The following is a 57,671-nucleotide window of genomic DNA, read 5'->3' on the forward strand; positions in this document are numbered from 1 at the left end:
ACAGGTTCCACCTGACCGGGCACCCCATAGGGCCGGACGAACAGCGCATCATTGGGGCGGCGCACCGCGACCCGGACGCGCCAGCCATCCTTGGCCATGCGCCTTGCAATGTAACGGCCCACAAAACCCGAACCGCCATAGATGGTGACAAGCTTGCCCATGCGCAGGACCCCTTTCGGCCAGACGAAATCTGAAACTTCCATAGCTTTCACGCCCTCTGCGGGCAAGATGAAAGGCCGCCGCACCCATTCTGCGAATTTTGAAAATCCTTGCATCCGCCCCGTTGACACCCCCGCATTGGCCGCATAGAAGCCGCCTACACCATCGCCCAGATGGCGGAATTGGTAGACGCACTGGTTTCAGGTACCAGCGCTGCAAGGCGTGGAGGTTCGAGTCCTCTTCTGGGCACCAAATTCAAAACGGCCGTCCTTCGGGACGGCCGTTTTCATTTGACCCGCCGTTTTCATTTGACCCATAGCCTGCTAGAGCGGCACATCTTCTTGAAAAAGGGTCCCTCCGTGACGATTCACCTGCACCAGAATGACCTGCCCGATGGCCTTTCCCTTGGCCCCGTGGTGGCAATTGATACGGAAACCATGGGTCTTGACCCCCGCCGCGACCGTTTGTGCGTGGTGCAGCTGTCTGACGGCGCCGGCGATGCGCATCTGGTGCAGATCGCCCTTGGCCAGACCAGTGCGCCAAACCTCGAACGCCTGCTGACCGACCCTGACACCCTGAAGCTGTTCCACTTCGGGCGATTCGACGTGGCCGCGCTCAAAAAGGCTTTCGGCGTCACGACCCAGCCGGTCTGGTGCACCAAGATCGCCTCAAGGCTGATCCGAACCTTTACCGACCGCCATGGGCTGAAATATCTGCTGCTGGAACTGGTTGGTGTGGACGTGTCAAAGCAACAGCAGACCAGCGACTGGGGTGCCGAAACCCTGACCGATGCGCAAAAGGATTATGCGGCGTCAGATGTCCTCTACCTGCACGCCCTCAAGGCCGAGCTTGAAAAGCGGCTGGCCCGCGAAGGCCGCACCGACCTGGCGAACCGGCTGTTTGCCTTTCTGCCAACCCGGGCGGAACTGGATCTGATGGGCTGGGACGAGCCCAATGACATCTTCCATCACTAGGCGGCGGGCCGCCGAGGGCAGGACGGGGCAGGTTGGTCTTATCCTTCGCGCCCTGTACCCTTTGGCAAACACGGGCTGCGCCAGATGATGCAAGCAGATTTTCACACGCGGTTGATCGGCTGGCTCAAGGTGATCCTGCCGCTCTTGGCGCTTGTGATCCTGTCGACCTTGTTTCTGGTGGCGCGGACCATCAACCCTGACGATGCCCTTCCCTATGCCGATGTCGATGTGGAAGAGCGCCTGCGCGAACCCCGGATGACCGCACCGACATATGCCGGGCTGACCAGCGACGGTGCCGCCCTGACCATCAGCGCGGATGAAGCCCGGCCGGCGGCGGCTGATGGCGCAGGGGCCAGTGCAAGCGCGCTGAACGGGCTGCTCGAAACACCCGATGGCGGCTCAACCCAGCTGGTGGCCGGCGCAGGCCGGGTGGACCCTGCGGCGCGACAGATCCTGTTGTCGGACGGGGTGACGGTGATATCCTCGACCGGATGGACAATCGTGGGCGACCGACTGACCGCTGATATGGACACCACAGACATAGCGCTGCCCGACCCAGTCACCGCCACCGGTCCGGCGGGGGTGGTCACCGCCGACACAATGCGCCTGACCCAGGATGGCACACGCAATGGTGCCTATCTTCTGGTTTTCAACGGGACGGTAAAGCTGATATACCAGCCGGTAAATTGACCAGATGATCCATTATTGCAGGCATCCCATGATCCATTTCTTGCGCGCCCTTGGTCTTTTGGCCATCCTTTCCGGCCCGGCCACCGCGCAACAGGCCGACATCCGCTTTGGCGGCCTGCAACAGGACACCACCTTGCCGGTTGAGGTCACGTCAGACTCGCTGTCGGTGGATCAGGCCAGCGGGGCGGCGGTGTTCACCGGCAATGTCACGGCAAAACAGGGCGAAATGCGCCTGACCGCCGGAACGATCCGGGTGGAATACGCCGAAGGCAACCAGGGCATCGACAAGCTGATCGCCAGTGACGGGGTCACGCTGGTCAGCCCGACCGACGCCGCCGAAGCGACCGAGGCGGTCTATACCATCGCAAGCGGCAATGTGGTGATGACGGGCAATGTCTTGCTGACCCAGGGCGGTGCCGCAATTTCCGGCGAAAGGCTGACCGTCAACCTGACGGACGGGACCGGCACCATGACTGGACAGGTGAGGACGATTTTCACCCCGGGTGGTGCCCCTTGACCCCCACCCCATCCCTGTCCGTGACCACCGGCAGCGCAGGTCTGGTGATCCGCTCCCTGCGCAAAAGCTACAAGAAGCGCCCCGTGATCCGGGATGTATCGATGCATCTGAACCGGGGCGAGGTTGTGGCCCTGCTGGGACCGAACGGCTCGGGCAAGACCACCTGCTTTTATGCCATTGCCGGGCTGGTCACCCCAGAAGGCGGGCAGGTCATTATCGACGGCAAGGATGTGACCGCCCTGCCGATGTATCGCCGCGCCCGGCTCGGCATCGGTTATCTGCCGCAAGAGGTCAGCATTTTCCGGGGGCTGTCGGTCGAAGACAACATCCTTGCCGTGCTGGAAATCACCGATCTGGACCGGCACAAGCAACGCGAACGGCTGGAAGAGCTGCTGTCGGAATTTTCCATCACCCACCTGCGCCGTGCGCCTGCCTTGGCGCTGTCGGGGGGCGAACGCCGGCGCGTGGAAATCGCGCGCTGTCTGGCGGCCAACCCGAAATATCTGCTGCTCGACGAACCCTTTGCCGGGGTCGACCCGATTGCGGTGGGCGAAATCCGCAGCCTTGTGCATGATCTGAAATCGCGCGGCATCGGCGTGCTGATCACCGACCATAACGTCCGGGAAACGCTGGAAATTGTGGACCGCGCCTATATCCTGCACGACGGCCATGTGCTGATGAGCGGCACCACGGATGAGGTGGTGCGCGATGAAACCGTGCGCCGGGTCTATCTGGGGCAAAATTTCCGCATTTCCTGACTGTCATCAGATGACAGTCTGATGACGATTCGGTTGACAAGTCCGGTCTGCCTGTCGCCAAATACACGGGATGCGTGCAACAACCCGCCCTGTGCCAGACCTGCCCCGCGGCCGCCTTCCGGCCCCGCCACCTTGCAGATGCGCCGCGCGTCCCCATGTCAAAGAGAGAAGACCTTTGGTGCCGCGCACCCTGCCCGGAGCCAGAGCAAGAAGCCCCGCGGAGGAGACATAATGCGTTATCAGATCAGTGGAAAACAGATCGACGTCGGCGAAGCCCTTCAGACCCATGTAAAGTCCGAACTTGGCGAGGTGGTCGAGAAATACGCCCAGCGACCCACCGAGGCTGTCATCGTCTTTTCCCGCGTGGCGCACGAATATGTGTGCGAAACCGTGATCCATCTGTCCACCGGGCTGACCGCACAGGCCAAGGGCCATGCGACGGAAATCTACGCAGCCTTCGAATCCTGCCGCGAAAAGATGGACAAGCAGCTGCGGCGCTACAAACGCCGGATTCGCAACCACCATTCTGCCCGTACGACACCTGTTGAATTCGGCGGGGCATCCTCGTATATCCTCGCCCCAACCGAGGACGCCGAGGATGTGGAGCCTGACAGCCTTCAGCCCATCGTGATCGCCGAGATGGAGACGAAGATCCCTTCGATCACCGTCGGCGAAGCCGTGATGCAGCTGGAACTCAATGGCAACCGGATGCTTGTCTTCCGCAACGAAGGGCACGGTGGGGTGAATGTGGTCTATCGCCGCGACGACGGCAATATAGGCTGGATCGACCCGCGCAACAGCAAGTAAGGGCAGCGCAACGGCTGTTCGGGAACACGACCGTCCATGGATCTAGCAAAGCTAATTACGCCCGGCGCCGTTCGCGTCGTCGGGCAGATCACCAGCAAAAAGCGTCTTTTCCAGGAATTGGGAGAGATGGTCGCCTCAAGCTACAGGCTCACGGCGGGCGTTGCGGTGGACGGATTGCAGGAACGCGAAAGCCTTGGCCCCACCGGTGTGGGCCATGGCATCGCCCTGCCCCATGCGCGGCTGCAGGATCTTGACCGTATCGTGGGCGTGTTCATCCGGCTGGAAAAACCGCTGGATTACGACAGCGTGGATCGCCAGCCGGTCGACCTGATCTTCGGCCTGTTCGCGCCCAAGGATTCCGGGGTCGACCACCTCAAGGCACTGGCGCTGGTCAGCCGCACCATGCGCGACCAGAACGTGGTGGCCAAACTGCGCGCCAACAGCGACCCGGCCAAGCTGCACGCCATCCTGACCGAATCCCGCACCCCGCAAGCGGCCTGACGGCTGCAGGGGCCGCGCCTGTGTCATTTTCGACGGCGACGGCGTGCTGGCCATAGCGCTGGCGGCGCGCGGGGTCATCATCGACCTGCCTTATGTCGCGCGCCACTTTCTGGGGCGCGGCTATCCGGTGGTGATGGCGCAGATCCGGGCCGGGCCCGGTCTGGACCTGCCCCCAGGCTGTGAAGACGATGACCGCGCAGCCCGATGTACTTGTACCGCAGCCCCGCCAACCTGTTGCCGCATGAGTCATCGGCAGCCCGAAAGTGACCGCGGTCGACAGGGCAGAAGCTGCAAAGCCCGGTGCCAACACCATCGGCATCCGGCCCGAACACATCAGAACCTGATCGCGCATGGTATCAACGTCAACGCCCTTGCGCCCGGCGTTGTCGATGGCGACCATTGGGACGGGGTGGATGCCTTCTTTGCGAAGCATGAGGGCAAACCCCCGGGCCAGAAAACGCGCGAAGTGGCAGGCGCCGTGCCAAAGGGGCGCATGGGCACCGCCACCGATCTGACCGGCACGGCGATTTTCCTTGCCACGCCCGAGGCGAAATGCATCGTTGCCCGGTGCTTTGGTGCCGATGGCGGAAAACGGGATGGCCTGACATGACACTTCCCCCCCAAGTCCAGATGCCCGGCTATGACCGCGCCGCACTGACCCCCGGCATCGTTCACATTGGTCTGGGCAATTTTCACCGCGCCCATATGGCGGTGTACCTTGATGACTTGATGGCCATGGGTCTGGCGCAGGACTGGGCCATTCTGGGGGCCGGTGTGCGCCCCCCCGATGCGCAGATGCGCGCGGCGCTGATGGCGCAGGACTGTCTATCCACGATCATCGAGCTGGACCCCAAGGGCCGCACCGCCCGCCGCGTCGGGGCCATGACCGGGTTCATCGAAGTACAGCCCGACAATGCAGCCCTGATCAAAGCGATGACCGATCCCGCCATCCGCATCGTCAGCCTGACGGTCACCGAGGGCGGTTATTTCATCAACGCCGCCACTGGGCAGTTCGACCCCGAAGCCGCAGAAATCCGGCACGACGCTGCACACCCCGCCACCCCGAAAACCGCCTTTGGCGCAATTCTTGCGGCACTCCGCGCGCGCAATGCGGCAGGCACCGCCCCCTTCACCGTGCTCAGCTGCGACAACCTGCCCGGCAACGGCCACGTCACGCAATCGGCCATTGTGGGCCTCGCCCGCCTGTCAGACGCAGGCTTTGCCGACTGGGTACAGGCCAATGTCGCCTTCCCCAACGGCATGGTCGACCGCATCACCCCCGCCACCGGCCCGCGTGAGCGCGCAATGGCGGCCGAGTTCGGGCTAGCGGATGACCCCGTCCCGGTCACCTGCGAGCCCTTCCGCCAGTGGGTGCTGGAAGACCGCTTCCCGCAAGGCCGCCCGCCGCTGGAACGGGTGGGTGTGACCTTCACCGATAACGTCCACGCCCATGAAGCGATGAAGATCCGCATCCTGAACGGCGGCCACGCCACCATCGCCTATCCGGGCGCGCTGATGGATGTGGACTATGTGCATGAGGCGATGGCCAACCCGCTGATCAGCGGCTTTCTGGACAAGGTGGAACGTGAGGAGATTATTCCTTACGTCGCCCCGGTGCCCGACATCGACCTCTATGCCTATTACGACACAATCCGCGCCCGCTTCAGCAACGCGCAGGTGGCCGATACCGAACGCCGCCTGTGTTTTGACGGATCGAACCGGCAGCCGAAGTTCATCATCCCCTCCCTGCGCGATGCTCTGACAGCGGGTGGCAAAATTGACGGTCTGGCGCTGGTCTCGGCCCTGTGGTGCCGTTATTGCGCAGGCACCACCGACTCTGGCGCTGTGACCCCACCGAACGATCCGGACTGGCCCCACCTGCAGCAGCTGTCCCTGACGGCCAGAACTGATCCGCCGGTCTGGATCGCGCAAAAGGCCACCTACGGCGATACCGGCGCAGACCCGCGCTTTGCCTCCGCCTTCGCCGAGGCGCTGAACGCGCTTTGGGCAGACGGCACGGCGAAGACGCTGCAGCGCTATCTTGGCGGCTGACCCCAGTCGGCAAAGCCAAAGGCCAGATAGTCCCGCGCATAAGCCTCGCGCGCGGCAGCCTCCACCTCGGCACTGTAGATGTCGCGCAGCGGCATGAAATCATGCGCGGGCGCGGGGGGCAGCGGCGGGGCAGCCTCCCCCACCTCCGCCAAAAGAAAGCTCAGCCCTGCCGTCAACCCATCTTCGCGCAGCACCATATCCGGCCCCTGAAACCCCGCAAAGCCCTGAAGAATGGCTGACTGGCTGGCCCAATGCACATCGACGCGGGCGGATGTCTGGCCCGACAGGTTCAGCCTGACCCAAGCCAGAAACCCGATGAACCCGGCCCGGTGCGCCGCCGCATCGGCATAATCCGCCCCCGGTGCGGGCAGGTCCAGCTTGTGGATCTTGCCCATCTGCTCGCGGATCTGGGCAAAATCGCCGGACAGGATCTGCGCACAAAACGCCTCATGCGCCCGCGCCACCGGATGGCGCAGCACGGTGAAGGACCGGTGTCCGGGCCGCGCCTTCTTCCACTGCCGCAGGGTCTTTTGCGTAAACCCGCCCTCAACCCCGCCAAAGCCCTGCAACCACCCCGTCACCTGCGCCACCGGCCCCCCCGGCACCGGCATATACAAAAGCCCCACACGCCGGGCGGCTACAAACTGCGGCACCATCGGTGCACGGCGCGGCTCGAAATTCGGGGTGCGCCCCAGATTGAACCGGTCCATCCGCGCCAAGCTGCGTTCCATCTCCTCCGGGTTCACAACCTTCTGGGCAATCTCTTCGGGGTTTTGCTTTTTCAGACTGGCATCCAGCCCCGCCAGGCCCTCAACCCCCAGAAAGCTGGCCAGCCCGTTCAGCACATCCAGATCGTTGATATCTTCATAATCAATGTAGAACGCCGTCTGCCCGCTGACCTGCAACGCGTGCATCAGCTGCACCTGAAACGCCTGCAACGCGGTCACATGCGCCTCGAACTCGGCCGCGTCGAACCGCACCTGCGCGGTTTTCGGGGCCTTCGCCCCGGTCAGCTTCCATTGCCCGGTCGCCTGCGCGATCTTCCAGCTGACATAGCTTTCCAACGGGTTGCGGGTCAGGATGATCTTGGCGCACAGCTTATCCTCCAGCACTGGCTGCAACACGCGCGGGTCATGGTCGTGAAAATACCGGAACCCCGCCACCCCACCCGTCTGCGCCCGCATGGTGCGGATCAGCGCCATCGGGTTCGCCTCGCGGTCGGCCATGGAAAATCCGAACAGGCTGGTCTGGTTCAGCTTGCCGATGAAATAGGGGTTGAACACCTCGCCATGGCACACCACCCCCGGCATCGCGTTCAGGTTGGCCTCAAGAAAATTCGACCCGGTCCGCATTTCCGCAAACATGACAAAGCTGTCGAACCGCCTGCCCATTTCCTTCACCAGCCCACTCACTTCACCAGATAAGGGCGCCCGCGGCGCGTCGACCGGGCCGCCGGGTCATCGCCCACCGGAAAATCGCCCATCAGCACCGGCTGCATCCCCTGATTGCGCAGGTTCTGCAGGAACTGGCCAAAGCCGGTCAGATCGGCCATGCGCGGGGCCTCGGTCAGCCGCCGCCCCTGCCGTGGGCCGATCTCGTCAATGATGGTCTGCAAAGGCTCCATCGGGTTTTCAATGAAATCGGCCAGCGACCAGACCCGCACCCGCGCCTTGGTATAGGGTCCGCGCAGGATGTTCAGAAACTCCTGCTCCACCTTCTGCAACCGCGCCGCCTCGCGCCGTATATCCCCGAAATTCTGGTTGGAATGGAACAGCGGTACCGCCCATGCGCCTGAGATGACCGAGATCTGCGCATTGCCGTCCAGCGCCACGAACCAGTTCAGATCCTGCGTATCCCCCGGCCCGAACTGAAAGCACTGCCGTTCCCCCCGCGTGTTCCAGATCAGGCTGGTCAGGAAACTTTTCGGATTGTAGTCGCGCACCTTCGCGCTGTCGCACAGCGCACCGTTGTAAACCGTCTCCCCCCCGGCGAAATGCACGCGGTCCGGCGCAAACAGATGGCCGTGCACCCGGGTTCCGCTGGCCTTTGACAGCCAGATTTCAAAATTCTCGAACACCTCGGCAAAGCCGCAGAACACCGAATACGGGCCCGCCGTGCGCCCGTTTTCGTAGTTTTCATTCGGAAACCGGCTTTGCATATACAATCCCGGTCGCCCCTTCACCCGCCGCTCCACCGCCTTGGCAAACAGCCGGTCGATCTTGCCGGGGTTCGGCTCGGCGGCGGCCTGACCAGTGCGGTCATCCGACAGGAACGTGCCATAAAGCTTCACCGCATCAGGCCAGATCTTGCGGGCGACAAAGCAGTCTGACCGGCGCAGCAACTGCAGGTGATCGTCATAAAAGATATGCGGTTTGCCCTGAAAATCGAACTTCGACAGGGTCAGCGACCGGCTTTCCACCGTGCTCGACACCTGCCGCACCAGCGTCTGGAAATAGCTTTCATCGGGAATCCAGACCTTTTGGAAATAGCGGTCAATCGCCGCCCGGTCGGGATGTTCCAAGATGGCAGACAGGGTCTGCCGCGTCAGGCACCACCACTGGCTGCCCAGATGCGGCACCAGTTCCGCCGGGATCTTGCGGCGGAACCCCACCTTGCGCTGCAGTTTGACGTAGGTATCAAACCACCACTTCTGTTTGCGCCAGCTGAACGGAAACCGCAGGGTAAACCGTTCAAAATCAAGGCCACCAACAGTCCAGCCCACATCTTCGGTGGTGACGCTTTCGATGAAATCGGTCTTGGGCCGCCCCGCCAGATAGGCGCGCAACTCTTCCACCGGGCGCAGGGGCAGGCACGAACCAGAGGCCAGAAACACATGCCGCACCTGCGCAAAGTCGCGCAGCATGACCGTCGCCGCTTCCTGACTGGCGGCCACAATGCCCCAGGTGCCCCATTCGCAGGCGTGACGACCCGAAAACCGCACATTGGACAGATCGGCCAGATCGGCGACCAGCTGGGCGTAGGGCTTGGCCGCCACCCGCCGGTCCACATGAATGACAACCGGACACTCGCGCTCGGCCCAATGCCGCGCGACCTGCGCGGCACGGTCCAGCGCCGTATGGCACAGCATCACAAAGCCGACCGTCATGCCCAGTTCCCCTTGGACATCAGACCCAGAATCTCCAGCTGACGCCAGTTGATATATTTCTCACTCCACTTGCACCACATCTCGGGGTGGCTGGACAGGCCCTTCAGGTAGGCCTTGTATTCCGCACTGGCCGCATAATGCTGGCTGCGCATCAACTCTTCCTCGGCCTTGGCGGCAAAGGTGTCCAGAAATTTGGCGTGCAGCAACACGCCAGACGCCTTTTCCCCACCCCATTCATCAAAGGCAAGGTTCAGCCCGCGCGGCAGCATCATATGGGTGGAACTGATATAGGCATAGGACCGGTGCCATTTCACCAAAGGGATCTTGTTCAGCGCGGGGGCGCCTTTGGGCGTGTCATCAAAGAAAATCCGGCTGCGCGGCCCGCCCTGAATCCACAGGTTGCCATAGGCCGGGTTGCGGCTGATCTGATAATTGCCAGAGTCGAACCATTGCGCAATCTCGAACGGGTCCTGCCCTTCACGATAGGTCTGTTCGGTGATCGGCCCCTTGGGGTACATGTCCAGCAACAGCGCCGAAAATGTGCGGATCTGCGTCGTGTCCAGCCAGTCGGTCAGCGCGCGGATGGGCCTGGTTTCGCAAAACGGATAGACAAAGAACTCATCCGGGTCGACAGTCAGGCACCAGTGGCCATGGCCATAGCGGCGGAGCAGATGGCTGATCCAGTCCATCCCGAAACGGCTGTTCTTGTATCCCGCCTCAGTCCGCCACAAGGACACATCCGGCTGGTCGCGCAGAAACTCCAGCGAACCGTCGGTCGATCCGTTGTCGACCATGAAAAAATGGCTCACCCCCAGATCGCGGTAATAGCGCAGGAAATAGGGCAGCCTGATCTTTTCATTGCGCAAGGTGGTAAAGGCAAAGATCGCAGTCTCGGCCTGCCCGGCCGACCGGTCCGCCACCAGCGTCAGATCGCGGCTGCTGGCCCATGCCCGAAAGAGCAGGCGCCTGCGATGCCACCGTAGCCGGTAAGAAGACAGCATCCCCAAGACTGAAACCCGCCCCCCTGAAACCCTCGTTCCTCATCTGGCGCGATTGCGTGCATCGCACCAGCAAAATTGATACCAAAGCGCGAACAATTTTGCCGTATTGGCCGGATTATCGCAGATATGCGCCCGTCAGACCCACCCGCCGCGCGACATCAGGCCCAGCGCCTCCAGCCGCCGCCAGCTGGTCAGCTGCTCTGATGCTGCCGTGTGCAGGACCGGATCTGCCATTACGGCATCATAATACCGGTCATACAGCGTGCTGTTGGTGAAATGCTCTTTCCGGTCTTTTTCCTCGGCCGATTTGGGGATGATTTCGGGCAGGAACTTGGTGTGCAACAGCAGGCCGGAAATCCGTTCGCCCCCCCCATTCGCAAACACCGCGTTCATCCGGGGCGGCAGCAGGTCATGGGTGGAATTCACGTAAGCATAGCGCCGGTTCCAGTACACCAACGGAATCTTGTTCATCGTGGGTGCACGGCGGGGATCGTTCTGAAAGAACATCCGTGCCCTTGGGCCGCCCTTGATGGTCAGGTTTCCGGTGCGATCCTGCACCCGCAACCCGTAATTGCCCGGATCAAACCAGCGCAGCACCGTCAGCGGATCATCCCCGGCGGCGATCTGCGCCTGCGACAGCGGCCCCTCGGGATACAGGTCCAGCATCATCGCTGCCATCGCGGGCAACCCCTGATCTGCCAGCCATCCGGTCAAGGCCGGCAGATTGCGCGTCTGCCAATAGGGGTAGATCAGCAACTCATCGGCGTCCAGCGTCAGACACCAGTGTCCGTGCCCGTGGCGCATCTGCAGCCACGTCACCCAATCCAGCCCGAACCGCGCCCGCTTGTAGCTGTCCTTCGTCGTCCACAGCGACACATCGGGCTGCGCTGCCAGCAGGTCGCGCGTGCCGTCGGTGCTGTCATTGTCGACGATCAGAAAGTGGTCCACCCCCAGCTTGCGGTGATGGTCAAGAAAATGCGGCAGGCGCAGCGCCTCGTTGCGCACGGACATGAAGCACAAAATATCGTCCCGCCCGATTGCGCCACTGCGGTCCTTGACCGCCCGCAGCGCATGGCGGCTGCGAAAGGCGCGCCACAGGTTGCGCCGCCGCCGTGTCCGCAAGGCGTAGGCCCGCCAGGCCGATGACATCAAAGCCAACAGGGACTGGACAGGCCCGGTCAAACCAGGTGCCTTACTGCGCAGCTTTCTGCAACGCGACCATATCGTTCAGATAGGCCCCGAATTCATCGCGCAGATCGGGCCGTGCCAGACCAAAGGCAACCGTCGCCTGCAGGAACCCTGCCTTAGACCCGCAATCATAGCGCTGACCGCGGAAGCGATAGCCGTAAACCTTGCTCTTGCCGATTTCTTCGGCAATCGCATCGGTCAGCTGGATTTCCCCGCCCACGCCCTGCTTGATCTTGTTCAGGTTGGTCATCACCTGCGGCGACAGGATATAGCGCCCGATCACCGCAAGGTTCGATGGCGCGGTGCCTGCGGCCGGCTTTTCAACCATGCCCTTGGCCTCGACGATCGAGCCCATGTCTTCGGCAATATCCAGCACGCCATAAGACGAGGTTCTGTCCGGCGCCACTTCCATCGCGGCCACCATGTTACCGCCGGTTTCGGCATAGGCCTCGATCATCTGGGCCAGACAGGATTTTTCAGCGGCAATCACGTCATCGGGCAGCAGCACGGCAAAGGGCTCATCCCCGATCAGACGGCGCGCGCACCACACCGCATGCCCCAGCCCCTGCGGGCGGTTCTGGCGGATATAGGCAATGGCACCGCTGTCCATGTTGGTGTCTTTGAGAATTTCCAGCAAATGATCCTTGCCGGCTTTGCGCAGGGCCGATTCCAGCTCTGGCGCGACGTCAAAATAATCTTCCAGCGCCGATTTCCCGCGGCTGGTCACAAAGATGAATTCCTTGATCCCGGCGGCGCGCGCCTCGTCAATCGCGTACTGGATCAGAGGGCGATCCACCAGCGTCATGATTTCCTTGGGAATAGACTTGGTGGCCGGTAGAAAACGCGTTCCAAGACCGGCGACCGGAAACACCGCTTTGGTAACTTTTTTATGCTTCATAACACTCGCTCTTTTTTTGCCCGCCACACCTGACAGATCACTTTCTACTTATATACATCAATCGCAGGACCAAAGAATGGCAAAACTATGGTATGCCGACAAGACCGGCATCCCGACGCTTATCCCTGCAGCGTAACATCAATTTGACGCCCCTTGTTTGTGCAGTCGGACTCCGGGTGCATGGGCGATGAAAAACGGGTTTTCCCAGCCCGGTTTGCCGTAGGCCAGCACCGAATGATCATCAAGGCGCACAACATGCCCGCCCGCCCCGCGCAGCACCGCGTCACCGGCGGCCGTGTCCCATTCCATCGTCCGGCCCAGACGCGGATACAGATCCGCCTCGCCGGTCGCGACAAGGCAGAACTTCAGGCTGCTGCCCGCGCTGGTCATGTCTTTCACCCGGTAGGCCGCGATATAGGCATCGGTCGCCGCATCACGGTGCGATTTTGACGCCACCACCATCAGGGCGGCATTGTCCGGGGTGGCGACAGACAGAGCCGTCACCGGCCCCGCATGATCCTTGTCAAACGGCCCGCTTTCCTCCACTGCGCGGCCATCGGGCAGCGTATAGAACAGCCGCCCCTTGGCCGGCGCATAGACCACGCCCCGCAACGGCACGCCGTCTTCGACATAGGCGATGTTCACCGTGAAATCGCCCCGGCGCTGCACGAATTCCTTGGTGCCGTCCAGCGGGTCCACGATCAGAAAGGTGCTGGCCGTCAGCGCATGGCTATCGGCCTGCTCTTCGGTGATCAGCACCACATCCGGAAACGCCGCGCGCAGGCCAGCCGAGATGATGGCATCCGCCGCTTCATCGGCTTCCGTCACCGGGCTGGCATCGCTTTTCGACTTCACCTCGAACTCCGGACCGTCATAGACCGCCATGATCCGGTCGCCCGCCTCCAGCGCCAGGCCACGCATCACCCGTGTCAGATGGTCGAAATCCACGTCCGCCTCCGATTCTGCGCGGCACCCGGCGCAACAGTTGCTTAAAATCCAAGCTGGCTTTATCATCGCTTGCAAGGAGACAGCAAGATTTCCGTCGGTATGGCAAGGGGTTCCAGTGATAACCCCAATGAGGGCAGACATGTTCCGACCCGCAGTCAGAAAATCTTCGGCGCGCAGCGCATTTGCGATGCTGGAGCTGATTTTTCATGCCACCGTCCGGTCCGTCCGGCGGACCCATGGCAATGCGATCATCGGACTTTTGCTCAACATCCTGCAAACCGTCATCATGGTGGTGGTGTTCTACGTGATGTTCGACCTGCTGGGTCTGCGTGGCAATGCGGTGCGCGGCGACTTCCTGCTCTATGTCATGTCGGGCATTTTCATGTTCATCACCCATACCAAGGCCATGGGTGCCGTTGTCGGGTCTGATGGACCGACCTCGCCGATGATGAAACACTCGCCGATGAACCCGATCATCGCCATTGCTGCGGCGGCGCTTGGCGCGCTTTACACCCAGATCCTGTCGGCCGGTGTGGTGCTGTTCGTCTATCATGCCGCCTTTACACCCATCACCATCCACGATCCGGTCGGCGCGTTTTCCATGCTGCTGCTGGCCTGGGGCACGGGGGTGGCCATCGGTATGGTGTTCAAGGCGGCAATGCCCTGGCAACCCGAATTTTTCGGCATCTTTTCAACGGTGTATCAACGCGCCAACATGATCGCCTCGGGCAAGATGTTTGTGGCGAACGCGACGCCCACCTATATTCTGGCCTATTTCACCTGGAACCCGCTGTTCCACATCATCGATCAGGCGCGCGGCTTCATCTTCCTCAATTACAACCCGCATTACAGCTCGATCCGCTATGCCGTGACCATCATGATCATCTGTATCGTGATCGGACTGATGGGTGAATTCTACACCCGCAAACATGCATCCAGCAGTTGGGGGGCCAAGCGATGACCCGTGGGTTTCTGATCGTCCTGCTCTGCCTGTTGCCCGTGCAGGCGATGGCACAGACCTTTCCCGCCAGCTACGCCGTCACCGGCGTTGCCGCAAACGACGTGCTGAACATCCGGGCAGAGCCATCCGCAAAGGCAGAGATCGCGGGCGAGATCGGGCCCTACGCCATGAACGTCGAAGTGCTTTCCCTGTCTCCTGATGGCAAATGGGGCATGGTGGGCGCGCCAGAGGGCAATGGCTGGGTGTCGATGTCTTACCTCGACCTGACCGAGCCGGAAGATCCGCATATCGTGCAGCGGCCCCTGTCCTGCTTCGGGACCGAACCATTCTGGTCGGTCAGCCTCTCTCCGCGCGGGGCCGAGTACAATTCGCCAGACACCGGAGCCGTGCCCATGACCGTCACGCATGAGGCTGTCGCGCCCCAGGGGTTTCTGCTGCAAGTGGAAGAGGGGCCAGCGCTGAACCGCACGCTCGTCATCACCCGCGAAGGCTGCTCGGATGGCATGTCGGACCGCGCTTTCGGGTTTTCAACCCGCATGTTCACCGAAGCGCCAGACGGCAATGCCACTCTGCAGGGCTGTTGCACGCTGGATCATCGCTGAACCACGACAGGGCCGGAAAATCCGGCCCCGCCAGTTCGCAATCAGACGCTGTAGCGCAGAATGGCCGCCAGCGATCCCTTGCCGGGGATCTCGTCCTTGCGCACGGCCACAACGGTGCCGCCCGCCAGAATGACCCGCGACGCGATCTCATCGACCACGCCCAGATTTGCCGCCGTCGATTCCGTGTCAAAGGTCACGGCCCCCGTGGTTTTATCCACCGTGCCCGGAACCACCTCGTCCATATCAACCAGCAGCGTATCGACCGACCCTAACGTTGCGGCCTTCGCCACATCGGCCACATCGGTCAACGACCTGCCCTCGCCTGCCAAAGCCTCGAACCGCTCGTGCAGCGCCGCAATCTTGCGTGCCTGAACGTCGTGCAGCACAGGGCGCGCCAGTTCGGCCAGTTCCGTTGGGGTGATCCGCACCGGGCTGGTTTTGATTTCTTCGTCGGCCACATTGTCATGCGTTGTCACGGAGCGGAACATCGACAGCAGCGGATCGGTCGCCGCCAGGATCAGCGGCTCGTCGCGGCCATTCAGGAACGGGCGCAGCGCGTCATCGACCTTGCGGCAATAGGCGCGCAACAGCACGTTCTGCCCCTCCGCCCCGCCGACCCGCTTGGAATAGCTGCGCGAATTCACGTTCGACGTGCCACTGGCCGACGCCGCATCGCGTGGCATGTCCGGCACGTTCACTTCGACCGCGGGCAGATCGGCAAACACCTCGATCAGGCGCACCTCATTCTCAGCCAGCGCCAGCACAAAAGCATGGTTTTGCGACGACACCGACCGCAGCAAAGGCTTGGTGAAATAGCGGTCGCCCACCTGCACCATCTCGGTCAGATGGTTTGGCAGCCGGAAGGTGCGCAGCCGGTCGGGGCTGACGAAAATCGCCAGAGAGTTGGCCTGCTTGTTCCAGAAATCATCGTCATCCAGCAGGTCATTGATCTGTTCCGAAATCGGCCACATCGTCCGCTTGGCCGTGCCCACAGCCTCCAGCTGTGCCTCGGCATCCTTCAGCAGGTTGCCCAAGGTGATGCGTGCCTGCCCGATGTGTTGCGTTTCCGGTGTGGTCTGAATGAAGAAAGACACCAACGCATCCCCCCTCGCCGCAATCAACCTGTCGATCTGCGCCTTGGTCGGAATGTCCACATAAAGCATCAGCACGTCCTTTTTTTGAAACTGTCGTTTGACAACGCCTGAACGGTCAACCTGTTCCCTGCCCGCAGCCATTGCAGGCAACGCGCGGCAAGTGGCGCCAAAGGCAACGCATGTGAAAAATTCGCAACACTGCGCACCCTGACCCCGTTGCAGCCAAAATGCCCGCCACCTATATACAGCACGCAACGGTAACCCGGGACCAACCGGTTTCACCGCACGCTCCATGGGCAAGGGTGCCGCATCGGGCCCGCGCCACGACCATCGCCTGAAGAAAGGGATCAAAACATGGCCAAGATCATCGGTATCGACCTTGGAACTACCAACTCCTGCGTCGCCATCATGGATGGGTCGCAACCCCGCATCATCGAAAACTCCGAAGGCGCGCGCACCACGCCGTCGATCGTTGCCTTCACCGAAACCGAGCGTCTGGTCGGACAGGCTGCCAAACGGCAGGCCGTCACCAACGCCAGCAACACGATTTTCGCGGTCAAACGCCTGATCGGTCGCCGCTATGATGATCCGGCGATCCTCAAAGACCAGAAAAACATGCCCTACAAGGTCGTCAACGGCGGCAATGGCGACGCATGGGTCGAAGTGCGCGGCGAAAAATACTCGCCCAGCCAGGTCTCGGCCATCATCCTGCAAAAGATGAAGGAAACCGCCGAGTCGTATCTTGGCGAAACCGTGACCCAGGCCGTCATCACCGTTCCGGCCTACTTCAACGACGCCCAGCGTCAGGCCACCAAGGACGCGGGCAAGATCGCCGGTCTGGAAGTGCTGCGCATCATCAACGAACCGACCGCAGCCGCACTGGCCTACGGGTTGGACCGCAAGGAAACCAAAACCATCGCGGTCTATGACCTTGGTGGCGGCACGTTCGACATCACCATTCTGGAAATTGACGACGGCCTGTTCGAAGTGAAATCCACCAACGGCGATACGTTCCTTGGCGGTGAAGACTTTGACATGCGCATCGTGTCCTATCTGGCCGATGAGTTCAAAAAGGAACACGGCGTTGACCTGACGCTGGACAAAATGGCCCTCCAGCGCCTGAAGGAAGCCGCTGAAAAAGCCAAGATCGAACTGTCCTCGTCGTCGCAGACCGAAATCAACCAGCCGTTCATCTCGATGGACAAAAACACCGGCCAGCCGCTGCACCTTGTGGTCAAGCTGACCCGTGCGAAACTGGAATCGCTGGTCGATGATCTGGTCAAACGCTCGATGAAGCCATGCCAGGCCGCGCTGAAAGATGCCGGGCTGTCGGTCGGCGACATTGACGAAGTGGTTCTGGTCGGCGGCATGACCCGCATGCCCCGCGTGATCGAAGAAGTGACCAAGTTCTTCGGCAAAGAGCCGAACAAGGGCGTCAACCCTGATGAAGTCGTTGCCGCCGGTGCCGCCATTCAGGCCGGCGTTCTGCAAGGCGACGTCAAGGATGTGGTCCTTCTCGACGTGACCCCGCTGTCCTTGGGTATCGAAACCCTTGGCGGTGTGTTCACCCGTCTGATCGACCGCAACACCACGATCCCGACCAAGAAAAGCCAGATCTTCTCGACCGCCGAAGACAACCAGAACGCCGTGACGATCCGGGTATTCCAGGGCGAACGCGAGATGGCCGCCGACAACAAGATGCTGGGCCAGTTCAACCTTGAAAACATCCCGCCCGCCCCGCGCGGCATGCCGCAGATCGAGGTGACCTTCGACATCGACGCCAACGGCATCGTGTCGGTGAAAGCCAAGGACAAGGGCACCAACAAGGAACAGGCCATCACCATTCAGGCCTCGGGCGGTCTGTCGGATGAAGACATCGAAAAGATGGTCCGCGACGCCGAAGCCAATGCCGAGGCCGACAAGGAACGCCGCGAACTGGTGGAAACCCGCAATCAGGGCGAAAGCCTGCTGCACTCGACCCAGAAGTCGCTCAAAGAGCATGCAGACAAGGTTGACCCCACCACGGTCGAGGCCATCGAGCTTGCCATGCAGCCGCTTGAAGAAGCGCTGAAGGGCAATGACCCTGGCAAGATCCGCTCGGGCATCCAGAACCTGACCGAGGCCGCGATGAAGCTGGGCGAGGCGATCTACAAGGCCTCGCAGTCCGAAGGCGAAGGGGCCGATCCGGACCGTCCACGCGATGTCGACGAAGACATCGTCGATGCCGACTTCGAAGATCTGGGCGAAAACAAGCGGAAATAAGACCGCAGGAATCGGAACAGGGGGCGGTCTGGCAACAGACCGCCCCTCTCCGGTTCGGGAAAGGGGTTCCAACCCATGGCAAAACGCGATTTTTACGACGTTCTTGGCGTGCCCAAGGGCTCTTCGGCGGAAGACCTGAAAAAGGCCTACCGCTCGAAAGCCAAAGAGCTGCACCCGGATCGCAATTCAGACAATCCCAACGCCGAGGCCCAGTTCAAAGAGGTGAACGAGGCTTATGAGGTGTTGAAAGACGCCGACAAGAAAGCAGCCTACGACCGCTACGGCCACGCAGCCTTTGAAGGTGGCATGGGCGGCGGGCGTGGCGGGCACCCCGGTGCCGGTGGCAGTGGCGACTTTGGCTCGGCCTTCTCTGACGTGTTCGAAGACCTGTTCGGCGATTTCATGGGCGGGCGCGGCGGTGCTGGCGGTGGTCGCTCACGCGCGCAACGCGGCTCTGACTTGCGCTACAACCTGCGCATCTCGCTGGAAGAGGCGTTCAAGGGCATCCAGAAAACCATCAACGTCCCCACCTCGACTGCCTGTGAGGTCTGTCGCGGCACCGGGGCCGAAGGCGGGGCCGAGCCCACCACCTGCCCCACCTGCTCGGGCATGGGCAAGGTCCGCGCGCAACAGGGCTTCTTCACGGTTGAGCGTACCTGCCCCACCTGCAACGGCATGGGCCAGATCATCAAGAACCCCTGCCGCGCTTGCGGCGGGCAAGGTAGGGTGGAAAAAGAACGTGCGCTTTCCGTCAACATCCCGGCCGGGGTGGAAACCGGAACCCGCATCCGTCTGGCTGGCGAAGGCGAGGCGGGCCTGCGCGGCGGGCCGTCGGGGGATCTTTATATCTTCATCGAGGTCCGCGAACACGCCCTGTTCCAACGCGACGGCGCGCATCTGTTCTGCCGCGTGCCGGTCAGCATGACCACCGCCGCGATTGGCGGCGAGGTCGAGGTGCCCACCATCGACGGTGGCCGCAGCCGGGTGAAGGTGCCCGCCGGTGCGCAATCGGGCAAACAGCTTCGCCTGCGCGCCAAGGGCATGCCCGCCCTGCGTGGTGGCGGCATCGGCGACATGCTGATCGAACTGGCGGTGGAAACGCCGGTCAACCTGACCGCGCGGCAGAAAGAACTGCTGCGCGAGTTTGAAAAACTGTCGGAAGAAAACAACCCCGAAGGGTCGTCGTTCTTTTCCAAGGTCAAGGGCTTCTGGGACAGCATGAAAAGCTGACACCTCCACAAGCTCTGGTCTGCAAAGCCCCGCCGGAAAACCGGCGGGGTTTTTCTTTGCCCGCAGCCCGCTGCTGCGCACACGCGTCATGACGTAAGCCATACGTCAGCCATACGTGAACCAGACGCAGATCATACCGCGGATTTCCCTGCCTGGCGCAGCGCGATTAACACTTGATTCACCAACCCCTGCCACCCTCACCGCATGACACGGCATGGCTTCCAGGATGGCACCCTCCCCCTCTTCCCCCCCATTGGGGATGAGGATGAGGCCACACCAACCCCCCTGCCGCAAAAGCTGCCCTCCTACATCGCCGACCATCGCAAACGCCTGCGCGACCGCTTCATGGCCGGCGGTGGCGCGTCGATGCCTGACTATGAACTGCTGGAACTCCTGCTGTTCCGCGCCATCCCCCGGCAGGATGTCAAACCCCTCGCGCGGGTGCTGATCGACACCTTCGGCGATCTGAACCGGGTGATTTCCGCCCCGATCTCCCGGCTTTTGGGGGTCAAGGGCGTGGGTGAAGCCGTTGTTTGTGAACTGAAAATCTTTGAGGCCGTCTCTCAACGCATGATGCGGGCCCGCATCATGCACCAGCCCGTCCTCACCTCATGGGATGCACTTCTGGACTATTGCCACACCACCATGGCGCACCGCGACACCGAACAGTTCCGCATCCTGTTCCTTGACCGCAAGAACACCCTGATCGCCGATGAAGAGCAGGCCAAAGGCACCGTCGACCATGTGCCGGTCTACCCGCGCGAGGTGGTGAAACGCGCGCTGGAACTCAACGCCTCGGCGCTGATCCTGGTGCACAACCACCCCTCGGGCGACCCCACGCCCAGCCAGGCCGACATCACGATGACAAACCAGATTCTTAATGCTTGTCAGGCACTTGGGATCAGCCTGCATGACCATCTGATCATCGGCAAAAGCCGTGAGCTCAGTTTCCGTTCGGCGGGGTATCTGTGAACACCGGCTTCATCCAGACCTCGACCCGCCGGTTCAACCGCCGCCCGGCGGCAGTCTCGTCGCAGGCCATCGGCATCGACTCACCAAAGGCAATCACCTGCGGCAGATCAGCCTCGGCCACCCCAGCCCGCGCAAGCCCCGCAAGCACCCCTTCAGCCCGCGACTGGCTGAGCGCCAGGTTGGCCGCAGCCGGACCAGAACCGTCAGAAAATCCAGCCAGAACAAGGGCCTGATCGCGGAACACTCCCACCTCGATCAGCCGTGCCAGATACTCAAGGTTGTTGCGGGAATGCGCATCAAGCGCGCTCGACCCGTCCTGAAACCGGAAGGTCAGCGACAGCCGGTCCGCCCCATCCATCGCATCTGCCAGCCGCTTCAGGTCGGCCAAGGTGGTCTCTTCCCCCGCCCCCTGAATCGCGTTGATCAACCGCAGCCCGTCCCCGGTCAGCGGCTGCCTCTCCGGCTGGCGGTCAACCCACCCGGCTGCCGCCACCACCGCCTGCGCCTGCGGCGTGTCGAGAAACGTCAGAAACTCGCGCACAAACAAGGGCATACGGCGTTGCGGGGTCAGCAGGTAGATCGGCAGTGCCAGCGGGTAATCTTCCGCCTTCACCGCCAAGGCCGACGGCATCAGCGGAAAGCCGCAACTGTCGGTCAACGGCAACACCCGCGCGCCCGCCACCCCGGCCCGCACCGTCATGGCGACTCCCCAAGGATCGCGCCGCACTGCCTCCCCCAAGGTCGCTATGTCGTCATGCAACACATTGGCCGCCACATCCCGCCCCAGCCGCGCCGCCAACGCCCGCTGCAAAGCGGCATCAGCGGCCAAACCGTGCAAAATCAAAGGCATGTCCGGCCCGCCGATCTCGGCCCAGTTCGCCACCTCACCGGCCAGCACCCGCGCCAGATCGCCGGTGCTGATCTGCGGCAGCGGATTGTCGGGCGGCACAATCGGCAGCATGGCATCCAGCGCCAGGACCCGCGACCCCATGTCGGGCTCTGTCGCGGCGGCAAGGATCATCTCGGCCCGGCCCGCAAGAACGTCGTCGCGGGCCATGCCGGGCAAGGCAGCGACAAAACTGATGTCCGCCAAGGGCTTGCCGCTTTGCGGATCAGACACCACCGCGCTATAACCACCCTGTACCCCCTCGGCATAGGTCAGGCCCCGCGCTTCGGCAAAGGCCCGCATCAGCGGTGGCAGCAGCACATCCCCCACCCCCGCCAGCCCGACAATCCGCACGCGGGCCTTGGGCGCGGTCAGATCGGGGCAGCCGGGACCATCGCAGATCACCCCCGCCGCATCCACGGTCAGCAGGCCATAAACGCTGTCGATCCGGTAGAATTCACCATCATAGCCTTGCAGGGTGCCGGAAATCTCCAACCCGCCTTCCCGCGCCGAAAGGGTGATGTCCTGCGCCCCAGCCACTGCTGGGGCAAAAAATGCTGTGAAAACAGCAGCGCGCCAGAAACCTGCCCCCATAACCCCTGTGCGCCCCGCTAGTTTGCAGTGGCCAGTGTCATGTCCTCAAGCAGGTTTTTCAATACCAGAATATCGCCGACAGCGTCACAACCGGGCATGGCCAGAGTCAGATCGCTGATCTTGACCGATCCGTTGACTGCAAGAATGGCCTCGCCCAGAACCTCGCGCCCGCAGGTGCTTTGCGTGATCGCAGCTTCCAGTACGATCTCGGTCTTGGCGGCGAGGCCGAACGTGTAAACCTCAGCCTGCAAGGGTAAATCCACCGAGGCATCCCCCAGCACGGTCACTAAACCGGTCTCGCCCGTCGTGCCGCTGAAGGCAGAAGAAATGTGCCCGGGATGCCCATATCTCGCGCCGTTTTCAAAGGCATGCAGCTGAAATGCGTCTTCGGCCTGCCATTGCACCGCAAAGCGCTGAACCCCGGCAAAATCTGCCAGAGCCACCGTGTCCTGCGCCCGCTCACCATCAGCAAAGATCACGTCAACCTGAGCCACAGCCTTCAGTGCGGGAAGGCTGCTGACCAGCGCACCGCTGGCCGAGGTGCGGGCGGTGACCGTCAGGCCTGCATGGTTCAGAACCACGCGCTGGTCAGGATGGCATGGGGCAAGCAACGAAATGCCGATCGTCGCCCCCGGTTGCGGCAGCAGGTCCAGACTGACGCCGCAGTCCGGCGCCGAAGCCATGACAGGAGCGGTCATGGCCGGTGCGTCAGGCATGACGAACAGGTCAGGATCCGCCGCTGCCAGCACATCAGGCTGCGGTGCCGCGGGGGGAGCGACAGGGGGGAGCGCCGATGGGTCGACAAGAATGGTGGCAGGGGCCAGCGCACCCGGTCCCGCCGCGACCGGTCTGATATCAGACACCACGACACCCGGGCCATCCGCAGCGGCCCGACTCTCTGCCTTTTGCTGCACGAAATGCCCTGCACCAAGGGCAACAGCCCCCGTTCCGGCGATCAGTGTCAGTTTGCGCAGCAGGTTCATCGTCGTCTCCAGCCTATCCGTCAGCTGGCACCCTGCCGCGCAAAGCAGGCCAATAAGTGGCAAATTAAGGGTTTGTTAACAGACTTGGTGGCAAATCTGGGGCAACTGTCGCTGCCCCATAGGCCATGCCATGCATCTGTCAGGCCAGACGCCCGTGGCAGTGTTTGAACTTTTCACCCGATCCGCAGGGGCACAGATCGTTCCGGCTCGGGTTGCCCCAGGTGGCCGGATCCGACTCGTCAAACCCGGCGAGGCGGGGGGCCGGGGCGGCATCGGGCGCGGTTTCTACCAAGGCCGGCTCGGCCGGGGCAGCGGCGGCGCGCTGCTGGGCCAGAACCTGTGCCATCATCGCATCTTGCTCGGCTTGCGTCAGGGGGCGGATCGCGGCCAGCTTTTGCGTCACCTCCTGCCGAAGTGAGTTCAGCAGCGACTCAAACAGGGCAAAACTCTCGGTCTTGTATTCATTCAGCGGATCACGCTGGGCATAGCCCCGGAAGCCCACGACCGAGCGCAGGTGTTCCAGCGTCAGAAGATGTTCGCGCCATTTGCCGTCGATGGTCTGCAACAGCACCTGCTTTTCAATCGAGCGCATTGTGTCGACGCCAAAAGCTTCGGTCTTGTCGGCCATCGCCTTGGCGCTTGCTTCGGTCAGGCGTTCCTTGATCACGTCCTGATCAACGCCTTCTTCGGCGGCCCAGTCGGCCATCGGCATGTCAAGGTTCAGCTTTTCGCGCACCGCCAGCGTCAGCGCGTCTACTTCCCAGGCATCGGGATAGCTTTTGGGCGGCATGTGCAGATCAACCAGATCGTCGATTACCTGATTGCGCATGTCTTCGGTGATCTCGGCCACATCTTCGGCCTGCATGATCTCCAGCCGCTGGCCAAAGATCGCCTTGCGCTGGTCGTTCATCACGTCATCGAACTTCAGCAATTGCTTGCGGATGTCAAAGTTGCGGCCTTCGACCTTGGCCTGTGCCCGCTCCAGCGATTTGTTGACCCATGGGTGAACGATCGCCTCGCCCTCTTTCATCCCCAGCTTGGACAAGACGGCATCGAGCTTTTCCGAGCCGAAGATCCGCATCAGATCGTCTTCCAGCGACAGAAAGAACGACGACCGCCCCGGATCGCCCTGGCGGCCCGAGCGGCCGCGCAGCTGGTTGTCGATGCGGCGGGATTCGTGGCGTTCGGTGCCCAGTACGAACAGGCCACCGGCGGCCAGAACCTTGGCCTTTTCCTCGGCGTGTTCCGCCTCGATCCTGCTGCGCACCTCATCGGGGTTCAAATGCGGGTCGGCAGCGATGGCGGCCATGACCTGCATCTCGACGTTGCCACCCAGCTGAATGTCAGTGCCGCGCCCGGCCATGTTGGTGGCAATCGTCACCGCGCCGAAACGACCGGCATCGGCCACGATCTGCGCCTCTTGTTCATGCTGGCGGGCGTTCAGCACATTGTGCGGCACGGCAGCACCCTTTAGCAGACCCGACAGAAATTCCGACTTTTCGATGCTGGTGGTGCCGACAAGGATCGGCTGACCCTTTTCATGCGCTTCTTGGATCGACTTCACCACACCTTCATACTTTTCGCGCGCGGTGCGGTAGACCTGATCATGGTCATCCTTGCGGGCAACCGGGCGGTTGGTCGGCACTTCGACCACGCCCAGCTTGTAGATTTCCATGAATTCCTCGGCCTCGGTCGCCGCAGTACCCGTCATGCCGGCCAGTTTGTTGTACAGGCGGAAGTAGTTCTGGAAGGTCACCGAAGCCAGGGTCACGTTTTCCGGCTGGATCTGCACGCCCTCCTTCGCTTCGATCGCTTGATGCAACCCGTCCGACAGGCGGCGGCCGCGCATCATGCGGCCGGTGAATTCGTCGATCAGCATCACCTCGCCATCGCGCACGATATATTGCTGATCCTTGGTGAACAGCTTGTGGGCCCGCAGCGCCTGCGTCACGTGGTGAACGATGGTGGTGCTTTCGGGGTCATAGAGGTTCTGGCCATCGGGCAGAATACCGGCCGCACGCACCAGACCTTCGATGAATTCATTGCCCTCATCCGTGTAGGTCACGTTGCGGGTTTTCTCATCCAGCTTGAAATGCGCATCGGTCAGCTGCGGGATCAGGCCATCAACCTTCACGTACAGTTCGGACCGGTCCTGCGACGGGCCGGAAATGATCAGCGGCGTCCGTGCCTCGTCCACAAGAATGGAGTCGACCTCGTCCACGATGGCAAAGAAATGGCCGCGCTGCGCCATGTCTTCGATGCTGCCCTTCATGTTGTCGCGCAGATAGTCAAAGCCCAGCTCGTTGTTGGTGGCATAGGTGATGTCGCAGCGATAGGCCGCACGCTTTTCGGCATCAGCCTGATAGGGATAGACCACACCGGTGGTCAGACCCAGCGCGCCATAGACCTTGCTCATCCACTCGGCATCACGCTTGGCAAGATAGTCGTTGACCGTCACGATGTGCACGCCTTTGCCCGCAAGCGCGTTCAGGTAGGCGGGAAAGGTCGCCATCAGGGTCTTGCCCTCACCGGTCTTCATCTCGGCGATGTTGCCTTGGTGCAGGAAGATCCCGCCCTTCAGCTGCACATCAAACGCGCGCAGGCCAAGCGCCCGCTTTGCCCCTTCACGGCAGTTGGCAAAGGCTTCGGGCAGCAGCGCATCGAGGCTTTCGCCCGACTGCGCGCGCTTGGCCAATGCCTGCGTCTTTTCCTTCAGCCCTTCGTCGCTGAGCGCGGCGAACTCCGGCTCCAGCGCGTTGATCTGTGCGACCAGCGGACGAACCGATTTTACCTTGCGATCATTTGGCGTTCCAAAGACCTTGCGCGTTAGCGAACCCAGACCCAGCATATGTTCTCCGTGGGTATTCCTGACAGCATCGTGTGAACCAAGGGCCTTGCCCGCCCCCAATGCCTTCCATAGAAAGCCCAAGAAGGCCGGCCGGCCCCGTCGCACGCGACCCCCGCGATGTAAGGGACAGGTCCGCCATAGTCAATGTTTTGCGGGCTTTCGGCCCGATCAGGAGGGTGTGAAATGACGAAATGGACCGGGTTTCTGGCCAGCTGTGCCGTGTTGGCTGTGTTGTCGGGGCCAGCATTGGCGCAAGACACCACGGCTGATACGATTGTGGCCACGGTAAATGGCACCGATATCACCCTTGGCCACATGATCGCTCTGCGCGAAAGCTTGCCGCAGCAGTATCAGGCCCTGCCGGATGACGTGCTGTTCAGCGGCATTCTGGATCAGCTGATCCAGCAAACCGCGCTCGAGCAATCGGTGACCGACATCGCCAAGCGCGACCAGCTGGCGCTCGAAAATGACCGTCGCGGCTATATCTCGGGTGTGACGCTGCAAGAGGTGGTGGCAGGTGCCATCACGGACGAGGCACTGCAGGCCGCCTATGATGCCAAATTTGCCAATGCCACACCGGCGACCGAATACAATGCCGCTCATATCCTTGTCGACTCCGCGGAAAAGGCGGCAGAATTGAAGGCCCAGCTTGACGGCGGGGCCGACTTTGCAGAGTTGGCACGGACCAATTCCACCGATGTCGGTTCGGGGACCAATGGCGGCGATCTGGGCTGGTTTGGACCCGGAATGATGGTCAAGCCGTTTGAAGATGCCGTCATCGCCGCCGAGATTGGGCAGGTCACAGCGCCGGTGCAGTCAGATTTCGGCTTTCACCTGATCCTGGTCAAGGAAACCCGGGTTGCCGCCGCGCCCAGCCTGGATGACACCCGCGACGAGCTGGCCGCCGAGATCGAGCGCACCACGGTCGAGGCCCATATCAAGACCCTGACTGATGCGGCCGAGATTACCCGCCCCGGAGAAGGGCTTGACCCGACCCTGCTGCGTGATGCAACGCTGCTGGACAACTGATCCCAGGGGGAAGCCATGGCAAAGACCGATTGGAAGGCCGAAGCAAAGGAGCTGAAAAAGCGCCTGCGCAAGCTCAAATCTGCGGTGACCGGAACCGTCTCTGACGTCGCGGGCGATCTGCGCGAAGACGTGGCAGAGGTCGCAGGCAAGATTGGTGCAAAGCTGAAATCGGCCAAGCCCGTGTCGCCACTGGCACCGAAAGATGGCTTCCCCGCGCTTCCCGTCATTAAGGGGGTGGAATTTTCTGCCGCCGGGGCCGGAATCAAATATGCCAACCGCAAGGATGTGATGCTGATCCGCCTTGCCCCGGGAACGGCAATGGCCGGAGTATTTACCCGCTCTTCCACCCGGTCTGCTTGCGTGCGCGATTGTCAGGACAAGCTGGCGGTCAAGGCACCGGTCGGCGTGGGTGCCGCAATCATCGTGAACTCCGGCAATTCCAACGCCTTTACCGGCAAGGTCGGCGACAGGGCTGTTGCAGCTGTGACCAGTGGCGTGGCCACCGCACTCGACCTTCCGGCTGCCCGGGTCTTTTCATCCTCGACCGGCGTGATCGGCGAGCCGCTGCCGCATGACAAGATCACCGCCATTGTGCCAGATCTGATTGCCGGTCTGCGTGAAGACGGCATCGAGATGGCCGCGCAAGCGATGATGACCACCGACACTTTCCCCAAAGGTGCTGCTGCGACCGTTCAGGGCGAGGGCGGTACCATTCATATTGCGGGGATCGCCAAAGGATCAGGCATGATCGCGCCCGATATGGCGACGATGCTGGTCTACATCTTCACGGACGCAAAGATCTCGCCCACCATTTTGCAGCGCATGCTCTCGCGCAATGTGGACGCCACCTTCAATTCCATCACGGTCGACAGCGATACCTCGACCTCAGACACGCTGCTGCTGGCGGCCACTGGCCAAAGCGATGCGGCCCCCGTCAAAGGCGCGGTGGCCAAAGCGTTCGAGACGGCCCTGCAGGGCGTGATGCAGGATCTGGCCCTGCAGGTCATTCGTGACGGTGAGGGTGCCACCAAGCTGGTCGAAATCCGGGTGACCGGGGCGACCAGTGAGGAGGATGCTGCCAAGGTCGCGTTCTCTATCGCTAACTCACCGCTGGTCAAGACCGCGCTGGCGGGCGAAGATCCGAACTGGGGCCGGATTGTTGCGGCGATCGGTAAATCGGGGGCCGAGGCCGACCGTGACCGGCTGAGCATCCGTTTCGGCGATGTGCTGGTGGCCAAGAACGGCTGGCGCAATCCTGACTATGTGGAAGAAGACGGTGCCGCCTGCTTCAGACAGGAAGAGATTCTGATCCGTGTCGACCTGGGGCTTGGCAAGGCTGCCCGCACGGTCTGGACCTGTGATCTGACCAGCCGCTACATCGAGATAAACGCAGATTACCGCTCTTGAAAATTGTCCTCGTTTCGGCTGTTGCCCTGATCGACCCCGATGGCCGTGTGCTTCTGGCACAACGGCCAGAGGGCAAGTCGCTTGCGGGTTTGTGGGAATTTCCGGGCGGCAAGGTCGAACTGGGAGAATCACCTGAAACCGCACTGATTCGCGAGTTGAAAGAAGAACTGGGCATCGACACGTGGCAAAGCTGCCTGGCCCCCCTGACATTTGCCAGTCACAGCTATGACTCTTTCCATCTTCTGATGCCGCTTTTCGCCTGTCGCCGCTGGGACGGCATCGTTCACGGCTTGGAAGGCCAGCGTTTGGCTTGGGTGAAAGCTGAAAATTTGCGCGATTACCCGATGCCACCCGCCGACATCCCGCTGATTCCCATCCTGAGGGACTGGCTTTAGAAACAATAGTTTTTATATCGACGATTTAATTCGCATCACGACACTTTCTTGATGGTTTTCTGAATTTTTTTGTCTAACCTCAGCCTCACAACGCTAATGGGGGATTGGGGCATGTTGAGGACAATCGCAATAGGAAGCTGTGTTTCCATCCAGGGTCTGCTTGTCAGAACCCTGGCCGATGGGAAACTGGTGATCAAAGTCGACGAAAAGATGTTTGTCGGGGCTCCGGTGGCGGCGGCGCGCCCGTCCTGAGCACTACATCAGACACAGCAAAAAGCCGGGGTCTCCCCCGGCTTTTTTTATTGCTCCGCTTGATCACGCCAGCGAGCGCTGCACTTCCTCGCGTTCGAAAATCTCGATGACATCGCCAGGGCGGATGTCCTCGTAGCGTTCGAACGCCATGCCACATTCCTGGCCCGAAATCACTTCCTTCACTTCGTCCTTGAAGCGTTTCAGCGTCTTGAGCGTGCCTTCGTGGATCACAACCGAGTCGCGCAGCAGGCGAACCCCAGCAGACCGGCGCGCCACACCTTCGGTGACCAGACAGCCAGCCACCTGGCCAATGCCCGTGACCTTGAACACCTCTTTGATCTGCGCATAACCGATAAAGGTTTCGCGCACTTCGGCCTTCAGCAGGCCCGAGGCAGCGGCTTTGATGTCATCCACCAGATCATAGATGATCGAGTAATAGCGGATCTCGACCCCCTTCTGGTTCGCCGATTGCCGGGCCGAGGCATTGGCCCGCACGTTGAACCCGATGATCGGCGCGCCCGAGGCTTCGGCCAGACCCACGTCGGTATCGGTGATTGCACCCACACCATAGTGCAGGATACGAACGCGCACTTCATCGTTGCCGATCTTTTCAAGCGCCTGCACGATGGCTTCGGCAGAGCCCTGCACATCGGCTTTCACCAGAACCGGCAGTTCGGCCACAGACTGGTCAGCTTTGGCCTTGGCCATCAGCTGTTCCAGCGTGGTCGCAGCACCGGCAGCAGCGCGCTTGTCCTTGGTGGCCTTCTCGCGGTAGTCGGCGATTTCACGCGCCTGCGCCTCGGTTTCAACCACGTTCAGCGTGTCACCAGCTGATGGCGTGCCCGACAGGCCCAGCACTTCGACCGGAACCGAAGGCCCGGCTTCCAGCACGGTTTCGCCCTGATCGTTGATCAGCGCGCGCACCTTGCCCCACTGCTCGCCGACGACAAAGATGTCGCCTTTGCGCAGGGTGCCGTTCTGCACCAGAACCGTGGCCACGGGGCCACGACCCACATCCAGCTTGGCTTCGATCACCGCGCCCGAGGCTGCCCGCTTTGGGTTCGCCTTCAGCTCAAGGATTTCGGCCTGCAGCGCGATGGCTTCCAGCAGGTTATCGATACCCATGCCGGTTTTGGCAGACAGTTCCACATCCTGCACATCGCCCGACATCGCCTCGACGACGATTTCATGCTGCAGAAGATCGGTCCGCACCTTGGTCGCATCCGCGCCGTGCTTGTCCATCTTGTTGATGGCCACAATCAGCGGCACCTTTGCGGCGCGTGCGTGGTGGATCGCCTCAATCGTCTGCGGCATCACGGCATCATCTGCCGCGACCACCAGAATGACGATATCAGTCACACTCGCGCCACGGGCGCGCATGCTGGTAAAGGCGGCGTGGCCGGGGGTGTCAAGGAACGACACCAAAGCGCCGCTTGGCGTTTTCACCTGATAGGCACCGATGTGCTGGGTGATGCCACCTGCCTCGCCCGAAACCACATTCGCCTTGCGGATCGCATCCAGAAGCGAGGTTTTGCCGTGGTCGACATGGCCCATGATCGTGACGATCGCCGGGCGCGATTCCAGGTCTTCGTCCCGATCCTTGACCGAGTCGATCACCTGTTCCACGTCTGAATCAGACACCCGCACCGCTTTGTGGCCGAATTCCTCGATCACCAATTCTGCGGTATCCGCATCGATGGGCTGGTTCATTGTGACCATCATGCCCATTTTCATCAGCGACTTGACCACATCTGCCGCGCGCTCGGCCATACGGTTGGCCAATTCCGACACAACAATCGTTTCCGGCAGCTGCACATCGCGCACCTGCTTTTCGGGCTTCGCACCGAAACCCATAGCCTTCTGGCGAGCCTTTTCCTGCTTGCGCTTCATCGCGGCCAGGCTGCGCGTGCGGCCACCTTCGCCGTTCAGAGCTGCCGAAAGCGTCAGCTTGCCGCCACGGCGGTTGTCGTCGCCCTTGGCCTTGGCGCTGCGTTCGCGTTCTTCCCGCTCACGGTCAGTCTTGCGCTGCGGGGTCGGAGCAAGCGGCGCCTTGGCGGCAACGCCGCGCGGGCCGGTCGCATCCTGATTGCGGTTGGTCGGCGCATCGGCCGGAGCCGGTGTTGCCGGACCGGATTTTGCCTCGGCAGGCTTCTCGGACGACCGCGGGCGCGTGCCCAGAACATCGGCCTTGCGCTGTGCCGCCGCTGTGACACGGGCTTCCGCCTCGGCACGCGCGGCGCGGCCCTCTTCTTCAGCCTTCTGGCGCAGCGCCTCAAGCCGTTCGCGCTCTTCGCGCTCTTTCGTCTCAATCTCTTCGCGGCGACGCTGGCGATCTTCCTCGCGCTGACGCTCTTCTTCTGCGCGACGCTCGTTATCTGCCGTCTCACGGGCCTTGGCGGCACGCAAAGCGGTCAGACGACGCTCCATCTCGGCATCGGAAATGCCTGCAGGCCGTTTTGCCGGATCCCCCAGATTGGGCGACCCTGTGCCCGTGCCTGCTGTCCCGGCTGCGCCCGGTTTAGTGGGAACGACCACGCGCTTGCGCTTCGTTTCAACCACGACGCTTTTCGTCCGGCCGTGGCTGAAGCTTTGCTTCACCTGACCGGAACGAGGTGCGCCACCCAAACCCAGGGGTTTTTTGCCGTCTGTATCGCTCATGCGTCCTTCGTATCCTTCCCGGCGATCTCGTCGCCGACCTGCTTGCCATCTGCCCTACGCAGTCCGACAAGCCTTGCCGCTTCCTCTACAACACGGTTGTTGAGTCCACCAGCCGCAAGCGCGGCGTGTATCGCACGTTCGCGACTGAATGCCAAACCCATTTCCCCTGCTGTCAGGCAGGAAATCAGCGATTCTGGCCCATTTGGCGGTCGAAGCTTTTCTTTGCCGCGTTCAGAACCGTCACTGGCCTGAATCAGCGTTCGTGCCTGACCCTTGATCAGCCAGTCCTTAACTTTTTCGTAGCCGCAAATCGCGTCACCGGCTTTGCGTCCAAGGGATATAAGGTCGATGACCCGCTGCACCAAGAGCCGTTCCACCAGATCCGGCAGATCATCCGCAACCTTCACCGGTTGCCGGGCCGCGCGCGAGAACAGGTTCTTCTTCACCGCCTTGGTCAGAGCGTCCCGGTCCGCCGCAACATATATGCCACGCCCGGGCAACCGCGCCAGAATATCCGGCACGATCATATCCTCTGGCCCCAGCACAAAGCGAATCAACCCCGCTTTCGGCTGGCTTTCCCCGGAAACGATGCACTTGCGTTCCGGATCATCAGGCGATGTCTTCTGGCCGCCACGCGTCATGCGCGTTGCTCCGAGGCCTGAGATCAGGCCCCGGCCTCCGCGGCTTCGGCGTCATCTTCTGCCGGGTCCATGTCGGTCGGGTCCACCCAACCCAGCATGACGCGTGCCGTCATCACCAGGGTCTGGGCTTCTTCCAGGCTCACGTCGAATGTCTCCAGAATACCATCGTCCTTCTTGCGCTGACCGTTTTCCGTGGTCCAGCCGCCGGCCAGTTCCCAGTCGGCGCAGGTTGCAAAATCTTCCAGCGTCTTGATGCCGTCCTTGGCAAGCGCCTCCAGCATCTGCGGGGTCAGGCCTTCAAAGTTGATCAGGCTTTCTTCCATACCCATACCGCGGGCGGTTTCCAGCGCCTTGCGGGCCTGCTCTTCCAGATTGTCACGGGCGCGCGCCTGCAATTCGGCTGCCGTGCCTTCGTCGAACCCGTCGATGGACAACAGCTCGTCCAGCTCGACGTAAGCCACTTCTTCCAGATTGGTGAAGCCTTCGGCCACCAGCAGCTGTGCCATCATCTCGTCCACATCCAGCGCATCCATGAACAGTTTGGTGCGTTCGGCGAATTCGGCCTGACGACGGGCCGATTCTTCGGCCTCGGTCATGATGTCGATGTCCAGCCCGGTCAGCTGGCTGGCCAGACGCACGTTCTGGCCCCGGCGTCCGATGGCCAGCGACAGCTGTTCATCAGGCACCACAACTTCGATCTTGCCGGCCTCTTCGTCGATCACCACCTTCGACACTTCGGCAGGCTGCAACGCGTTCACAAGGAAGGTCGCCTGATCCTGATTCCACGGAATGATGTCGATCTTTTCGCCCTGCAGCTCGTTCACCACCGCCTGAACCCGGCTGCCGCGCATACCAACGCAGGCACCCACCGGGTCGATGGAGTTGTCATAGCTGATGACGGCGATCTTGGCGCGCGACCCCGGGTCACGGGCGACAGCCTTGATCTCGATGATGCCATCATAGATTTCCGGCACTTCCATCTTGAACAGCTCGGCCATGAACTGCGGGTCGGTGCGCGACAGGAAAATCTGCGGGCCGCGCGGTTCGCGGCGCACGTCCTTGATGAAGCAGCGGATCCGGTCGCCGATGCGGTAAGCTTCGCGGCCGATTTTTTCGTTCCGGCGCAAGATGCCTTCGCCGCGGCCCACGTCGACAATGACGTTGCCGTATTCCTCGCGCTTGACGACGCCGTTAATGATCGTGCCCTTGCGGTCGCGGAATTCTTCAAACTGACGGTCACGCTCGGCCTCGCGCACACGCTGCAACAGCACCTGCTTGCCCGATTGCGCCGCGATCCGGCCCAGATCGACCGGCGGAACCTCGTCGATCACCTCGTCGCCGATCTGCGGGTCGGCAAGGTAGTTCTTGGCCTGTTTCACGGTCAGTTGCGCGTGGTGATTCTCGATCAGCTCGTCTTCCATCACCGTCCGCACACGGGCAAAGGTGGCGCGACCGGTCTTGCGGTCAATGTTGACGCGGATATCCAGTTCCGACCCGTAGCGCGACTTCGCGGCCCGGGCGAGCGTTTCTTCCATCGCCTGGATCACCAGATCCGGGTCGATCATCTTCTCGCGCGCCACCGCTTCGGCGGTCTGGAGAAGTTCAAGCTGGTTGGCAGAGGTAATCGCCATCGGTCAACTCCCGGTCTTAGTGTTTTGTTTCTTCGGCGGGGTCTTCTTCCTCGCCTTCGGATTGGTCAATCTCGTCGAAATCCGCTTCGTCGAACGTGCCGCTGGCCTTTTTCTGGCGCAGCATCTCGGCGATCAGGTCATCGGTCAGAATCAGCTTGGCATCAGACAGCCAGTCGAACCGCAGCCCGATGGTTACTTCTTCGCCGTGTTCCTCGATCTGGATCAGGACTTCCTCATCCTCAACCCCAGCCAACGCGCCCTTGAACCGGCGGCGGCCATCGATCAGTTCGGTCGTCTCGATCCGGGCTTCCCAACCCTTCCACATCTCGAAATCCTTGAGCCGCGTCAGCGGGCGGTCGATCCCGGGCGAGGAAACTTCAAGGACGTAATTTTCTTCAACCGGGTCTTCGACATCCAGCACCGCAGAAACAGCGGTGGAAATCGTGGCGCAATCCTCGACGATGATCCCGCCATCCGGCCGGTCCGCCATGATCTGAAGGATGCGCGTCTTGCCACCCATCAGGCGCACGCGCACCAGTTCGAACCCCAGCCCCTCGATCACGGGGGTGATGATGCCGGCAAGGCGACGGTCGATGGCGGTTTTGGCGATAAGGTCTGACATGAGATTCAGGTATGGGTTCCAAAAACGAAAAACGGGCCAAGCGGCCCGCGAAACTTCTTTCGGTAGCTTCGGGTGTGGACCCCGAAACCGCTGTTGAGATATACCTAAACGTGAATCTCAGCTCTTGCAAGGACCAATGGCGGGAAAGCACCCGGCTGATAACCGCAGAGTGAAGAAGGCCCGCCGGAGCGGGCCTTCGACTTCAGGAAAAGCGCTGCGTGGCCAAGTGTCAGTGGCTACCCGAAGACGAGTTTGCCGCTGCGAGAGCACCCGCAGCAGCTACGAGTCCGCCAATTGCTGCGATAGTCCCAAGCCCACCAAGGGCCCCTCCCATCCCGACGAGTCCGGCTGCCCCTCCCATCCCGGCTCCGCCCACCCCGGCTCCGGCTGCAGCAGCACCTGACCCCCCGGTACCAGCACCAGCACCGACGCCTGCGCCTTGGGTCGACACATGCAGCGTGTTCGCGCGAAGGACGATAATTGCATCGCCGTCACTGGCTATATCCGCCGCCGAAGCGATGGTGGCCGTTGCGGCAAACGCGAGGGCGGTTGTGAATGCGGTAAAACGCGACATCGTTACTCTCCACTTTGAGTTGATTGGTCTTGAAAGCACCATAGTACAGGCCGCTGCTCGTCCGAAGACATTTATCGTTAAAATCACTGCCTAACATCTTCAATGGTCAGAAAGCCAACGTCAGGGCTGATCCATTGTCTTGATTTGCGCAGGCTTTCATCATCAGAGATCCAGTAGTCATTGGCAAAACGCATCCCGTCCGCCGTGCAGGATTCAATGACATGCGTGGCCTGATAAGCTAGCTCCACAACGTCGATGGTTTCCCTGCCAACGGTCCGGAACGTGCAGGCATATGTGGTCTGCACTGCCTGATCTTCCCCGTTCAGCAGGGTGTGAACCCTGACATGGGCCTGCCCGTCGCGGCGCGGTGAGATGCCCGGCACATCTGCCGCCATAAGATCGGCCCCGAAACCGCGCGTCGCCAAGATCACCCCGTTGCGGAACGACAGGGTGATGTCATCCACCGAAGACCACGTTGCCACGCCGCGATTGGTCTGGATTTCGGCAATCAGCGCCTTTTGTTCCCGGCTGTCGATGGTGACCAGCATCACCGGGGTCAGCACCTGCGCAAGCAGCGCCCGGGTGATGGGAGGCGGGGCCGGTGGCTTCGCCATGCCGGGAAGGGAGCCCGCGATTGTCCGGACCATCGAGACAGAATGGGGCGGGTCAGAACCGCATGACGCCAAGACCATCACTGCCAGCAGGCCAGACCAAAGGGCGCGCTTCATTTCCAGAATCGCTCCCATTGTTCGCTCAGCCCGTCAGCGCGGTAACCGCGCACTGATTCGTACAGGCGTCCTTCAACCTCCAACCGGCGGCCACCGTCGCGGCCAAAGGGCCGCAAGGTGATGTCCCGATGCTGGTTGCTGGGCCTGCCCAGCAGCGAGGCCATGGGAATGTCGACCGTGATGCCCTTGTCGAACGACCCGCTGCCAAAATCCTCTGCCGATACATTGGTCTTGGTCATGAAGGCCCCGACTTTCCAGCCATTGTCGAATTCGCGCCGGACAGACAACGTGGCCCCCACATCGCCGGCCAGGTAACGGCCGACATCGACCTGAACATGGAAGTCATTGGCCAGCTTGTAATAGCCTGACAGGTGCCCGGTAAGGATGCGATAGCTGTCACGCGCACCGCAGGCCGCCGTGGTCAGATCCGGCGTGCAGCTGTCCGTCTCATACATCGCTGCCGGAAGGGAAAAGCCGAACTGCTGATCCGGCGACCGTTGAGCGGTATAGTTGACCTCTGCCCCGATCGCCCAACGGCCGTTGGTTGGCAACCACAACACCTCGGTCGACACCCCGCCAAACATCCGTTCCAGATAGCCAAGCGAGACACGGCCATAAAGCTCGGGCGACAGCTTGCGATAAGCCGTCAGCGACAGATTGGTAAGCGCCGGATCACCATCGCGGTCATAGAAGTAATTCGCCGACCGCACCGGGTGCAACCGCCCCCGCGAAGGCAAGGGCGGGCGATCATCCAGTGTGCTGAACACGTATTTTGACACCGCCCCGTTCAGCACCAACCCCGGTGCCAATTCATAGCGCCCGGTCAATTCCAGCCCCACGCCGATCTTGAACGGCGCTGTCTGATCAAACACGCGCGTCCGCCCCGTCGGGCCAAGCGACCAGGAAAAATTCGGATACGCCTGCGGGTCGCGGAATCCGTCTGCGAGCACTGCAGGGGCCGACAGAATCTGCGCCCGCGACAAGCTCTTCGCACCGGCCGCAGTGTCAAATTCCAGCGTTTCGATACCTGCACGCTGCACCACAACCTGCGACACCGGCATGCCGTTGACCATCGGCACAATCACAAACTGTTCGACCGAAGCCGGGGCAACATGTGTCAGCGCCCGCGCCGTGCGCCCCACCGCCTGCGCCTTTGCATCCACGTCGATGTTACGGATGCTGACATGCGCCGTTGCACCGTCAAACCGCAGCGATTCCACCTGAACCCCGTCTTTGGCAAGCCGCCGATCCAGACGCGTGCGCAACGCTTTTTGCGTGTCGTTCTCCCCCAGCCAGCTGGTCGACCAGGCGTCAGGGTCCGCCCCGCGCGACGGACGCGGCTGCACCGGGTCGGGAGCCGAAGAGGCAACGCCACCGCCTGGCCGCCGTTTTGGATTCAGGCTGAAATGCGCGGCAACACCGACTTCGCTGCCGTACAAGTAATAGGCCCCCAGACGCACAGACTCGTTGCGCTGATATTCGATGCCCAGGTTGAACGGGCTGCGGCGGTCAAACGTGCCGCGCCGGTCGGCCTCCTCGTGGTATGCATCCGAAGAATACTCGGCTTTTGCCGTCCATTGATCGGTGATCTGCCATTCCACCCCGGCAAACGGGGCGGCTGGGCCCCGGAACCACTGGCCGAAGTTGAAATTGCCGCCCTTCCCCACATCCAGCGCGGGCCGGTCACCAAACGGGCTGCCGATGGATTGATAGCTGCCCAACCGCCCCCAACCCAGACCGACCGACACCTTCACATCCGGCATGACATGCTTGGTCGCGACCACATATTCTCCTGCGATCACCCCAGTTCCCACAAAGTCCTGCAGGCCGAAGGTAAGGGCCGGGTGGTAGCGGCCTTCGTCTACAATCTGGTAGCGCAAATCGAACGATCGGTCGTAATAGGTATCGAACTGGTTCACCCCCGCGCAGCACAGCACCTTGTTCCAGTCACGGATACCAAGGAACCGAAAGCTTCCCGAAAGGCGTGGGGCGATCTGAAAGCTCAGCATTGTCCGGCTGACGGGTCCAAAATGACTGGTTGAAAACGACAGCATTCCATCCGGCTGCATCTCGGCAGAGGGCATGTCGATCAACCCGGTCGCCCCGTACAGGTTCAGTGTCGCCCGCGTTTCTGCCTGCATCGGCGACACGGCAAGGATGGCCATCACTGCAAGCGCCACACCTCTCATCGGGCACCGCACCCCGATCTTTTGCGGCCAAGTGAAGCTGCCGAGCATCAGGACGACCCTATCTTGCTGTGCCGCAGCCGGGACGCAAACCTGCCCGGCACGGGGACGACGGGTTGGCTGCGGCGGGGCCCTGCATCGCTGCGGCGGAACCCTTCGACATAGGTTTCCATCACCCTGCAAGCAGCATCGGCACTGTCCACAGCCACCGCGCTGCGCAGATCGCGCAAGGCCGTTGTCATTTCTATCCGGGACAACCCGCGTTCTTGCACCCGCAAGATTTTTTCGTGTGGCGTGGTCAGCATTCCCGGCTGGATCAACAGTTCTTCATGCAGTTTTTCGCCGGGGCGCAACCCGATGATCCGCATTTCAATATGGCCATCCGGGTTCTCGGGGCACCTGACTGTGTAACCGGCGGCCTTGATCATACGTTCGGCCAGATCCCTAATCCGGATGGGCTGGCCCATATCGAGGACGAACAGATCGCCCTCATGCATACCGCGTGACATCGACAGCCCGCCGGCGATCAGCACAAGGCTGGCGGCTTCGCAGATGGTCATGAAATAGCGGGTCACATCCTCATGGGTCAGCGTCACTGGCCCGCCCTTGCGAATCTGCTCGCGAAACAGCGGCACGACTGATCCGGAACTGCCCAGAACATTGCCAAAACGCACAATCGAGAAATCAGTGCTGATCGACCGCCGGGCCATATCCTGCACTACAAACTCTGCCATCCGCTTGGACGCCCCCATGACATTCGTCGGGCGCACCGCCTTGTCGGTCGAAATCAGGATGAAGCGCTTCACCCCCTCTTCCAATGCGGCCTCGGCCAGAGTCCGGGTGCCCAGCACATTGTTCACAATGCCGGCGATCGGATTGGCTTCGACCAGCGGCACATGCTTGTAGGCTGCCGCGTGCAGGATCACATCCACCCGGTAGGTTGCCAGTACGGCCCGGACCTGCCGCGAATCCGCGATGTTGCCCAGCACCGGCACAAAGCTGATTGCCGCCGCATCGGCACAGTCTGCCATCTCCCGCCCTATCTGGTACAACGCGATCTCGCTGACATCGAACAGCACGATGCGCGCAGGCCGATATCGGATCAACTGGCGACACAGTTCAGACCCGACCGATCCCCCGGCCCCCGTGACCAGAATGGTCTTGCCGCCATAGGCACTGCTGGTAGCGGGGTGCAAGTCGTTGACCGGATTGCGGCCCAGAAACACGCCCGGCGACACCGGTGCGAGCGCGTCCAGAATAACCTCGGTTCCCACCAGCTGCGCAAAAGAGGGTAAGGCATGCACATCCAGACCGCGCGACAGAAGATCGCGCACGATGGTTGCCTGCCGCGCCACCGCCACCGAAGGCATCGCAAGCAGCACACGCTCCACATCGTGGCGGGCAACTATGCGTTCCAGCTGGCTTGCAGGATGAACCTTGATCCCCATCAGGGTCATGCCCTGCACCTGCGCGCTGTCGTCAACAAAGGCCACCACACGGATGTTTTCATGCGACCGCAGGGCTGATGCCAACATCGTCCCCGTGCTGCCCGCGCCGTAGATCACCACATTCCGGCGCACCTGACCGTGCCGCAGCACCAGCAGAAACAGGCTGAGAAGCCCAAAGCGTGCAACCACCATCGTTAGCATAAAAATAAGTATAAACAAAAGCATACCGGCAATGGGCAGTGCAAATCCCGTCCCGGTTTTCGCCAGCCAGAGACCAACGCCGGCAAACAGCGCCAGAAGGCCGGTCTTGATTGCGCCAGCGGCCTCGTAGGATTTGAGCTTGATCAGAGGGATGCCCAGCAGCGGCGATCCGATGGCGGCAAACAGGGTCACCGCAACAAAACCCGGCCAGGCTGCCGCCGCCGTGGCAAGGGCGGCAGAGGCCGGGTACAGAAAGCAGTAGCTGGCCAGCAAGGACAACGGAGCCAGAAGAACATCAATGGAAAGCAAAATGAGCTGCTTTTGCAGCCTGGACAGGCGCCCGACAAACCAAAGAAAAAACCCGGATGCCGTACTGGTCAAAATGTACTTACCTCGGAACCAACAAACCGTCGCAACACACGCGTCGTAAGTCAGTCATAGGCAGTCGATGGTTAACAGCGGGTTAAAGCGCTCCGATCATCCTTTACGCTTTTTGCCCCGGCGCGGCGCACCCCGCGCCGTCTGCACCATGAGCATGAAATCCATGCAAATCGTCCGGTGCTTGCGGTAGATCTCGTCAAGCCGCGCCTTGCGCGGGATGCACCTTCGTACATAGGCCGCTTCCGTCTGTTCTGGCGTCTGGCAAGTGCTCAGAATCCGCTCTTCGTGCTGGTGAAAACAAAGGGTTGCAAGCCCAGTGATTCCCGGGCGCGATTGCAGCACGCGGGCATAGATCTGCGGATAGCGTTCGACATAGCTGCGCAGCGGCGGTCTTGGGCCGACAAAGCTCATGTCGCCTTTCAGCACATTCCACAGCTGGGGAATTTCATCCGCGCGGTGCTTGCGCAGCCATCGGCCCATCGGTGTCACGCGGGCGGCCTTGTCACCGCCAGACACGCCGGAATCAGACGCCACATCCCGCATCGTCCGCAACTTCCACAAGAGGAAGGGCTGCCCCGGCGCGCGCATCCGTTCGGAAACGTAAAACACCGGCCGACCCTGGCGCAGCAACACAACGATCAGCAGCATGCCAAACGGCAGGATCAGCACCGCACCGAGAAACAGCGCGACGGCTATATCGAACAGACGTTTACCGGGGGTCATGCCCCGCGCCCTTCTGCCCGAAACCCAGCGCTCAGACCCACCTCAGCCCTCATCCTCCAGCCGGGTGCGCATTTCGCGCAGCACCGGCAGCAGCGCCCGCACCCTCTCTGCCCCCAGCGACTGAACCACCTCGGCGATCAGCGGGGCCACCGACTGTACCGCCGCATCCCGCGCCGACCGACCCGAGGGGCTGATCGCCACGAACTTGCGCCGCGCATCATCCCAGTCGGGACGAATGTGCACATGGCCCGCCCATTCCAGCTTGGCCAGCGTATTGGTCATCGCCCCCCGCGTCACGTGAAACGACCGCGCCAGCTGCGCTGGGGTCCGCTCTTCATTCAGTCGCGCCAGATGGTTCAGCACCCCGAAATGCGACAATTCCATCCCTTTGGGCAGCACTTTGGAAATCCGGTTGCGCGCGAGCTGATCGGCCATGAACAGCTCACCAAACAGGGCAACCGCGATCTCTTCGACGCGATCCTTGTCGGTCATGGCCCGGTAAATCCCCGGTCATGGCGCAGCGACGGGATACGACCCCGGGCCGCATCCACCTGCGCCAGATCGAGGTCAGCAAACACAACGCCGGTGCTTGTGCCGCCATCGGCCAGCACCTCGCCCCAGGGTGCGATCACCAGCGACTGCCCATGCGTCCGCCGGCCCTTGCCTGCGCGTTCCGGGTGAAACCCGGTCTGCGCCGGGGCCAGCACAAAGCACCCGGTCTCAATTGCCCGGGCGCGCAGCAGCACCTCCCAATGGGCAGCACCCGTGATGTGATTGAACGCGGCGGGCACGGTCAGGATCTGTGCCCCGGCCTGCGCCAAAGCGCGGTACAAATAGGGAAACCGCACATCATAGCACACGGTCATCCCCACCCGGCCAAAGGGCGTATCGGCGACCACGGCGCGGGCCCCGGGGCGATAACCCGCCGATTCGCGATAGGTTTCCGTCTCTGACACGGTCACATCAAACATGTGAATCTTGTCATAGCGCGCCGCCACTGCGCCATCCGGGCCGATCAGGAACGACCGGTTGGCAAAGCGGCCATCGGCATCCTCGGTCTTCAGCCCCAGCGACCCGATCAGCAACCAGATCCCCAGCGCCTGTGCCTCGGCCTGCAACGCCGCAAGCGTAGGGTCTTCCGCCTCATGGTGGAACACGGCTTGCTGATGCTCTCGGCTCGATGACAGCGCATTGGTGCATTCCGGCGTCAGCACAAACCCGGCCCCGCCCGCCGCCGCCTGACGCACAAGCGTCAGGGTTTCGGCCAGGTTTACCACCGGGTCATCACTGACCGTCAGCTGCACCAATCCGACGCGCATCAGCCGGCCAGCATCGGGTCAAGCGCGCCGCGATGGTCCAGCGCGTGCAGGTCATCAGACCCGCCCACATGCTGACCGCCGATGAAGATCTGCGGCACGGTGCGTGCACCACCCGCCCGCGCCGTCATCGCCTGACGCAAGGCAGGGTCGCGGCTGACATCGGTTTCGGAATAGGCCGCCCCCTTCTTGTCCAGCAACCGCTTGGCAGCCATGCAATAAGGGCAAGTCGGCGTGGTATAGATTTCAACGGGTTTCATATCGTGTCCTGCAAACAAAGGTGTTGCGCGGGACTATACGGATTTACCCCTCTTTCGCAACGCGACACAGCACCAGCACACAGATCCCGGCGGCCCCCACCGCAAGGCAGGCCTCTGCCGCCGCCGCCAGCGTGGCCCCCGATGTCATCACATCATCCACCAGCAGCACCTGCCGCCCCTCTACCCGCGCGCGGCGACGGGGGTGCACCCGGATGCTGTCAGACATGTTGGCAAACCGCCCGTCGCGGTCTTTGCCCTCCTGGCTGTGGGTGTTGCGCCGACGTTGCAACAAGTCGGGGCAATGCTCCAGCCCCGACAGCCGCGCCACCTGTGCCGACAGCAGGGCGGACTGGTTATAGCGCCGCCGGAGCAGCCGCAGCCAATGCAACGGCACCGGCGCGATCAGCATTCCCGGTTGCAAGATCGGCTGCGCGGCCCGCATCAGCCAGCCACCCGCAGGCCGGGCCAGATCCAGCCGGTCACCGTGCTTCAGCTTCAAGACCATATCGCGCGCCTGGTCCCGGTACAGCATCGCCGCCCGCCCGTGCGACCATGGTCGCGCAATCGTCAGGCAGTCGTCACACTGCACCGGATGGCCGGGATCTTGCCCCGGCAAGGGCGTGCCGCAGAGGTCACAGACCAACCCGGCAACAAAGGGCGTCTCGCGCCAGCAATTGCCACACAGCCCGAAATCACTCGACACCATCGCGTCACACGCCACGCATTGCGGCGGATAGACCATGTGCAGCAGCGCCGCTTGCAATCCCATGCGCCTCCCCCCATCTTCCGCGCCATGCAGACGCCACCCATCCTGACCGACCGCCCCGCCTTGCTGCGCAACCGCAGCCGGGCCACCGAGTTCTTTTTGCACAACGAGGCGCTTGCCGAAGTTCAGGAGAGACTGATCGAGGTTAACAGGACGTTTACGTCGCCCGCTGTCGTCACCGGGTTCCCCGCGCTCTGGTCCGGTATCGGCACCCCGGTCGCCGATGATGACCTGCTGGCACTGACGCCCGGCGCGCATGATCTGGTGATCCACGCGCTTTGCCTGCACTGGGCCAGCGATCCCGTCGGCCAACTGGTACAGTGCCGCCACGCCCTTCGGTCCGACGGGCTTTTTCTGGCCCTGATGTTCGGGGGCCAGACCCTGCACGAGCTGCGCGCCTGCCTGGCCGAGGCCGAGGCCGAGGTGACGGGCGGCCTGTCGCCTCGCGTGTTGCCGATGGGCGAGATCCGCGATCTGGGGGGCCTGTTGCAACGCGCGGGCCTTGCCCTGCCGGTCGCCGACAGCTTCACCAAAACCGTGCGCTACCGCGATGCCCTGCACCTGATGCGCGACCTGCGCCTGATGGGCGAGGCAAACGCGCTTTCCGCCCGCCTGCGCCGCCCTACCCGGCGCGGGGTGCTGCTGCGCGCGGCAGAGATCTATCAGGCGCAATACGCCGATGACGAAGGCCGTATCCCGGCCACGTTCGAGATCATCTGCCTGACCGGCTGGGCCCCCGATGCCAGCCAGCCAAAGCCGCTGAAACCCGGCTCTGCTGCACAAAGATTGGCCGATGTGCTCAATGCGGCGGAAATGCCGCTGCCATCTGATCCGGCCAAAGGTTGACCCCGGCGCATAAGCCTATATGTCCCCTTAAACTTTGATTTGCCAAGGACGCACGCGATGCTCGATGCCAAGCACGGATTGACTCATGCCCCACAGGGGTCTGTCATCGCGCCCGGTCAGGGTCGCCTTGCCCATGCCCCCGCCGATCACCCCCCGGTGCGGCAGGCAAAGATCGGCGTTCTGGTCGCCAATCTGGGCACGCCCGACAATTACGACTACTGGTCGATGCGCCGCTATCTGAACGAATTCCTGTCCGATAAGCGCGTGGTCGATTATTCCAGCTGGCTTTGGCAGCCCCTGCTGCAACTGGTGATCCTGACCAAGCGGCCCTTCAGCTCTGGCGCCAATTACAAACTGATCTGGAATCACGACCGCAATGAAAGCCCTTTGCTGACCATCACCAAGGATCAGACCGCCAAAATCGCGCAAGGTATCGCCGCACAATATGGCGATGGCATCATGGTTGATTTCTGCATGCGCTATGGCAATCCGTCGACGGCATCAAAGGTCCGCGCCATGGTTGAGGCGGGGTGTGAGAAGATCCTTTTCTTCCCACTTTACCCACACTACGCCGGGGCTACTTCGGCGACCGCCAATGACGAATTCTTCCGTGCGCTGATGAAGGAAAAGCGTCAGCCCTCGGTCCGCACCGTGCCGGAGTATTTTGACCATCCGCAATACATCGACGCCCTCGCCCAGTCGGTGGAGCGTGTTTATGCTACGCTGCCGGCCAAGCCCGATGTGCTGGTCGCAAGCTATCACGGCATGCCGAAGCGCTATCTGATGGAAGGCGACCCCTACCATTGCCAATGCGCCAAAACCTCACGCCTGCTGCGCGAACGGCTGGGCTGGGACAAAGGCAGCATCGACACCACCTTCCAGTCGGTCTTTGGCCCGGAAGAGTGGCTGAAACCTTATACGGTCGAACATGTGGCAGAGCTGGCAAAGCAGGGCAAAAAGAACATTGCCGTGATGGCCCCCGCCTTCTCTGCCGATTGCATCGAAACGCTGGAAGAAATCAACGGCGAGATCCGCGAAGCCTTCGAACATGCGGGCGGCGAGACCTTTACCTATATTCCCTGCCTGAACGACGATGATGCGCATATCACAGCGCTTCTGGCTGTCATTTCCGAAAATCTGGCAGGTTGGCTGCGATAGTGTGGTCAACACCCGGGAAAACCTGCGACAAGAACAGAAAAAAGGCGGTGAGAAAACTCACCGCCTTTTTCCTTAGGAACGTGATCGTTAGATCAGTTCGAAACAGCTGCTGCAATGATCAGCAGGAGCAGCAACGGAACAACGATACCGCCGGCCGACGAAGACGTCTGAGCGGCGACAACGGTTGGTTCCATAACGGGTTCCATCATACCACCAGCGTTAGCGGTGGATGCAGCGACCGTCAGAGCGGCGGCGAGTGCAAGTTTCTTCATAATAACCTCCAGATATAGCATACCGACGAATGTTGCAGAGGCGACGGCATGCACCCAAGACTGTACCTCGTATCGACTTCATAACCAGCTTGGCACGAGATTTGCAATCTGGCTTGTTGAGGCACCGCGTGACTCACTGACTTGTCGTCAAATTAGCAACACCTGAGTTCCAACTTTGCTCATCGAAAAGAGTTCCGAGATATGCTCATTATAAAGCCCGACACATCCGTTTGAGGACCGGCGGCCGATCTTGCGCGTGTCATGCGTGCCATGGATACGGTAGTAGGTCCAGGACAGGTAAAGCGCGTGCGATCCCATCGGATTATCCGGCGCGCCGCCTTCGACCACATCTGGCCATTCCGGGTTGCGCTCTTTCATCGAAGGCGTCGGCCGCCAGCTGGGGGCGACCACCTTTTGCACCACTTCGGTCCGGCCGCGGCGGGTCAGATCTTCCGACAGCGGCACTGACGTGGGGTAAAGCCGGTAGGTGGCCTGATCTTCCGACCAATAGTGCAGGGCGCGCGAGGGCAGGTCGACCAGAATCGCCCCGCCCCGGGTGTTATCGAAATAGTCCTGCCAGTTCAGCATGCGAAAGCTGGACACGTTGTTGCGCACAGAACCGCTGGTGACCGGGGCGACCATTTCGGTCGACCCAGTCATGGCGAGTGCCGGGGTCATCGCGGCACCAAAGCCAGCAGCTGCGGTTCCCAGAAAGACCCGGCGGTTCAGTTTGATCCGATTTTCTACACTCATCAGAGGTTTCCTGCCATTTAAGTTTTGCAAGCTGCATACTCCGATCGGCCAAAACTCGCAAATCAAACCGCCGTTAACCCGCAGGGTCGCAGAGTTGGGTTTGAATTGCCGGCCAGTTTTCGCTAAGCAGCATTAACACAATGTGCCCACGGGCCGGAACGAACGGATTTCCAGATGAACAGACGCATGGTCCTGACCCTTGGTGCAGTCGGGCTGCTTTCGGCATGTGTCCAGCAAACGGCTGCTGTACAGCTCGATGCCAGCGGACAGCCGCTGCCGCAGGTCTACAAGATCGCTCCGGGGACCGAGAATGAAGTCTCGTTCCGGTTGCTCGACTCCGTCAACTCGCTGCGCCGCGCCCAGAATGCCGGGCCGCTCGCCTTCAATGCGGCGCTGAACGCTGCCGCCGCCACCCATGCGCGCGACATGTCGGTGCAAAACCGGCCTTGGCACTTCGGGTCGGACGGGTCTTCCCCGCTCACCCGCGTGCAGCGCGTCGGTTATACCGGGGCGCTGAAAGGCGAGCTGATTTCGGAAACGTTCGAGACCGAATTGGTCACGCTGGCCGCCTGGATGCGGGCCCCCGAAACCCGGACTGTCATTCTTGACCCGACCGCACGCGAGATCGGCTTTGCCTGGTATCAGGAACCAAGCGGCAAGCTCTGGTGGTGTCTGGTCACCGGGGGCTGACCCCCGGCCCTCACGGCAGGATGTGGATCACGGTGCCGTCTTTGACCATGGCATAGATCCGCTCCATCTCTTTGTCGGTCACCGCGATGCAGCCTGCGGTCCAGTCGCGGCGCGACACTTTGCTGTTCGGCGCCCCGTGGATGAAGATGTCACCACCCGGCGATTTGCCCAGATTCTTGGCGTATTCGCGGTCGGCCTGATTTGGGTAGGAAATCCCGATCGACAGGTGAAATTCTGAATTCGGATTGCGCCGGTCAATGATGTAGGTGCCTTCGGGCGTCTTGCCGTCACCTTCGAACTGCTTGTGCCCCACCGGCGCGAACCCCAGCGCAATATCATAGGATTTAAGCACTTTTTCGCGGTGCAGCAGATACATCTTCCGCTCACCTTTGTGCACCTGCACCGAAGTGACCGTGGGGCCGTTGTAGGTCTTGAACTTGCTGTTTCCACAAGCCGTCAGCCCAAAGGCCAAAACCAGCACTGCCACAATCCGATAAAGCCACATCGACAACTGCCCCGCTTTTTTTCAACCGCATACCCAAATTCCGGCGACCTGCCTAGCGGGGATCGGGCATCAGCGTCTCACGGATGTGTCATCAACCGATGAAAGCCGCGCCTCTATCGCGGTCAGCCTTGCCAGTACCTCATCACGATAGGCGTCGGTTTTCAGGTTGTCCTCGGCAGAATGGGCATCCTGCATCGAGTTCACGATCAGACCGACCAACAGGTTCACCACCGCAAAGGTGGTGACCATGATGAAGGGCACAAAGAACAGCCAGGCATAGGGAAAGGCCTCCATCACCGGGCGCACGATCCCCATCGACCAGCTTTCCAAGGTCATGATCTGAAACAGGGTGTAGGCCGAATTGCCCAGATCGCCGAACCAGTCGGGGAACGCCGCGCCGAACAGCTTGGTCGCCATCACCGCGCCGATATAGAAGATGATCGCCATCAGCAAAAACACCGACCCCATGCCCGGCAGCGCGGTGATGAACCCCTCCACCACCCGCCGCAGGCTGGGGGCGACCGAGATCACCCGCAGCACCCGCAGAATGCGCAACGCCCGCAACACGGACAGACCCTGCGCGGTCGGCACCAGCGCAATGCCGACGATGATGAAATCAAACAAATTCCACCCGTTGCGGAAGAACCGCAGGCCATGGGCATAGATCTTGGCCGCAATCTCGGCGACAAAGATCGCCAGACAAATCGCGTCCAGCAGCAAAATCAGCTCCCCCGCCCGCGCCATCACCGGGGAAGAGGTTTCCAGACCCAGAATCACCGCGTTGAACAGGATGACACCAATGATGGCAGTCCTGACCCATGGTCGATCCAGCCACTCACCCACTGCTGCGCGCGCCATCATCTTCTCCCGATCCAGATTGTGTCAGGGGATATGCTACCGAACGAAGCGGCCCACAAGTTCCACATGCGCCGACCAGCGGAATTGATCGACAACTTGTATCCAGTCCAGCCGGTAGCCAGCCTGAATGAGGGTTTTTGCGTCACGCGCGAAAGTCACCGGGTTGCACGACACCATCGCAATCACCGGAACCTTGGTTTGCGCAAGGCACCGCATCTGCGCCTCGGCCCCGGCGCGCGGCGGGTCGATGACCACGCCGGTCACATATTTGAACTCATCCGGTTCCAGCGGTCGACGGAAAAGGTCGCGCGCTTCGGCCTTGATCGGCTTCAGCCCTTCGGTGTTGCGGGCGGCCTTGTCCAGCGCCGCCACCATCGCGGGGTCACCCTCGACCGCATGCACCTCGGCCATCTCGGCCAAGGGCAGCGCAAAGGTGCCGATCCCGGCAAACAGATCGACGATCTTTTTCTGTGGCCCCAAAGCCTCCCGAACCGTATCCAACAAGGCATGTTCGCCATGTTCCGTCGCCTGCAGGAAGGCACCGGCGGGCGGGGCCACGCGTGCCTTGCCGATGGTCTGGATCGGCGTTGCGCGCAGCGCCACCGTCTCACCATCCCAGGTCAGCCGCGCCATCGCATGCGCCTCGACCACCCGCGCCAGTTCCAGCCGCAACGCGCCATCCAACGGCTTGCCCCCGGTGACCACCACATCCGGCCCACCAAGTGCGCGGGTGACCATCAGCGCCACTTCTTGCGACCGCGACCCACCCAGACGCACCAACTCCTCCAGCCCCGGCATCGCGGCCAACAGATCAGGATGTACCAGCTGACAATTCGGGATCTGTACCAGCGCATCCGACCCGCGCGCATGAAAGCCGATCATCGACCCGCCCTTGGTACGCCGCGCCGCAAAGGTCGCCCGCCGCCGCGATCGGGGCGGTGATGTCAGAATGGGCCGGAACGGTGCATGCAGACCCTGACCGGCGAGGGCCCCTTCGACATGCGCCGTCTTCCAGTCGGCGACCATCGCATCCGACGCATGTTGCATCAGGCAGCCGCCACAGGTGCGCGCATGCGGACAGGGCGACTTGATGCGGGCCGCACTGGGCGTCACAATCCGGGTGTTCACCAGCCGGTCGCCTTCCAGATCGCCCTCTACCACCTCACCCGGCAGCATTCCGGCCACAAAGACCGGCCCGTTCTCGCCTTGGGCGATCCCGTCGCCAAGGTGTCCCAGCCGGTCAATTGTAAATATCACTCTGCCGCTTCCTTTTCATCCGACCCGATGAATCCGCCCGACTGGCGGTTCCAGTAGCGGGCGTACAGGCCATCTTGCGCCAACAGCGCCTCGTGCGTGCCTTCTTCGACAATCCGCCCGTCGTCAAGCACCACAATCCGGTCCATCGCTGCGATGGTGGACAGACGGTGCGCAATCGCAAGCACGGTCTTTCCTTCCATCACCCGGTCCAGCGCGGACTGAATGTTCGCCTCAACCTCCGAATCCAGCGCCGATGTCGCCTCGTCCAGCACCAGAATAGGCGCGTCCTTCACAAAGGCCCGCGCCAGTGCGATGCGCTGCCGCTGCCCGCCGGAAAGCTTGACCCCGCGTTCCCCCAGAAACGCCCCGTAGCCCTTGCGCCCGGTGTGGTCGATCATCTGGCTGATGAACCCGTCAGCCTCCGCCGCACTGGCTGCCGCGATGATCTCATCTTCCGTCGCATCCGGGCGGCCATAGGCGATGTTGTCACGCGCCGAACGGTTGAACATCGCAGTTTCCTGCGTGACCATCCCGATCTGCCGCCGCAGGCTTTCCTGCGTCACATTCCGCACATCCTGCCCGTCAACCAGAACAGCCCCCTTTTCGCAGTCATAGAGCCGTAAAAGCATCGCCACCAACGTTGACTTGCCCGCGCCACTGGCTCCGACAATCCCCAGTTTTTCCCCGGCGCGGATCGTCAGGTTCAGATCTTCCACCCCACCCCGCCGCCGCCCATAGGCAAAGCTGGCACCTGCAAAGGTGATCTCTCCGCGCACCTTGACCAGATCCACCGCATCGCTTGCATCAGCCAACTGATGCGGGGCCGACAGGGTTTTCATCCCATCCTCCACCTCACCCACCGAGGTATAGATCGACATCAGCGTAAAGCTGACCCAGCCCGACATCTGGGCAATCCGCATCGAGATCGCCCCCGCCGCCGCAATCGCCCCCGCCGTCGCCTGCCCCTGCTGCCACAGCACCACCGTGCCACCGATCAGCAGCACCGGCAGCACGCCCGCCACGGTCATCAGCGACAGCCGGAACCATGTTGAAATGACCCCGAATTCCAGACTCCGCTCGCGGAAAACCTCCATCGCTTTCAAGGCCACCCGGTCCTCGAACGCGGCATGCGCGAACAGCTTCACCGTCTTGATGTTGGTGATCGTATCCACCACTTGCCCCGAAACCATCGCCCGGGCCGATGCCCGCGCCGCCGAATTCACCCGCACACGCGGCATGAAAAACCGGATCAGCAGAACATAAACCACCAGCCAGACGGCCAGAGCCACCGCAATGCGCGCGTCGATCACCACCAAAAACACCACCGACCCGATCACCGACGCCAGCGCGAAACAGACCGTGTTGATGACCTCGGTTGCCACATCGGTGACCGCCCGCGCCGCCTGCATCTGCTTTTGCGCAATGCGGCCCGCAAAGTCATTGTCAAAAAACGTTACCGCCTGCCCCAGCGTCCAGCGGTGCAGCCGCGACAAAACCAATGGCATCACGTTCGGACCGACAACGATGCTGTTCGACGCCGCCGCGATACCAAAGGCCATCGGCCGCAGCACAAGGTAGAACAGCACGAACATCCCAATCAGCGCCGCATGATCGCCGAAAAACCGCTCCGGCCCCGAGTTCAGCGCGGCATCAATCACCCAGCCCAGAATGACCGCCGACACCACTTCCGTAGCCCCGGCGATCGAGGAAAACACCCCGGCCAAACCCAGCATCGGCCAAGACCCCTTGAGGCACCAACGCATGAACGGCCACAACTGCTGCGGCGGTTCGCCATCTGCGGGACGAAACGCGTCGATGTATCCGCCCAGCCGTTTCAGAACGCTCATGCCGTCTCCTCTAGCCCGATGAACCCGCCAGATTGGCGAGCCCAAAACCGCGCATATAGCCCGTTCAACGCCAAAAGCTCGGCATGGGTCCCTTGCTCGGCGATGTGACCATCCTCCAGCACCACGATCCGGTCCATCGCGGCGATGGTCGACAGGCGGTGCGCAATCGCGATCACCGTCTTGCCCTGCATCACGCCAAACAGCGCTTCTTGAATCGCCGCCTCGGCTTCGGAATCCAGCGCACTCGTCGCCTCGTCGAGAATCAAGATCGGCGCGTCTTTCAGGATCACCCGCGCCAATGCCACCCGCTGCCGCTGTCCACCCGACAGCTTCACGCCCCGCTCTCCCACATGCGCATCATAGCCTTTGCGGCCCTCCGGGTCTTCCAGCGTCTGGATAAACTCATGCGCATCGGCGCGGCGGGCGGCAGCGATCATCTCGGCCTCGGTCGCATCGGGGCGACCGTACAGGATGTTGTCGCGCACCGACCGGTGCATCAGGCTGCTGTCCTGCTGCACCATGCCGATCACCCTGCGGACCGAATCCTGCCCCACCTGAGCAATGTCCTGCCCGTCAATGCGGATCACCCCGCCCTCGGTGTCGTAGAACCGCAGCATCAGCTTCACCAGTGTCGATTTACCTGCGCCCGAGCGCCCGACCACGCCGATCTTTTCCCCCGGCTGCACGGCCAGCGACAGATCCTGCAACCCGCCCGACCCGCGTCCGTAATGGTGGCTCACCCGGTCCAGCTCGATCTTGCCGGCGGTCAGCACCAGCGGCTTTGCCCCCGGGTTGTCCACCAGATGAATCGGCTGGGTGATGGTCTCCATCCCTTCGGCCACAATGCCAAGCGCCTGCACCAGCGCGGTAAAGGCCCACATGATCCAATAGGTCATGTTGTTCAACCGCAGCACCAGCGCCGTTGCCGCCGCGACCGTGCCCACCGTCGCCTGCCCCTGATACCACAAGATCAGCGCCCAGCCGGTCACCCCCACGATCAGCCCGCCATTGAGCACGGTCAGCGCCAGATCCATCTTGGTGACGATCCGCATTTCGCGTGCAAATGTGCTGCGGGCGTGCTCGATCGCATCTCGGGCGTAGTTCAGCTCCATATCGTGATGCGCGAACAGCTTGACCGAGTGGATGTTGGTATAGGCATCCACCACCCGCCCCGTCACCTGCGACCGCGCATCCGAGCTTGCCTTCGCCGCCGGTCCGGCCCGAACCACTGTCCACCGAACCAGCCAGGCATAGAGTGCGAACCAGATCACCAGCGGCAGCAGCAGCCGCACATCGGCCCCGGCCAGCATGATGCCGGCGCCGACTACAGTCACGCTGGCAAAGGCCACCGCGTCAAAGGTCTGAAACACCGCGTCCCCTGCCGCTGGCGGCGTCTGCATGATGCGGTTGGCGATCCGCCCGGCAAAATCGGACTCGAACCAGCCGACGGGCTGGCGGATCACATGGTTATGCGCCCGCCAGCGGATCATGGTGCCGAAATTCGGTAGGATAGTGTTGTGCAATAGCGCCACATTGGCCACCAGCAGAATGGGTCGCAAGATCAGGATCGCCGCCGCCACCAGCAAAATCTCGGTGCCGTGATCCGCCCACACCACTTGCGGCCCGGTACTTGCCAACAGGTCGACCAGCCGCCCGACATACCAGATCATCGCGACATCGGCAAAAGCCGACACCACCGAAAGCGTCGCGGTGATCGCGAACACCCCACGGAACGGCGTGATATATTGCTTCAGGAACGGCCACAGCTTGCGCGGTGGTGTGTCGGTCTGCTCGTAAGGGCCATAAGGGTCCACGAGCCGTTCAAAATAGGAAAACACGGGGGACAGCCTCTTGCAGATTACCGCTGGCATATACTCCCATTAATGTCCGAGGAAAACAGTTTAACCCAAAAGCTGCGCGCGGGTCAGCGTCAGGTTGCTTGCCAGCCAGCGCGCCCGGGCCGCCGCCAGCGCCGCGCCCAGCGCCGGGCCCTGCAACCGGCCCATCAGATCGGCGGCACGCAGCGGGAACTCAGCCGCAGCCCCCCGCGCCACCTCTGCCTCCCAACCCTCAGGCAAAGGCTGCTCCAGCACCGCCGCGCGCGCCAGAACGGCATCGGCCCCCAGGCTATCGCCCAGCAGAAAGCCCAGCGCGGCCGGGCTATGAATGTTGCCGGTTTCGTCTCTGATACGGCACAAGTCTGCCACTTCGCGCCGCGACAGCCGCAACCTGTCACCCACATCCTGCCCGCCCAGAACCGCCAACCGCCGCAGCCAGCGTGGTGCGCATTGGCCTTCCAGATGCACCAGCGGCCCCAGGGACCGCGCATCCGCCCCCGGCAGAACAATCCCCAGCACCCCAGACGCCGCCATTGACGCGACCGCGGGCGCAGGGTCCGGTGCGGCCAGCAGCTTGCGCATTTCCGCACCGATGCGTTCGCGCGAAAGCGCCTCTATTCCGTCAAGATTGGCGGCACAGGCCGCCAGCCCTTCGGCATCAATCCCGCCGTCCGGGTTACCATAATGCGCAAAGAACCGGAAAAACCGCAGGATGCGCAGGTAATCCTCAGCAATGCGGGCACCCGGCTCGCCCACGAACCGCACCCGCCGCGCCTGCAGGTCCGGCAGCCCGCCCAACGGATCCATCACCGCACCGGTCCGGTCGGCATAAAGCGCATTCATCGTGAAATCGCGCCGCGCCGCGTCTTCCTCGACAAGCGTTGAAAACGCGACCACCGCGTGTCGCCCATCAGTCTGCAGGTCTTGGCGGAAGGTTGTCACCTCATGTGCCACACCCCCGGCGATCACCGTCACCGTGCCATGGTCAATTCCGGTCGGTACCACCCGGAGCCCGGCAGTTTCCGCCAGCGCAGAAACGATTTCCGGCACCGCATCGGTTGCAATGTCGATATCCGCCACCTCGACGCCCATCAGTGCGTTGCGGACACAGCCACCAACGAACAGCGCCTGATGGCCCGCATCCTCCAGCACACGGCACAAGGTCTGTGTGCCGGGATGCTCCAGCCAATCCCCCGAAACCTTCACAGCGCTGCCCGCTCGGCCAGCCCGCGCAAAATGCGCGCCGTCGCTCCCCAGATGTAATACGGGCCATAGGGCACCGCGTAATAGCGCCGCCACTGCCCCATCCACAGCCGCCGCTCGATGCAATAGCGCGACAGGTCAAGCACGTGTGACAGCGGCACCGTAAACACCTCCTCCACCTCCCCCGCTTCTGGCGCAGGCACAAAATCGTCTCTGATATGGCCCAGAACCGGGGTCATGCTGAATCCGGTCACCGTTTCATGCACGGGCAAATGGCCGACCACCTCGACCAGCCGGGGCGGCAGCGCAATTTCTTCCATCGCCTCGCGCAGCGCCGCAGCCTGAACCGAGGCATCGACCGGCTCTACCTTGCCGCCCGGCAAGGAAATCTGCCCCGGATGATGCTTCAGGTGCGACGCGCGTTTGGTCAAAATCACCTGCGCGCCACCGGGCCGGTTCCAAACTGGAATCAGCACGCCCGCCGGCCGCAATACGCGACCAGCCGGCAGCTGAATCCCAGGGTTCAGATCAAAATCAGACGACTCGCCTGCCGGGCGCAGCAGGGCGCTCCGCAGGCGGGCAATCTCATCCATCCCTGCCCTCAAACCCCAGGGTCTTCGGGTCCATCTCGTAATGCGCGCCGCAGAACTGGCAATCGGCGGTGACGATCCCTTCGGGCGTTGTCATCTTTTCGATGTCCTTCTGCGAATAGATCGACATCGTGTTGCGCACCTTGTCTTCGGAACATGAGCAGCCAAACCGGATCGGCTGCGCCTCGAACACCCGCGGGCCTTCTTCGTGGAACAGCCGCACCAGCAACTCTGCCGGAGTCACCTGCGGCCCGATCAGCTCGATCTCTTCCACCGTATCCAGCAGCACATTGGCGCGGGTCCAGCTTTCGCCCTCTTCCCCGGCAAGAATATCGCTGTGCAGCAGCAAACCGCCCTCGCCCGAACCGGCCTCGGCCGCCACACTCATCCCGGCTTTCGGCATGTGCTGCAGCATCACGCCACCCCCCCGCCAATGCGTCGCCCGCCCCGGCTCCGCACTCTGGCCAAAGGTCAGCGAAAACCGTGTCGGCAGCTGTTCGGACTGCGCGAAATAGGTCTCGGCGCAAGAAGACAGCGACCCACCCGCAATCGGGGTAAAACCCTGATAGGGCACCATGCCCTCGCCCTGATCCAGCATCACCGCGAAATAGCCGGTGCCGATCTGGCTGAACGGATCGGCGTCCAGATCCAGCCGGTCGGCATCATAGCTCGCATAGGCGCGGATGCGTGCCGGTTGCCCGTCATCTGTCGGGCCATAGTAATCGGTGGCGATCAGGCGCGCCGGGCCGTTGCCGCGGATCTGCAGGCTCAGCTTCCAGCGCAGCTTCACAGACTGCCCGATCAGTGCGGTCAGAAGCGCGGCTTCGGCCACCAACGCCTCGATCAGCGGCGGGTAGGTGTGTTGCGACAAAACCTGTTCCAGCACGCCATCCAAGCGAACCACCCGGCCCCGGATGTCGGACTGATCAAGTTGAAAGGGCAGGATGGTATCATCCCAGGCGATCTGCGAACCAATGGTCATGGGGTTTCCTTAGCGAGCCAATCTTGGCATACCGCGCCTATATAGGCAGGGCAACACCACGACCAAGGGGGCAACAGCATGCGGCGCTACGGTGATCCCGCCCGACCGGGCCAGAAATATCGCCCCAGACCCGGAGTCTATGCCGTGCTGCTGAATGGCACAAAGGTGCTGACCACGCATCAGGCCGAGCCCACCCCCGAATTTCAGCTGCCCGGCGGCGGGATAGATCCGGGCGAACACCCGCTCCCCGCCCTGCACCGTGAGGTGTTTGAGGAAACCGGCTGGAAAATCGCCGTGACCCGCAAACTAGGGGCCTACCGGCGGTTTACCTATATGCCCGAATACGACAAATGGGCCGAAAAGATCTGCACCATCTATCTGGCCCGCCCGGTTCTGCGCCTTGGCCCTCCGTCAGAGGCGGGGCATACCGCCGTCTGGATGACGTCCGATCAGGCGCTGGATCAGATCGCCAACACCGGCGACCGCAGGTTTTTGTTTCAGGCGCTGCGTGATCAGCCGCGATAATCAAAAATGAGCCCCGACACATCATCTGGAAAATCCTCTGACCCCAGATGTGCCGCGAGATCCCAGATCAGCGCGTCCAGCAGCTGGCGCGAGTCCAGAGCACTGTTGGCACGGATCAGGGCGTCCAGCCCATCATCACCCAGTTCGTCACCACTGCGCGACGGGCATTCGGTCAACCCGTCAGACACCAGAAGCAAGCGATCCCCGGGAAACAACTGCGCCATTACCGGGTCATGCTCCGCGTCGGGCAAAAGTCCGATCGGCAGGCCACCGCTGCCCAGCCGGTCGATCCGTCCGTCCGCCCGCAGGATTCGCGGGTAAGGGTGGCCTGCCTGCACCATCGCCACCGCACCGCTGTTCAGATCAACCTGCGCATAGGCCATGGTGAAATACTGATCGACCTGCAGATCCTCCAGCATGGTGCGGTTGAACCTTGCCGCCACCTGTTCCGGCAACAACCGGTCAAACACGCCATCTGCCCGGCGCTGCAAAGCGATATTCTGGTCCGGGTCCGACCCTGACAGATACCCCGCCAGCCGTGCGGTAATCATGGCTGACGCCACACCATGCCCAGACACATCCAGCGAATAAAGCGCGACAACAGCCGCATCCAGTTCGAAAAACCCGGCCAGATCGCCACCCACCGGCCCCGAGGTGCGCAAGAACAGCGTCGCCGCCCCCCGCCCCCAGTCACGGCACCGGTCGCGCACCAGCGCCTGTTGCAGCTTGCGCGCTTCGATCAAATCGCGGTCCACAATCTGCTGGGCGCGCTGTAGTTCAGTCAATGTCGCGCCCAGAAGCCGGTTTTTCTGGACCAGTTCCTTGTGCATACTTACAATCCGCTCCCCCGCGCGCAGCCTTGCGTGCAGTTCATGCGCCGACACCGGTTTGGTCAGAAAATCATCTGCCCCCGATTCCAGCCCCGTGGCAATTTCCTCCTTGCCGGATTTGGAGGTCAGCAGGATGAAATAGGCATACCCCTCCTGCCCCAGCGCACGAAAGGCGGCACACAGATCAAGTCCGGACATGCCATCCATCATCCAATCCGACAGGATGATATCAAAGACCTCCGTCCGGCACGCCAGCAGCGCCGCCTCA

Annotated in this window: 53 protein-coding genes, 1 tRNA gene and 2 pseudogenes (2 of these 56 only partly in view); 21 read left to right on the forward strand and 35 right to left on the reverse strand. The window is 62.0% G+C overall.

Annotation, left to right across the window (positions count from 1 at the left end; all coding sequences use genetic code 11):
* Positions 1 to 161, reverse strand: partial view of a complex I NDUFA9 subunit family protein gene (locus EEB11_RS10085; RefSeq protein WP_135430937.1) — the 5' portion only. 826 nt of this gene lie to the left of the window's left edge; 161 of the gene's 987 nt are visible here — the first part of the coding sequence; the start codon lies at positions 159 to 161; its stop codon lies beyond the left edge, outside the window.
* A gap of 165 nt (positions 162 to 326) precedes the next feature.
* On the opposite strand from EEB11_RS10085, the gene EEB11_RS10090 reads away from it, so the two are divergent.
* The 9 genes from EEB11_RS10090 (at position 327) to EEB11_RS10130 (ending at position 6,458) form a co-directional block, all read left to right on the forward strand.
* A tRNA-Leu gene (locus EEB11_RS10090) sits at positions 327 to 411 on the forward strand.
* Positions 412 to 518: 107 nt separating this feature from the next.
* Positions 519 to 1,133: a ribonuclease D gene (locus EEB11_RS10095; protein WP_135430939.1), complete on the forward strand. Its 615-nt coding sequence runs from the start codon at positions 519 to 521 to the stop codon at positions 1,131 to 1,133.
* 84 nt (positions 1,134 to 1,217) lie between these two features.
* The gene (gene lptC, locus EEB11_RS10100; protein WP_135430941.1) at positions 1,218 to 1,823 is read left to right on the forward strand and encodes an LPS export ABC transporter periplasmic protein LptC; all 606 of its coding nucleotides are present in this window, start codon (positions 1,218 to 1,220) and stop codon (positions 1,821 to 1,823) included.
* 28 nt (positions 1,824 to 1,851) lie between these two features.
* Entirely contained in the window at positions 1,852 to 2,340 is a 489-nt protein-coding gene (locus tag EEB11_RS10105; protein ID WP_135430943.1) for an LptA/OstA family protein, read from the forward strand.
* Positions 2,337 to 3,098 (forward strand): LPS export ABC transporter ATP-binding protein, encoded by a 762-nt coding sequence (lptB, locus tag EEB11_RS10110; RefSeq protein ID WP_135430945.1) that lies wholly within the window; start codon positions 2,337 to 2,339, stop codon positions 3,096 to 3,098. The genes EEB11_RS10105 and lptB overlap by 4 nt, the downstream gene beginning before the upstream one ends.
* A 231-nt stretch (positions 3,099 to 3,329) precedes the next feature.
* A complete protein-coding gene (hpf, locus tag EEB11_RS10115; protein ID WP_135430948.1) occupies positions 3,330 to 3,905 on the forward strand; it encodes a ribosome hibernation-promoting factor, HPF/YfiA family in 576 nt (191 codons plus the stop codon).
* 36 nt (positions 3,906 to 3,941) lie between these two features.
* Complete coding sequence (locus tag EEB11_RS10120) at positions 3,942 to 4,406, forward strand: PTS sugar transporter subunit IIA (RefSeq protein ID WP_135430950.1); 465 nt, start codon at positions 3,942 to 3,944, stop codon at positions 4,404 to 4,406.
* A gap of 43 nt (positions 4,407 to 4,449) precedes the next feature.
* Positions 4,450 to 5,016: an SDR family oxidoreductase gene (locus tag EEB11_RS10125; RefSeq protein ID WP_245298855.1), complete on the forward strand. Its 567-nt coding sequence runs from the start codon at positions 4,450 to 4,452 to the stop codon at positions 5,014 to 5,016.
* Positions 5,013 to 6,458, forward strand: coding sequence for a mannitol dehydrogenase family protein (locus EEB11_RS10130; protein WP_135430952.1), 1,446 nt, complete (start codon positions 5,013 to 5,015; stop codon positions 6,456 to 6,458). Before EEB11_RS10125 ends, EEB11_RS10130 begins: the two co-directional genes overlap by 4 nt.
* On the opposite strand, the gene EEB11_RS10135 is transcribed toward EEB11_RS10130, so the two are convergent.
* The 6 genes from EEB11_RS10135 to cysQ all read right to left on the reverse strand — a co-directional run bounded on the left by EEB11_RS10135 (position 6,443) and on the right by cysQ (position 13,599).
* Entirely contained in the window at positions 6,443 to 7,849 is a 1,407-nt protein-coding gene (locus EEB11_RS10135) for a nodulation protein NodH (RefSeq protein ID WP_135431328.1), read from the reverse strand. The two genes, EEB11_RS10130 and EEB11_RS10135, sit on opposite strands and share 16 nt — an antisense overlap.
* 17 nt (positions 7,850 to 7,866) lie before the next feature.
* Positions 7,867 to 9,564 carry a DUF5927 domain-containing protein gene (locus EEB11_RS10140; protein WP_135430954.1) on the reverse strand — a complete coding sequence of 566 codons (1,698 nt, stop codon included), beginning with the start codon at positions 9,562 to 9,564 and terminating at the stop codon, positions 7,867 to 7,869.
* Positions 9,561 to 10,571, reverse strand: a complete 1,011-nt coding sequence (locus EEB11_RS10145) for a glycosyltransferase family 2 protein (RefSeq protein ID WP_135430956.1) — start codon at positions 10,569 to 10,571, stop codon at positions 9,561 to 9,563. Before EEB11_RS10145 ends, EEB11_RS10140 begins: the two co-directional genes overlap by 4 nt.
* A 129-nt stretch (positions 10,572 to 10,700) precedes the next feature.
* The gene (locus EEB11_RS10150; protein WP_135431329.1) at positions 10,701 to 11,714 is read right to left on the reverse strand and encodes a glycosyltransferase family 2 protein; all 1,014 of its coding nucleotides are present in this window, start codon (positions 11,712 to 11,714) and stop codon (positions 10,701 to 10,703) included.
* A gap of 43 nt (positions 11,715 to 11,757) precedes the next feature.
* Positions 11,758 to 12,651, reverse strand: a complete 894-nt coding sequence (gene galU / locus EEB11_RS10155) for a UTP--glucose-1-phosphate uridylyltransferase GalU (protein ID WP_135430958.1) — start codon at positions 12,649 to 12,651, stop codon at positions 11,758 to 11,760.
* Positions 12,652 to 12,789: 138 nt separating this feature from the next.
* Positions 12,790 to 13,599, reverse strand: coding sequence for a 3'(2'),5'-bisphosphate nucleotidase CysQ (cysQ, locus tag EEB11_RS10160; protein WP_135430960.1), 810 nt, complete (start codon positions 13,597 to 13,599; stop codon positions 12,790 to 12,792).
* A 139-nt stretch (positions 13,600 to 13,738) separates the two neighbouring features.
* Between cysQ and EEB11_RS10165 the strand changes: the two genes are divergently transcribed.
* Both EEB11_RS10165 and EEB11_RS10170 read left to right on the forward strand, forming a co-directional pair.
* Positions 13,739 to 14,560, forward strand: coding sequence for an ABC transporter permease (locus EEB11_RS10165; RefSeq protein WP_135430962.1), 822 nt, complete (start codon positions 13,739 to 13,741; stop codon positions 14,558 to 14,560).
* Entirely contained in the window at positions 14,557 to 15,162 is a 606-nt protein-coding gene (locus tag EEB11_RS10170; protein ID WP_135430964.1) for a COG3650 family protein, read from the forward strand. The genes EEB11_RS10165 and EEB11_RS10170 overlap by 4 nt, the downstream gene beginning before the upstream one ends.
* Positions 15,163 to 15,203: 41 nt before the next feature.
* On the opposite strand, the gene EEB11_RS10175 is transcribed toward EEB11_RS10170, so the two are convergent.
* Positions 15,204 to 16,325: a baeRF11 domain-containing protein gene (locus EEB11_RS10175; protein WP_135430966.1), complete on the reverse strand. Its 1,122-nt coding sequence runs from the start codon at positions 16,323 to 16,325 to the stop codon at positions 15,204 to 15,206.
* 285 nt (positions 16,326 to 16,610) lie between these two features.
* Here EEB11_RS10175 and dnaK point away from each other — a divergent pair, with 285 nt between their 5' ends.
* The 3 genes from dnaK to radC all read left to right on the forward strand — a co-directional run bounded on the left by dnaK (position 16,611) and on the right by radC (position 20,720).
* Complete coding sequence (dnaK, locus tag EEB11_RS10180) at positions 16,611 to 18,518, forward strand: molecular chaperone DnaK (RefSeq protein ID WP_135430968.1); 1,908 nt, start codon at positions 16,611 to 16,613, stop codon at positions 18,516 to 18,518.
* A 75-nt stretch (positions 18,519 to 18,593) separates the two neighbouring features.
* The gene (dnaJ, locus tag EEB11_RS10185) at positions 18,594 to 19,748 is read left to right on the forward strand and encodes a molecular chaperone DnaJ (RefSeq protein ID WP_135430971.1); all 1,155 of its coding nucleotides are present in this window, start codon (positions 18,594 to 18,596) and stop codon (positions 19,746 to 19,748) included.
* A gap of 204 nt (positions 19,749 to 19,952) precedes the next feature.
* Positions 19,953 to 20,720, forward strand: coding sequence for a RadC family protein (gene radC / locus EEB11_RS10190; protein ID WP_135430973.1), 768 nt, complete (start codon positions 19,953 to 19,955; stop codon positions 20,718 to 20,720).
* Here radC and EEB11_RS10195 read toward each other — a convergent pair.
* From EEB11_RS10195 to secA, 3 genes are all read right to left on the reverse strand, one after another.
* On the reverse strand, positions 20,692 to 22,146 hold the full coding sequence (locus EEB11_RS10195; protein WP_245298856.1) for a phosphate ABC transporter substrate-binding/OmpA family protein: 1,455 nt from the start codon (positions 22,144 to 22,146) through the stop codon (positions 20,692 to 20,694). The genes radC and EEB11_RS10195 overlap by 29 nt on opposite strands.
* A gap of 71 nt (positions 22,147 to 22,217) precedes the next feature.
* Positions 22,218 to 23,183: a hypothetical protein gene (locus EEB11_RS10200; RefSeq protein WP_135430977.1), complete on the reverse strand. Its 966-nt coding sequence runs from the start codon at positions 23,181 to 23,183 to the stop codon at positions 22,218 to 22,220.
* A gap of 139 nt (positions 23,184 to 23,322) precedes the next feature.
* Positions 23,323 to 26,031, reverse strand: a complete 2,709-nt coding sequence (gene secA / locus EEB11_RS10205; RefSeq protein ID WP_135430980.1) for a preprotein translocase subunit SecA — start codon at positions 26,029 to 26,031, stop codon at positions 23,323 to 23,325.
* 183 nt (positions 26,032 to 26,214) lie between these two features.
* On the opposite strand from secA, the gene EEB11_RS10210 reads away from it, so the two are divergent.
* From EEB11_RS10210 to EEB11_RS10220, 3 genes are read left to right on the forward strand one after another with little or no spacing between them, the layout of a single operon-like run.
* Positions 26,215 to 27,060: a peptidylprolyl isomerase gene (locus EEB11_RS10210; protein ID WP_135430982.1), complete on the forward strand. Its 846-nt coding sequence runs from the start codon at positions 26,215 to 26,217 to the stop codon at positions 27,058 to 27,060.
* A gap of 15 nt (positions 27,061 to 27,075) precedes the next feature.
* Positions 27,076 to 28,467, forward strand: coding sequence for a bifunctional glutamate N-acetyltransferase/amino-acid acetyltransferase ArgJ (gene argJ / locus EEB11_RS10215; protein ID WP_135430984.1), 1,392 nt, complete (start codon positions 27,076 to 27,078; stop codon positions 28,465 to 28,467).
* On the forward strand, positions 28,464 to 28,862 hold the full coding sequence (locus EEB11_RS10220; RefSeq protein ID WP_135430986.1) for a (deoxy)nucleoside triphosphate pyrophosphohydrolase: 399 nt from the start codon (positions 28,464 to 28,466) through the stop codon (positions 28,860 to 28,862). Before argJ ends, EEB11_RS10220 begins: the two co-directional genes overlap by 4 nt.
* A gap of 315 nt (positions 28,863 to 29,177) precedes the next feature.
* Here the strand turns inward: EEB11_RS10220 and infB are convergent.
* From infB to EEB11_RS10285, 13 genes and pseudogenes are all read right to left on the reverse strand, one after another.
* Positions 29,178 to 31,130: pseudogene (gene infB / locus EEB11_RS10225) on the reverse strand (translation initiation factor IF-2); the annotation flags it as partial.
* A 198-nt stretch (positions 31,131 to 31,328) separates the two neighbouring features.
* Positions 31,329 to 31,772 (reverse strand): annotated as a pseudogene (locus EEB11_RS20450) (translation initiation factor IF-2 associated domain-containing protein); the annotation flags it as partial.
* Positions 31,769 to 32,413, reverse strand: coding sequence for an RNA-binding protein (locus EEB11_RS10230; protein ID WP_135430992.1), 645 nt, complete (start codon positions 32,411 to 32,413; stop codon positions 31,769 to 31,771). The pseudogene EEB11_RS20450 and the gene EEB11_RS10230, both read right to left, overlap by 4 nt.
* 23 nt (positions 32,414 to 32,436) lie before the next feature.
* Positions 32,437 to 34,044, reverse strand: coding sequence for a transcription termination factor NusA (gene nusA, locus EEB11_RS10235; RefSeq protein ID WP_135430994.1), 1,608 nt, complete (start codon positions 34,042 to 34,044; stop codon positions 32,437 to 32,439).
* A 16-nt stretch (positions 34,045 to 34,060) separates the two neighbouring features.
* Complete coding sequence (gene rimP / locus EEB11_RS10240) at positions 34,061 to 34,666, reverse strand: ribosome maturation factor RimP (RefSeq protein ID WP_135430997.1); 606 nt, start codon at positions 34,664 to 34,666, stop codon at positions 34,061 to 34,063.
* Between the two features lie 657 nt (positions 34,667 to 35,323).
* On the reverse strand, positions 35,324 to 35,854 hold the full coding sequence (locus EEB11_RS10250; protein ID WP_167852716.1) for a YjbF family lipoprotein: 531 nt from the start codon (positions 35,852 to 35,854) through the stop codon (positions 35,324 to 35,326).
* Between the two features lie 110 nt (positions 35,855 to 35,964).
* Complete coding sequence (locus EEB11_RS10255) at positions 35,965 to 38,205, reverse strand: YjbH domain-containing protein (protein ID WP_245298857.1); 2,241 nt, start codon at positions 38,203 to 38,205, stop codon at positions 35,965 to 35,967.
* Positions 38,205 to 40,112, reverse strand: coding sequence for a polysaccharide biosynthesis protein (locus EEB11_RS10260; protein ID WP_245298858.1), 1,908 nt, complete (start codon positions 40,110 to 40,112; stop codon positions 38,205 to 38,207). The genes EEB11_RS10255 and EEB11_RS10260 overlap by 1 nt, the downstream gene beginning before the upstream one ends.
* 168 nt (positions 40,113 to 40,280) lie before the next feature.
* Positions 40,281 to 40,907, reverse strand: a complete 627-nt coding sequence (locus EEB11_RS10265) for a sugar transferase (protein WP_135431006.1) — start codon at positions 40,905 to 40,907, stop codon at positions 40,281 to 40,283.
* 42 nt (positions 40,908 to 40,949) lie between these two features.
* Positions 40,950 to 41,399 (reverse strand): MarR family winged helix-turn-helix transcriptional regulator, encoded by a 450-nt coding sequence (locus tag EEB11_RS10270; protein ID WP_135431008.1) that lies wholly within the window; start codon positions 41,397 to 41,399, stop codon positions 40,950 to 40,952.
* Complete coding sequence (locus EEB11_RS10275; protein WP_135431010.1) at positions 41,396 to 42,226, reverse strand: carbon-nitrogen hydrolase family protein; 831 nt, start codon at positions 42,224 to 42,226, stop codon at positions 41,396 to 41,398. The genes EEB11_RS10270 and EEB11_RS10275 overlap by 4 nt, the downstream gene beginning before the upstream one ends.
* Positions 42,226 to 42,483: a glutaredoxin 3 gene (gene grxC / locus EEB11_RS10280; RefSeq protein WP_135431012.1), complete on the reverse strand. Its 258-nt coding sequence runs from the start codon at positions 42,481 to 42,483 to the stop codon at positions 42,226 to 42,228. Before grxC ends, EEB11_RS10275 begins: the two co-directional genes overlap by 1 nt.
* Before the next feature lie 43 nt (positions 42,484 to 42,526).
* On the reverse strand, positions 42,527 to 43,252 hold the full coding sequence (locus tag EEB11_RS10285) for a double zinc ribbon domain-containing protein (RefSeq protein ID WP_135431014.1): 726 nt from the start codon (positions 43,250 to 43,252) through the stop codon (positions 42,527 to 42,529).
* A 24-nt stretch (positions 43,253 to 43,276) separates the two neighbouring features.
* On the opposite strand from EEB11_RS10285, the gene EEB11_RS10290 reads away from it, so the two are divergent.
* Entirely contained in the window at positions 43,277 to 44,095 is an 819-nt protein-coding gene (locus EEB11_RS10290; protein WP_135431016.1) for a methyltransferase domain-containing protein, read from the forward strand.
* Between the two features lie 57 nt (positions 44,096 to 44,152).
* Positions 44,153 to 45,253 (forward strand): ferrochelatase, encoded by a 1,101-nt coding sequence (hemH, locus tag EEB11_RS10295; RefSeq protein WP_135431018.1) that lies wholly within the window; start codon positions 44,153 to 44,155, stop codon positions 45,251 to 45,253.
* Between the two features lie 92 nt (positions 45,254 to 45,345).
* Here hemH and EEB11_RS10300 read toward each other — a convergent pair whose 3' ends face one another.
* Both EEB11_RS10300 and EEB11_RS10305 read right to left on the reverse strand, forming a co-directional pair.
* Entirely contained in the window at positions 45,346 to 45,525 is a 180-nt protein-coding gene (locus EEB11_RS10300; RefSeq protein ID WP_135431020.1) for a hypothetical protein, read from the reverse strand.
* A 147-nt stretch (positions 45,526 to 45,672) separates the two neighbouring features.
* A complete protein-coding gene (locus EEB11_RS10305) occupies positions 45,673 to 46,278 on the reverse strand; it encodes a L,D-transpeptidase (protein WP_135431022.1) in 606 nt (201 codons plus the stop codon).
* A gap of 174 nt (positions 46,279 to 46,452) precedes the next feature.
* On the opposite strand from EEB11_RS10305, the gene dalA reads away from it, so the two are divergent.
* On the forward strand, positions 46,453 to 46,968 hold the full coding sequence (gene dalA / locus EEB11_RS10310; RefSeq protein WP_135431024.1) for a divisome-associated lipoprotein DalA: 516 nt from the start codon (positions 46,453 to 46,455) through the stop codon (positions 46,966 to 46,968).
* A 10-nt stretch (positions 46,969 to 46,978) separates the two neighbouring features.
* On the opposite strand, the gene EEB11_RS10315 is transcribed toward dalA, so the two are convergent.
* The 8 genes from EEB11_RS10315 to hslO form a co-directional block, all read right to left on the reverse strand.
* Positions 46,979 to 47,473, reverse strand: coding sequence for a L,D-transpeptidase family protein (locus tag EEB11_RS10315; protein WP_135431333.1), 495 nt, complete (start codon positions 47,471 to 47,473; stop codon positions 46,979 to 46,981).
* 69 nt (positions 47,474 to 47,542) lie between these two features.
* Positions 47,543 to 48,334, reverse strand: coding sequence for an ion transporter (locus EEB11_RS10320; protein ID WP_135431026.1), 792 nt, complete (start codon positions 48,332 to 48,334; stop codon positions 47,543 to 47,545).
* A 33-nt stretch (positions 48,335 to 48,367) separates the two neighbouring features.
* Entirely contained in the window at positions 48,368 to 49,588 is a 1,221-nt protein-coding gene (locus EEB11_RS10325; RefSeq protein ID WP_135431028.1) for a class I SAM-dependent RNA methyltransferase, read from the reverse strand.
* Positions 49,585 to 51,435, reverse strand: coding sequence for an ABC transporter ATP-binding protein (locus EEB11_RS10330; protein WP_135431030.1), 1,851 nt, complete (start codon positions 51,433 to 51,435; stop codon positions 49,585 to 49,587). The genes EEB11_RS10325 and EEB11_RS10330 overlap by 4 nt, the downstream gene beginning before the upstream one ends.
* Entirely contained in the window at positions 51,432 to 53,273 is a 1,842-nt protein-coding gene (locus tag EEB11_RS10335; protein WP_135431032.1) for an ABC transporter ATP-binding protein, read from the reverse strand. Before EEB11_RS10335 ends, EEB11_RS10330 begins: the two co-directional genes overlap by 4 nt.
* Before the next feature lie 63 nt (positions 53,274 to 53,336).
* Positions 53,337 to 54,479: a CCA tRNA nucleotidyltransferase gene (locus tag EEB11_RS10340; protein WP_135431034.1), complete on the reverse strand. Its 1,143-nt coding sequence runs from the start codon at positions 54,477 to 54,479 to the stop codon at positions 53,337 to 53,339.
* Entirely contained in the window at positions 54,476 to 55,069 is a 594-nt protein-coding gene (locus EEB11_RS10345) for a CoA pyrophosphatase (RefSeq protein WP_135431036.1), read from the reverse strand. Before EEB11_RS10345 ends, EEB11_RS10340 begins: the two co-directional genes overlap by 4 nt.
* Positions 55,062 to 56,048 carry an Hsp33 family molecular chaperone HslO gene (gene hslO / locus EEB11_RS10350; RefSeq protein WP_135431038.1) on the reverse strand — a complete coding sequence of 329 codons (987 nt, stop codon included), beginning with the start codon at positions 56,046 to 56,048 and terminating at the stop codon, positions 55,062 to 55,064. The genes EEB11_RS10345 and hslO overlap by 8 nt, the downstream gene beginning before the upstream one ends.
* A gap of 78 nt (positions 56,049 to 56,126) precedes the next feature.
* On the opposite strand from hslO, the gene EEB11_RS10355 reads away from it, so the two are divergent.
* A complete protein-coding gene (locus EEB11_RS10355) occupies positions 56,127 to 56,573 on the forward strand; it encodes an NUDIX hydrolase (RefSeq protein WP_135431040.1) in 447 nt (148 codons plus the stop codon).
* Here EEB11_RS10355 and EEB11_RS10360 read toward each other — a convergent pair.
* A protein-coding gene (locus tag EEB11_RS10360) for a PP2C family protein-serine/threonine phosphatase (RefSeq protein ID WP_135431042.1) crosses the window boundary here: on the reverse strand, positions 56,561 to 57,671 show its 3' portion. 161 nt of this gene lie beyond the right edge of the window; 1,111 of the gene's 1,272 nt are visible here — the last part of the coding sequence; its start codon lies off the right edge, out of view — the gene reads right to left on this strand; the stop codon is at positions 56,561 to 56,563. The genes EEB11_RS10355 and EEB11_RS10360 overlap by 13 nt on opposite strands.

The organism is Pseudotabrizicola sediminis (assembly GCF_004745575.1).
Taxonomy (GTDB): domain Bacteria; phylum Pseudomonadota; class Alphaproteobacteria; order Rhodobacterales; family Rhodobacteraceae; genus Pseudotabrizicola; species Pseudotabrizicola sediminis.

Bases quoted from the DNA above. Each gene is read 5' to 3' on its own strand.
- rimP (WP_135430997.1), bottom strand. From the start codon at position 34,666: ATGTCAGACCTTATCGCCAAAACCGCCATCGACCGTCGCCTTGCCGGC.
- hemH (WP_135431018.1), top strand. From the start codon at position 44,153: ATGCTCGATGCCAAGCACGGATTGACTCATGCCCCACAGGGGTCTGTC.
- EEB11_RS10320 (WP_135431026.1), bottom strand. From the start codon at position 48,334: ATGATGGCGCGCGCAGCAGTGGGTGAGTGGCTGGATCGACCATGGGTC.
- EEB11_RS10250 (WP_167852716.1), bottom strand. From the start codon at position 35,854: ATGGCGAAGCCACCGGCCCCGCCTCCCATCACCCGGGCGCTGCTTGCG.
- EEB11_RS10265 (WP_135431006.1), bottom strand. From the start codon at position 40,907: ATGACCCCCGGTAAACGTCTGTTCGATATAGCCGTCGCGCTGTTTCTC.
- EEB11_RS10165 (WP_135430962.1), top strand. From the start codon at position 13,739: ATGTTCCGACCCGCAGTCAGAAAATCTTCGGCGCGCAGCGCATTTGCG.
- EEB11_RS10285 (WP_135431014.1), bottom strand. From the start codon at position 43,252: ATGGGATTGCAAGCGGCGCTGCTGCACATGGTCTATCCGCCGCAATGC.
- hslO (WP_135431038.1), bottom strand. From the start codon at position 56,048: ATGACCATTGGTTCGCAGATCGCCTGGGATGATACCATCCTGCCCTTT.
- EEB11_RS10135 (WP_135431328.1), bottom strand. From the start codon at position 7,849: ATGGGCAGGCGGTTCGACAGCTTTGTCATGTTTGCGGAAATGCGGACC.
- EEB11_RS10105 (WP_135430943.1), top strand. From the start codon at position 1,852: ATGATCCATTTCTTGCGCGCCCTTGGTCTTTTGGCCATCCTTTCCGGC.
- EEB11_RS10355 (WP_135431040.1), top strand. From the start codon at position 56,127: ATGCGGCGCTACGGTGATCCCGCCCGACCGGGCCAGAAATATCGCCCC.
- EEB11_RS10330 (WP_135431030.1), bottom strand. From the start codon at position 51,435: ATGAGCGTTCTGAAACGGCTGGGCGGATACATCGACGCGTTTCGTCCC.
- EEB11_RS10300 (WP_135431020.1), bottom strand. From the start codon at position 45,525: ATGAAGAAACTTGCACTCGCCGCCGCTCTGACGGTCGCTGCATCCACC.
- EEB11_RS10120 (WP_135430950.1), top strand. From the start codon at position 3,942: ATGGATCTAGCAAAGCTAATTACGCCCGGCGCCGTTCGCGTCGTCGGG.
- EEB11_RS10140 (WP_135430954.1), bottom strand. From the start codon at position 9,564: ATGACGGTCGGCTTTGTGATGCTGTGCCATACGGCGCTGGACCGTGCC.
- dnaK (WP_135430968.1), top strand. From the start codon at position 16,611: ATGGCCAAGATCATCGGTATCGACCTTGGAACTACCAACTCCTGCGTC.
- EEB11_RS10230 (WP_135430992.1), bottom strand. From the start codon at position 32,413: ATGACGCGTGGCGGCCAGAAGACATCGCCTGATGATCCGGAACGCAAG.
- EEB11_RS10175 (WP_135430966.1), bottom strand. From the start codon at position 16,325: ATGCTTTATGTGGACATTCCGACCAAGGCGCAGATCGACAGGTTGATT.
- galU (WP_135430958.1), bottom strand. From the start codon at position 12,651: ATGAAGCATAAAAAAGTTACCAAAGCGGTGTTTCCGGTCGCCGGTCTT.
- grxC (WP_135431012.1), bottom strand. From the start codon at position 42,483: ATGAAACCCGTTGAAATCTATACCACGCCGACTTGCCCTTATTGCATG.
- argJ (WP_135430984.1), top strand. From the start codon at position 27,076: ATGGCAAAGACCGATTGGAAGGCCGAAGCAAAGGAGCTGAAAAAGCGC.
- EEB11_RS10270 (WP_135431008.1), bottom strand. From the start codon at position 41,399: ATGACCGACAAGGATCGCGTCGAAGAGATCGCGGTTGCCCTGTTTGGT.
- EEB11_RS10130 (WP_135430952.1), top strand. From the start codon at position 5,013: ATGACACTTCCCCCCCAAGTCCAGATGCCCGGCTATGACCGCGCCGCA.
- EEB11_RS10255 (WP_245298857.1), bottom strand. From the start codon at position 38,205: ATGCTCGGCAGCTTCACTTGGCCGCAAAAGATCGGGGTGCGGTGCCCG.
- EEB11_RS10210 (WP_135430982.1), top strand. From the start codon at position 26,215: ATGACGAAATGGACCGGGTTTCTGGCCAGCTGTGCCGTGTTGGCTGTG.
- secA (WP_135430980.1), bottom strand. From the start codon at position 26,031: ATGCTGGGTCTGGGTTCGCTAACGCGCAAGGTCTTTGGAACGCCAAAT.
- EEB11_RS10305 (WP_135431022.1), bottom strand. From the start codon at position 46,278: ATGAGTGTAGAAAATCGGATCAAACTGAACCGCCGGGTCTTTCTGGGA.
- EEB11_RS10315 (WP_135431333.1), bottom strand. From the start codon at position 47,473: ATGTGGCTTTATCGGATTGTGGCAGTGCTGGTTTTGGCCTTTGGGCTG.
- EEB11_RS10275 (WP_135431010.1), bottom strand. From the start codon at position 42,226: ATGCGCGTCGGATTGGTGCAGCTGACGGTCAGTGATGACCCGGTGGTA.
- hpf (WP_135430948.1), top strand. From the start codon at position 3,330: ATGCGTTATCAGATCAGTGGAAAACAGATCGACGTCGGCGAAGCCCTT.
- dalA (WP_135431024.1), top strand. From the start codon at position 46,453: ATGAACAGACGCATGGTCCTGACCCTTGGTGCAGTCGGGCTGCTTTCG.
- EEB11_RS10150 (WP_135431329.1), bottom strand. From the start codon at position 11,714: ATGTCATCGGCCTGGCGGGCCTACGCCTTGCGGACACGGCGGCGGCGC.
- EEB11_RS10170 (WP_135430964.1), top strand. From the start codon at position 14,557: ATGACCCGTGGGTTTCTGATCGTCCTGCTCTGCCTGTTGCCCGTGCAG.
- EEB11_RS10290 (WP_135431016.1), top strand. From the start codon at position 43,277: ATGCAGACGCCACCCATCCTGACCGACCGCCCCGCCTTGCTGCGCAAC.
- dnaJ (WP_135430971.1), top strand. From the start codon at position 18,594: ATGGCAAAACGCGATTTTTACGACGTTCTTGGCGTGCCCAAGGGCTCT.
- EEB11_RS10200 (WP_135430977.1), bottom strand. From the start codon at position 23,183: ATGAACCTGCTGCGCAAACTGACACTGATCGCCGGAACGGGGGCTGTT.
- EEB11_RS10345 (WP_135431036.1), bottom strand. From the start codon at position 55,069: ATGGATGAGATTGCCCGCCTGCGGAGCGCCCTGCTGCGCCCGGCAGGC.
- lptC (WP_135430941.1), top strand. From the start codon at position 1,218: ATGATGCAAGCAGATTTTCACACGCGGTTGATCGGCTGGCTCAAGGTG.
- nusA (WP_135430994.1), bottom strand. From the start codon at position 34,044: ATGGCGATTACCTCTGCCAACCAGCTTGAACTTCTCCAGACCGCCGAA.
- radC (WP_135430973.1), top strand. From the start codon at position 19,953: ATGACACGGCATGGCTTCCAGGATGGCACCCTCCCCCTCTTCCCCCCC.